Consider the following 57,671-nt stretch of genomic DNA (forward strand, 5'->3'; position numbering starts at 1 on the left):
AAATGAAACTGCTCCCGTCAACTCGACCCCGTCAGTTCACACCATGCCCCGCTGTTGTTGATGGTCGCGCTCGTGCTCCACGGTCGCACTTTGAGATTGCTGGACCTGTGCTTCACCAATTTCCCGTAGACGAGCTGCATGCTGCTCAACCAGTGTATTCAGCACCTCATGCATGCTTCCATGCGCTCGAAGATGCGCGGGGTTGTTCAAGTCACCTTGGACCACAAAAAATCGCTCACCTCTTGCTGCCGAGCCGGTCGCCTCGTTCAGCAAAATATGATCCACGCGCTGCAAGTTGTGATTTGCGGCCGCTACTGCAGCGCCATAGGTCAATCGCTCACTGCTGTCGTCGTACTTCCTGCCAAGTCCTTCTTCCAAGCGGCGAACCGCTCCCTCAGCGCTCTTCTGGATGGATTCGTACCAATCGGAGGCTTTCTCACGCAGGTTCTGCGGCTTAAGGGAATCTAACGAGCCTGGCTCTTTCTCCGCCGCAGGCAGTGGATTGCCTGGCGCTGTCGGCTGCTGAGCTTCCAGCTGGCGAATGGTTTTGACCAACTCTCTTGGCGTCTCGATCGACAAGAACTCAGTAGCGTCCAGCTTATTCCCCGTAACGCTGGTGACAGTATCGCTAGCCCAGCCTGCGCAGGTTGTCGTTGGACCCCACGTCACGTTCTGCTGGAGCGCTATCTCAAGCTCTTTGGCCTGTTCGGGAGTAAGTGCGTAATAGCGACTCGCTGTCACATCGGAGCCGGCTTCCCGCCCCTCTCGTATATCAGTGGCTTTGGGATCACTCTGCCCTCGCCGAACAATGTCCGGGTGACTATCCGGCCATAATCCGTAATAACTTACTTCTCCGTTTCGCGAGACAGTCAGCCACGCATGGCCGTCGGTGAACTTATCGAACGCACCTCCATTCGCCTGCGTGTTTGGATCAACCCAGCTGTGCACTCCTAGCACGATCCGGTCAGCCATTTCCCACTCCTTTAGATGTCAAACGACTGGATACCGTCACCGTGCACAATGCGCACGCGATTTCCCGTGAATGGAATGACCACCCTTCCCACAGAAGGTGAAAGCCCCGGCATCAAGTCGACCATCGCCTTGCATTGCTCGTGGATGGAGCACCGAAGAATCCTCACCGACAAAGAGCCATTCCCCACCTCATAGTCAGCACCCGCAACGTAATACTGACTCTCCAGTGGCACCTTGAAATCTATCTGCACATTCTCAGTGTCCTGCCTATGAACCGTTAGAGGAGACAATGACGACTGAGAGTATTGAACCGGCAAGTTGTTCTCCGCACATGCAGTGGTTGACACAGCCAGCACGGCCATCATCAATAAATTTGAATTTGTCATATCTTGCGTTCCATGTCGTAGATCCAATGCAAGTGTGCATTGTTGGTGAAACGACGTTAACGATTCATCAGCAGCACTGGCTGCAACTAACGCTATTCCTTGGTAGCTCAGAACGTGTTGACAGCGGCCATATAATTGATTCAACGAAGAAGTTTCGACTTCCTAACTACGTTCTGCGGAATGAGAATACCAGCAACCCGGCCCATTCTACGCAGCCACCTAGCCCAAGAAGTCAGGCCAACTTTAGTGAACCCAAGCCCGAGGCTTCCGGCACGCTATGGGAGGGCGCTACAAAGCTTGTCTTAAAGATCGTGCTGACTACGTCCTTCATTGCTATCGCTACATTAACTCAATCCGGAGCGTGCTCGCCTGATCGACGACGCGGCGGCATATCGCTGATCCCGTTGCCCAGCTAATCTGGATCAGCGTGGGCACTCTGCGCTAAGACCACATCCCTTCTGGCTTGCGCTTGGCAATGACCCGACTGAGCGATCCAACGCCTACCGCGCCTGCTCGATGAAGTTCTGCCCGACAAACAGCTCGCCAGCATCCAACTTCATCTACAGCAGCAGCGAGCTCTGGGCCACGATGCCTTCCGCGCGATGGTCGAAACCAAGACCCGCCGCTTTACGGGCGTCAGGCCCGCGCATCGGCCGCACAAGCCGAGAGCGATCGACTGATAAGTGAACCTGACCCCGTCACTCCGCCCGCTTCACGATAAAATTATGTATTCAACAGCCTTTTTAACAGGGCTTTTCCGCAGGCAGAGAATGGTTGGCTATTATGAACTTCACGCCACGCCCTTTCTATAAGCACTTGCTTGACCGGCTCGCTCTTTCCATCGGCAGAGTCTAATAGCCTACGAATAAGAGCAGCTAACAAAACCAAGGAAGCATGCGTAAGCAGATGATGGAGCATGCGAGCGAGAGCAACGCTAAGTGGATATCGATGCTGCGCTCGAAGCGGATGCGCAGCTTGCCCATCCCGGCGAACCAAGCGTGCGTGCGCTCGACAACCCAGCGATGCTGGCCCAGGCGGTCGTTGCGTTCGATGCCCTTGCGTGCAATCCGCGCAATGATGCCGCGCTGCTTGAGGGCATTGCGGCAACGGTCGATGTCGTAGGCCTTGTCGGCATGCAGTTTGCTTGGCCAGCGTCGCGCGCGCCCTGGTTTTCCACCGATCGCAGGCAATGCATCAAGCAACTCCTCGAAGACAACCGAGTCGTGTCGATTGGCACCGGTGACGCACACAGCCAGCGGCACGCCGTTGCGATCGACGATCAGATGCCGTTTGCTGCCGAGCTTGCCGCGGTCGGTTGGGTTTGGCCCTGTATACGAGCCCCCCGGGGGGAGGCCACGCTGGCGGCGTCCAGACTTGCTCGGCTCATATCCAGCTTGTCGGCGCGACGTAGCTCGGCCAGCAACACCTGATGGAGACGATGCCACACCCCGCTGGCTTGCCAATCACGCAACCGCCGCCAGCAGGTCATGCCGCTGCCATAGCCAAGTTCCGAAGGCAGGTCTTCCCACGGAATGCCCGTACGTAGCACATAGACGATGCCGTTGAGGGCCTGCTGATCACTGAGACGAGGCCGTCCACCTTTGGGGGAAGGCTTGACCTGCGGAATCAGTGGTTCGATGCGCTTCCACAGCGCAATTGGGATCTCGTTGCGACGTGCCATGCAGGCAATGTTGCCACCGACTCAACAAAATTCAAGGGTTTTGTTAGCCGCTCTAAGCTCCATCCGCTCTTTGCGCCGTTCAACCAGGCCAGGCCGATTTAGCTCTAGGACTTCCTCTGTAATTTTAGCAGCGTCGCTACTGGAAGCAGCCCACATCAATGGTCCGTGAAAATTAAAAAGTTCTTCGGGATCACACGCGTACGGATCTAAAACACCGAGTTTATCTGATTTTTTTGGTTGCAAATATCGCAAGCAATAGTGAGATTAGCCCATGAAAAACGAAGCGATGGATCAGCTGCTTTTGGCACTATGTGCTCGACATCGCCAAATGTCACGTGCATAAATGCACTTTCGCAATACGCACACTTCCCATTTGTTTCCGAGATAAGCGCCGCTTTAACTTCGGGATGCGAATATCTGGTCAAAAGATATTCAGTGATTTTTTCTCCTTCAGCTATCTTGCGCAGTAGCTCTTCTGTCCACAGGCGCCCTTTTCTGACCAAAATAGCGGGCTCTTTCGTCTTAATCAAGGCTATCAAGAGTTCCTCCCAACACTCAAGCCATCAACAGCATCAGGTAGAAAATCTGAAAGACCCCGTTCGGCTAGATCCTTATCTAGATCCCGTACAACCTGCTCTGTCAGGGGCATGCCCCTAAATTTATCTATACTAACTTGGAGTTCATGAGATGCCCAAACCGGAATCGTGGTGTCTAGGCCCAGAACATCTCGCAAAACCTCATTAGCAGAACCGGCCTTGTTTACGTGATCTAAGACTCGTGAATAAACACTAAGTTCGGGCGCAAGACCTGCAAGCGATGCTTCCAGTTTATTACTACGATAAGCCAGAACATTAACCACTGAGTCCCTAACCGCGGTAACAATAAATGGACTATGAGTAGCCACTACAAACTGCACATTGGGAAACGCTTTCAGCAGATTGGGAAGCAACTCTCGCTGCATTGAAGGGTGCAGGTGATTCTCGGGCTCATCAATAACAACAACAAATTCACTAGCCTGATCGGAGTATGTAAATATTTGCCAAGCTAGGAAAGGTCTGATCAACTCACCACAGATGCGCGACACTACCGCCTCATGTAGAGGATTCATCCATGCAGCTGACGTTCGGTGACGCTGAGGGCCTGGGCAAGCGCAAGCAGACCCGGCGCGAGATCTTCCTGGCCGAGATGGAGCAGGTTGTTCCGTGGCAGCAACTGCTCGGACTGATCGTGTCGCACTACCCGGTGTCGGGGCGGCCCGGTCGGCAGCCGTACGCATTGGCGACAATGTTGCGGATTCATCTGTTGCAGCAGTGGTATGCGTTGAGCGATCCGGCGATGGAAGAAGCGCTGCACGAGATCCCGACCTTGCGGCGTTTTGCCCAGCTCGGTGGGTTGGACGATATTCCCGACGAGACCACGATTCTCAACTTTCGGCGCCTACTGGAGACCCATGGCCTTGCCGCACGGATGCTGGAAGCGGTCAATGCGCATCTGGCGCGCAAGGGTCAGAGCCTGCGGTCGGGCACGATCGTCGATGCGACGCTGATCGCTGCGCCCAGTTCGACCAAGAACGCTGAGCATGCGCGCGACCCTGAAATGCATCAGACCAAGAAAGGGAATCAGTGGTATTTCGGGATGAAGGCGCACATCGGCGTGGATGAGTTTTCCGGGCTGGTACACCATGTCCATTGCACAGCGGCTAATGTCGCCGATGTCACTGTGACGCACGCATTACTGCATGGCAAAGAAGACAGCGTGTTCGGCGACAGCGGCTATACCGGCGCGGACAAACGCCAAGAACTGCGGGACTGCGAAGCAGCATTCTTCATCGCCGCCAAGCCCTCGACGATGCAAGGCATCGGCAACAAACGCGAGCGTGCTCGGGAACAGCGTTGGGAACACTTCAAGGCCAGCGTGCGCGCGAAGGTGGAGCATCCATTCCGGGTGATCAAGCGCCAGTTTGGCTACACCAAGGTCCGCTATCGCGGTCTGGCCAAGAACACGGCACAGGTGCTGACCTTGTTTGCGCTGTCAAACCTGTGGATGACGCGCAAGCAGTTACTACCTGTGATGGGGAGCGCGTGCCTGTAACCCGGGCGATTCCCAAGGAAAACGCCATAAATGGCGAGAACCCGAGGCTCCAAACGCGACTCTCCGGAGCGATGCCACATTCCGCCCTGTCAGGTATCGTTGTTCAGACCTTCCCTAGATCTACTACTGCCCCAACCCCGCCAGAAACAGAATCAAGAAGAAACTCACCGCTCCTAGTAATTAATACAACGTCAGGGGTTCTGATCTCCAGGGAAATAAACCCAAGTGTACTGTGAAGTACAGCCCTGAGCACTTCTATAAATCCAAGGTAAGACTTAAGTAAGTCAGGCCTACCCCGCACATAATCATTCCCTGCGCCGAAGGTGGCCATAGATATTAAGGCTTCCTTCATACGAAACATAGGTGAAACGCCGGAGTGGGCATGCCCGTGAACGTAGCGATTCATCTGCTCATTATAGTAATTATGAAATGCTTGAACAGCACCAATACCTGTGGTCGGAATTGAACCTATCTGCTGGTATCTAGAAGCTACACGGTGCGAAGGAATACTAATTCCTTGAATATGGGACTGCGGATTAATTGTTATCCCGTACTCCACCCCACCGGTTGGGCTGACTGAGAGAACAGCCTTTTGTCCGTTTGAATATGTGACGTACCCAAATTCAGAAGAAGCTTCGCTCTCCCCTCTTAGCCAACTAAACATACCCCTGATAACACCCGAGAGATAGCTTATTGAGCCGTCCCTGCCTTGACGAGGACTGGCAAGGTATGGACGAGCCCACCCAAGATGCTGCGTTAGCAATGAGAGGAGAGTGGTTTTTCCGGCTCCATTAGCGCCGGTTATTACCGTCAAGCGAGGGTGAATCTCAATATCGACATCATCGAACTGTCTCCACCCTTTTACAGCAAGCCTAGTGAACTTCATAAAATTCCCCTTTTCTCGCCAGCCTGCTTTCGCTGCCTGTAAAAGTGACTACAAAGAAGAAGGGGAGCTATGCTCCCCTTTCTGGCTCAAACCCCAACCGGATTCGCCTTCTCAGGATCGATCTTGTACTGCTTGATCGCCCGGGCCACATCCTTGCCGGTCATCTTGCCATCCTTCGCCAACGCGGCAATCGCCGCATGCGCGATGTAGTAGCGATCGACCTCGAAGAACCGACGCAGGTTCGCACGCGTATCCGAGCGACCGAACCCATCCGTGCCGAGCACGGTGTAGGTCATCGGCACGAACGAGCGGATCTGATCGGCGAACAGGCGCACGTAGTCGGTGGCGGCGATCGCCGGGCCCTGGCGGCCTTCCAGCAGCTGGGTGACGTAGGGCTTGCGCTGTTCGGCTTCGGGGTGCAGGCGGTTCCAGCGTTCGGCGTCGAAGCCGTCGCGGCGGACTTCGTTGAAGCTGGGGCAGGACCAGATGTCGGCGGTGACGCCGAAGTCCTTGTCCAACAGCTCGGCCGCGGCGATGGCCTCGCGCAGGATGGTGCCGCTGCCCAGCAGCTGCACGCGCAGTTCGCCCTTCTTGGGCTTGCCGGCGTCCTTGAGCAGGTACATGCCCTTGATGATGCCCTCGGCCGCGCCGTCCGGCATGCCGGGGTGGGCGTAATTCTCGTTCATCAGGGTGATGTAGTAGTACTCGTCCACCTGGTCTTCCATCATCGCCTTCATGCCGTGCTGCATGATGACGGTGACTTCATAGCCGAAGGTGGGGTCGTAGCTGCGCACGTTGGGGATGGAGCCGGCGATGACCTGGCTGAAGCCGTCTTCGTGCTGCAGGCCTTCGCCATTGAGCGTAGTGCGGCCGGCGGTGCCGCCGAGCAGGAAGCCGCGCGTGCGCATGTCCGCTGCCTGCCAGGCGATGTCGCCCACGCGCTGGAAGCCGAACATGGAGTAGTAAATGTAGAACGGCAGCATCGGCACGTCGGACACCGAGTAGCTGGTGCCGGCGGCCATCCACGAGGCGATGGCGCCCGGCTCGCTGATGCCCTGCTGCAGCACCTGGCCGGTCTGGTCTTCGCGGTAGTACATCAGCTGGTCGGCGTCGACCGGCTTGTACTTCTGGCCGAACGGGGCATAGATGCCGATCTGGCGGAACATGCCTTCCATACCGAAGGTGCGCGCTTCATCGGCCACGATCGGCACGATGCGCGGGCCCAGTTCCTTGTCGCGCAGGGCGATGTTGAGGCTCTGCACGAACGACATGGTGGTGGAATAGCTGCGCTCGCCGCTGTCCTTGAGCAGGCGCTCGAACTTGTCGAGCGTGGGCGCGACGAAGGACTTGCTGGCCTTGGGACGGCGCTGCGGCAGGTAGCCGCCCAGGGCACCGCGGCGCTCCTTGAGGTACTGCACTTCCGGGGAATCGTCGCCGGGGTGGTAGAACGGCACCTGGCCGTCTTCCAGCTGGGCGTCGGTCACCGGGATGTTGAAGCGGTCGCGGAAGTGCTTGACCGCCGCGTCGTCCAGCTTCTTGGTCTGGTGGGTGGGGTTGAGCGCCTCACCGGCCGAACCCATGCCGTAGCCCTTGACCGTCTTGGCCAGGATCACGGTGGGCATGCCCTTGGTGTTCACGGCCTGGTGGTAGGCGGCGTACACCTTGTGCGGGTCGTGGCCGCCACGGTTCAGGCGCCAGATGTCGTCGTCGGACAGGCCGGCGACCATGGCCGCGGTCTCCGGGTACTTGCCGAAGAAATTCTCGCGGGTGTAGGCGCCGCCGAAGGCCTTGCAGTTCTGGTATTCGCCGTCGACGGTTTCCATCATCAGCTTGGCCAGCACACCGTTGGTGTCCTTGGCCAGCAGGGCGTCCCAGTAACCGCCCCAGAGCAGCTTGATGACGTTCCAGCCGCCGCCACGGAACACGCCTTCCAGTTCCTGGATGATCTTGCCGTTGCCGCGCACCGGGCCGTCCAGGCGCTGCAGGTTGCAGTTGACCACGAAGATCAGGTTGTCCAGGCCTTCGCGGCCGGCCAGCGCGATGGCGCCGAGGGTTTCCGGCTCGTCGCTCTCGCCGTCGCCGATGAAGCACCACACCTTGCGGTCGGACTTCTCGATCAGGCCGCGGTTCTCCAGGTAGCGCATGAACTGCGCCTGGTAGATCGCGCCCAGCGGGCCCAGGCCCATCGACACGGTGGGGGTCTGCCAGAACTCGGGCATCAGCCAGGGGTGCGGGTAGGAGGAGATGCCCTGCCCGTCCACTTCCATGCGGAAGTTGTCCAGCTGCGATTCGCTGATGCGGCCTTCGAGGAAGGCGCGGGCGTAGATGCCCGGGGCGCTATGGCCCTGGATGTACAGGAGGTCGCCCGGGTGCTGGTCGCTGGGGGCGCGCCAGAAGTGGTTGAAGCCCACGTCGTACAGGGTGGCGCTGGAGGCGAACGAGGCGATGTGGCCGCCCAGGTCGCCCGGCTTGCGGTTGGCCCGCACGACGGTGGCCATGGCGTTCCAGCGGATGATGGAGCGGATCTTCCACTCCAGCGCGGCATCGCCGGGGCTCTTGGCCTCGTTGGCCGGGGAAATGGTGTTGACGTACTCGGTGGTGGGCGAGAACGGCAGGTAAGCGCCCGCCCGGCGGGTCTGCTCGACCATGCCTTCCAGCAGCTGATGGGCGCGCTCAGGGCCTTCGACATCGATGACGGCCTTGATCGATTCGAGCCACTCCTGCGTCTCGAGCGGGTTCGGATCGTTGTGCAGCACTTCGTTCAACCAGTTCATTAGCGCTCCCGGAGGGGACACACCCCGCGGGTGTGTCGACATCGTGAATTCGTGAACCCCCAAGTGTACCGCACGCACCTCTTGCCAATCCTCGCTACGGTGGCGTACGGAACGGGACGGTGTCGTGCGTAGGTGGGGTGTCGATGCGGGCTGAGGCGAGGACCAGGCGCAGCGGGCGCGGCCGGCGTACGACCAAAGGATGAGGGCCACCACACGGCGGCGGCGCCGCATGCGCCCTTCTCCGATCGGGGCATTTTCCTCTTCATGGGGGAGACGGTGCGTCGCAGGGGCGGATGAGGGGCGCCTCCGGTATCTGCCAATGCCTGGAACGACAAACGCGTCGCCACGCGCCTTCAGAAGCGAAGCGACGACTTCTTTGCTCGTATCCCAACCCCCGCTCCGCGCCCCGGCCCGCGCTTGCGGCGCGGGCGCTCCGAGGCACGCGCGCCAGTGGCGCGCAAGCCATGTCTACTCGCCCCGCAGGAAAAGGGGCGCTTGATCCTTGCTTCGAGAGCTTCCCTCCTCCCGCCGGGACATTGTCCTCCTTCGTGGAGGATGAGGTGCCCCGCAGGGGCGGATGAAGGTGCGGGCGAAGCTCGCGCAGTTGAGACATCGTGAGTGGCTTCGCCCCGTACCCTCGCCCCAACCCCCGCTCCGCGCCCCGACCCGCGCTTGCGGCGCGGGCGCTCCAAGGCACGCGCGCCGGTGGCGCACAAGCCGCGCCTTCTCGCCCCGCAGGAGAGGGGCTTTGGTGCACCCGATCAGAAGGCTTGCAGCGCTTCGGTGAGCTGGCCGTTGGTATTGACTGCGCCCTTGGTGTAGTGCTCCCAGCCGGGATAGGCGTTGGGTTCCCAATAGAACACGCCGAGCACGCGCGAGCCGATATTCGTGCTGCGGTTGAGCAGGTTGGTCAGCATGGCGCGGGTGGTGGCGGCCTGCTGCCAGTCCATGCCGACCTCGGCCACGATCACGTCACTGTTGTAGCGGGCGATCATGTCGCGCATGTTGGTTTCCAGCTGTGCGTTGGTCTGCTGCCAGCTGCCCGGTTCCGGGTAGTGCGACATGCCGATGACATCCCACTTGCCGCCGGCCGAGCGCAGGTTGTCGAAGAACCAGCGGAAGTTGCCGTTGTCGTAGCCATTGGCCAGATGCACGATGACCTTGGCGCTGGGGTACACCGCCTTGGCGGCGTCGTAGCCACTGTTGATCACCTGCGCCATGGTGGCGAAGTTCACCGGCGGTGGGCAACTGCCGCAGAACATGCCTGCATTGATCTCGTTGCCTACCTGCACCCAGGTGACGGTAATGCCGTTGTCCTTGAGGTACTTGAGGATGCCCTGGGTATGGCTGTAGACGTCGGTGTTGAGCTGGGCCTGCGAGTGGTTTGCCCAGGCCGCAGGCCGGAACTGCTTACCCGGGTCGGCCCAGCTATCGCTGTAGTGGAAATCGATCATGATGCGCATGCCCTGCGCGGCGGCGAGCTTGGCCTTGTACAGGGTGTCGCGTCCGTCGTTCCAGCCACCGGACGGATTCACCCACACCCGCAGACGGATCGCGTTGCCGCCGACATCCTTGAACAGTTTGAAGAAGCTGGTGTCGTGCCCTGCCGCATCGCGGAATGTCTGGGGTGGGTTATGCGCGGCCTGCTGGGTGATCCAGCTGACATCGGCGCCCTTGGCAATACCCTGCGCGTAGGCGCCGGCACTGAAGACAGACAACAGCAACACCAACAGCACGCGGCCGTAGCCGAATTGAAAAACACTCATGAATTGCTCCCTTGATCGATGGATGTCGCGCCAGGCGGCGCCCTGTCGGGTCCCCCAGATCCCGTTACGCGTTTGCGGCAACGCAGGCGTTGGATCGCGTCTGCCCTGCCTCACCGCAAACCGGCGGCGATTCAAACATGGCGCTGCAACACGCTCGAGGTCGCTATAGCTGAGCCGCCATTGCGGCATATATCAGTGCAGGAAAATGCTGAGCGGGCGGTGGCCGCGTTACCCCGACGTTGTGCGGGTGCAGCAGGAAACCCGTGCACGACTGCGCGAGCGAATGAAAAAACGCCGGGCTGGCCGGCGTTGTTCTTGCAGGTCTGAGTGGCGCAACGGCATGGCCAGCACATCGCCAGGACGACGCGAAGGAGGACTGGCAAAGGCCTGAGCCTCCATCGCAGCGGCTACCTCAGCCCATTGCGCGTGCGCCCTGCTGCTGTTGCTGGGTCTGCTGTTGCTCAAGGGCCACCGACTGACGCGCGGCATTGTCGGCCACGCGCTGGCTGCTCTGCTCGAGCGAGGTGTTGATGGCGGTCATGGTGTCCACGCTGACGCGCAGCTGCCCGGGATCGTCCACGCGCCCCTGCACGGCAAACGTGCGCGCAGCGTCCGGGCTCATCATCACCGCATCGATGCGCTGGCCGCCGGCGGCATGCATTTCCGAGGCCAGTACGCCGGCCAACTGGGTACTGTGCTGATCGGGACTGCGGCCGGTACGCGCATCCTGCGCATGGACGCCGCGCTGCGCGTCCTGGAACAGCGCATTGCCTGGGTGCCCCGGCTGGTCGATGCGCAATGATGTGTGGTCGTTGCCATGCTCGCGCGCATCGCGCCTGGCCGGCTCGCCAGGAGCGAGCGGGCCGCGGATGGCATCGATGGCGTCCTGCCCGAAGCCCCGCGCGCTACGCGTGAGGATGGTGGTGCCGGTGCGCAGCCCATCTATGTCGCTGCGGTATTCGTCGATCATGCGCGCGTTCTTTTCAGCGAGCGGACGCGCGTTGGGATCGGTGAGCGCAGAGTGCTCGCCGAGAAAGTTGCCCAGCTTGTGTGCACCCAACGACGCCGTCGCGGCCGACAGCGGCTCATCCGGAATCAGGAAATTGGCTTTGCTATTGCTGTAGCCAGATGCGCTCAAGGCGATCATTTCAGTAGGCTTGGCATAAATGCGCACTTGGCCGAAATGCGGTGATGCCGCGCTCACCGGATCGGAGGCCATGACGTGATTGATCACGCTGTTGCCGCCTTCGGGAATCCGGTAGCTCAGGCTGGCGGCGCCGTAGGCGTTGAAGGTCTCGCCCTTGAGGTCGTAGTGATGCGCAGAGATCTGCGCGAGCGCGCCGCCGAGGGAATGGCCAGTGACGGTGACTTGGGGTGTACGCCCCTCTTCCTTGCCAATTTCCTTTGCATAATCCAGGGCATGCTTGGTCAATGCCAACGCATCGGCGGCCTGCGGGTTGGTCCGCGAGGTAACCATGGTTGCATCGGTGAGGATGTCATTGAGTGCGCCCTGGGTACCGCGATGCGCAACCACAATCTCGCCGGTGCCCTCGCGTTGGTAGATCGTGCCCTGGTAGCCATTGGCCTTGTTATTGACATGCTCGACAACAGCGTAGCGCTGTCCTTCGATCGTCACGATCTCTTCTTGCCCAGGAGCGCGACGGCCTACCGCGCGATCCTTGTAGACGTCATCGGATAGACCGGCATATTGCGGGGACGGGATGGTCATGGCGCAACTTCCTTGGCGGCCAGCGTGATGGTGAAGAGCTTGTCGCGGATCTCTGGCTTGAATTCCTCGGCATGCTGCTTGCCCATATCCGGGAAGTTGCTCATTTCGGAGCGCGGATAACGCTCGCTCCAGTAGTACTCCATTGACGCCTGCTGCGCAGTCACCGTCTTGGCATCGATGAACGACAGGAAGCGGGTTTCTTCCTCGGCGCCGGTGGCCTTGAGCATGACGCTGGTGCCGCTGAATTCCCAATGGCAAACGCCGCGGCCGTAGTAGTCCTCATCCTGCATGAGATCCAGATAGACGGTGCCGCGATACTCGGTATCGGAGACTTTCTTCAAAGCGACGTCTTCCTGGCTGGTGATGCGTTCGCCGGTACCGGTGGCAGGATTGATCTTGCCGCACGCCTGCTCGTTGCTGACATCGTATTGCGCCGCCGCCTGCACCAGGCCGAACGCGCCCGGGGCGTTGTCCAGCGTAAGCGTGATCTCGAAGGCCTTGCGCGGGCTTGGGTTCACCTTCGCCAGGCCGCGGCCGCCGGCCTCCACATCGGCTTCTGCGGCGGCTTCGGTGGCGGGGGATTGGGTCTGGGTCATGCTGGTCTCCGGGGCGTTACAGGCCGTGAGCAATAGGGCCAGCAGGCTGGGGGTCAGAATCTGGCGCAAGGCCGGCCTCCGTGGCAGTTGGGCCGCCAATCTAGTTCGGCTGCGTCTGCAGGGTCAATGAAGAGCAGGTGAGGACGAGGCCGCTTGGAGACCTTGTCGCGCCGGGCAAAAGTGCCATGATCGGCGGCATCGACCGACAGGGAGCGCGTGTCATCGTCACCTCCGTCCCCCGCCCCGAGGCCAGCGCCCAGCCACCCCCGGTGACCCCGCGCGTGCACTGGCGCAACAGCCTGCGCGTGCGGGTGCTGCTGGCCGCCACCGCGCTGCTGGTGGTGCTGCTGGCGGTGCTGGGCACGGTGTTCTACCTGGGTGCGCGCGCAGAGCTGGTGGAGGCGGCGCGTACCGAGGTGGACGGGCTGACCGAGCAGACCGCACGCAGCCTGGCGGCAATGCTGGATTCGGTGCAGGTCAGCGGCCGTACGCTGGCAGCCAGTAGCAGCGCGGTCGGGCTGCAGCCGTTCAACCTGCGCGCACTGCTGATGGCCACGCTCAGCGGCGATCTGGATATCGGTGCGGCGCGCCTGATCATCGAGCCACGCACGCAGAAGGCCGACGACACCGGCTTTGTCTGGAACGTGCACCGCGATGGCACGCGCATCGTGGAGCGCTCTGCGCTGGAGGTAGGCTACGACTACCGCGCGATGCCGTGGTACCAGCGCACCCAACGCGATGGCCGGGCGTGGTGGTCCGAGCCGTATCTCAACAGCAATGGCGGCAATGCGCTGTACACCAGCTACAACCTGCCACTGCGGCGGCCCGGCGATGCGCCGGACGCAGCGCCGGTGGGCATGGTGAGCGTGGACCTGCCGCTGCAGCATCTGCGCGAGATCATCGACCAGCTACCGCGCGATATCGGCATCCAGCCGATGCTGCTGTCGCCGGAAGGCAGGCTGGTCTTCAGCCCGGACCCGGCGCTCAACCTGCATCACACGCTGGACAGCTATGTCACGCGCTCGCGGCCGGACCTGCGGCCGTTGCAACGCGCGGTGGCGGCCGGCCAGCCGATTTCGTTTTCGCACACCGCGCCCGATGGCGAACGCTTCCTCACCCATAGCGCAGCGGTGGGGCGCAGCGGCTGGACCTTCGTGCTCTCTGCCTCCGAAGCCTATGTGCTGTCGGGCCTGAACTGGCTGGCGGCGTGGGTGGCGGTGGCGGCCTTGCTGGGGGCGGTGGTGTGGTGGTGGCTGATGCGGCGAATCACCCGCTCGCTGACGCGGCCGATCGAAGAATTGACCGACACCGCCGAGCACTTCCGGCGCGGCGAATTCGAGTACCCGCTGCGGCATATCGAACGCGAAGACGAAGTGGGCGTGATGGCGCGCGCCTTCGACAGCGCACGCGATGCGATCCGCCAGCATATCGGGCAGATCGGCGAGATGACCGCCGCGCGCGAGCGCATGCACAGCGAGCTGCAGATCGCGCGCGAGATCCAGCAGGCCATGCTGCCGTCCGGGCGCACCTTCGACCGTGCCAGCTCGCACCTGGAAACCTGCGCATGGCTGGAGCCGGCCAAGGCGGTGGGCGGCGATTTCTACCATTTCTTCGAGACCGAGCCGGGCCTGCTGTGGTTCGTGGTCGGCGATGTCTCCGACAAGGGCGTGCCGGCGGCGCTGTTCATGGCGCGCGCGGTGAGCGTGCTGGAAATCGCCGCACGCCGGCACACGCGCCCGGACGGCATCCTGATTGCCGCCTCCACCCGCCTGGCCGAGAACAACGACACCTGCATGTTCGCCACCGTGCTGTGCGGGCTGATCAATGTGGTGAGCGGCGACTACTGGCTGGCCAGCGCCGGGCACGAGCCGCCGCTATTGATCGATATCGATGGCAAGGCCTGCCCGTTGCCGCTGGAAACCGGGGCCCCGCTGGGCATCGAGCCGCAGCTGGCCTACCCGGTGCTGCAGGGGCGCATGAGCGCCGGGCAGACCCTGCTGGGCTATACCGACGGTGTGACCGAGGCGATGGACGAGCAGGGCGCCAGCTATGGGCTGGAGCGCCTGCTCGGTGCATTGCGGCCACGCCGCAGCGCGGCGGCGCAATGCAAGGCGGTGATCGCCAATATCGCCCACTTCACCGGCAAGGCCGACCCCTACGACGACATCACGCTGCTGGCGATCCGGCTACGGCAGGAGCATGCTGGGCGGGTGGCAGAGGCTGGCCGGGAACATCCCGGAAAGGCAACGACCCCATGAAGCTCGATCTGGCCATCGCCCCGTCGCTGGCCCAACTGGCCGGCGCCAACGACGCGCTGGAAGATTCGCTGACGCGCGAAGGCCTGCATGCCGAGCGGATCGGCCAGGTGCGGCTGATCGTGGAAGAGCTCGGCTGCAATGCGCTCACCCACGGCCAATGCGCGGAGCAACCGCTGCGCCTGCAGCTGCAGCTCGACCCGCAGGCGCTGGTGCTGGAGATGCACGACCCCGGCACCGCCTTCGACCCCTGCGGCGCCGCCATGCCCAATGTGACCGGCGAGCTCGACGATCGGCAGATTGGCGGCCTGGGGTTGTTTCTGGTGCATCAGTTCGCCGATCACATCGACTACCGCCGCGATGGTGCATACAACATCGTGCGCATCACCCTGCTGCACCCGTACGCCCCTGTCCCCGAGGCTTTGTCATGACCACGCTCGCCATTCAGATCGACCCGCCGCAAGACACCCGTCAACGCGTCATCCTGACCGGGCGGCTGGACACCCACACCTACCAGGACCTGGATGCGGCGCTGTCGCCGCTGCTGGGCACCCGCATCACCACCCTGGTGCTGGACCTGGCCGCACTGGAATACATCTCCAGCGCCGGCATCCGCAGCATCTTCAAGGCGCGCAAGGCGCTGGCCACGCGCCACGGCAAGGTGCTGGTCTCGCACCCGCAGCCGCAGATCCGCAAGGTGTTCGACATGGTCAAGGCCGTGCCGCTGAGCGATGTGTTCGCCTCCACCGAAGAGTTGGACGCCTACCTGGCGGCAATGCAGCGCAAGGTGATCGAACAGAGCGCGCAGAGCGACGCGCCGATCGTGCCGCATTTCGCCGAGGCCTAGGCTTGCATCGCCTGCGCATACACGTGGGGACGTGTGCGCGCAGGAGTTGCAGCGCGGGTTGGTTAGGCTATGGCGCCCCGCCCTGCGCGTTGCCATGCCTGCGCTGATCATCTTCGATTTCGACGGCACCCTGGCCGATTCGTTCGGTTTTTTCCTGGACGCGCAGCGCGAGCTGGCCGCGCGGCATGGGTTCCGCGCGGCCGAACTGGACGAAGTGGACGCCGCGCGCCAGCTGAGCACGCGTGCGCTGATCAAGCGGTCCGGATTGCCTGCCTGGAAGGTTCCGCTGGTGGCGGCCGACTTCATCCGGCTGATGCGCGCCGCGCCACCGTCGGCGTTGTTTCCCGGCATTGCGCAGGCAGTGAACGCGCTGCATGCCGCTGGAACGCGGCTGGCGGTGGTGTCGTCCAACTCGGTGGAGAACGTGCAGCGCGTGTTGGGAGAGGAGCTGAGTACGAGGTTCGCCCTCATCGAAGGCGGCGCGCATCTGCTGGGCAAACAACGCGCCCTGCGCCATGTGCTGCGCGCCACCTCGCACACTCCGGCACAGGCGATCTACGTGGGCGATCAGGTTGCCGATTGGGAAGCGGCCCAGGTGCTGGGCCTGCCGTTCGCTGCGGTGGCCTGGGGCTATGCGCATCCGGAGGTGTTTGCCGGATTAGCCGGCACGCAGCTGATCGAGCGGGTGGAAGAGCTGCTTGCGCTGGGCGTGCGCTAGCTGTGATCTCTCAGTAGGTTGTTCATCCGGGGCCGATCTGGAAGATGGGGGTTACCACACCAACCCAGCCCCCAGGAGCCCCGGATGAACCTGCATAAACATGCCCGTTTGACGCCGCGAGGTCGAGCTTTGCTCGTGCAGCGCATCGTGGTGCACGGCTTGCGAGTGGAAGAGGCCGCGCACGCCAGTGGCGTGAGCGTGCGGACCGCCTACAAATGGCTGGCGCGCTACCGCCTGCTCGGAGATGACGGCCTGCAGGACCGTTCTTCGCGCCCTCAACACTGTCCGCATGCCACGCCGCCGGAACTGGTCGAGCAGATCCTGCAGCAACGCCGACAACGCGCCACCTATTGGCAGATCGCCACCCACCTGAACGTGGGCCACAGCACCATCGCGCGCATCGTGCGCCGTGCCGGCCTGCATCGCCTGGCCGAACTGGAACCCAAGCCCCCTGTCGTGCGCTACCAATACCCCCAGCCTGGCGGCATGTTGCATCTGGACATCAAAAAGCTCGGGCGCTTCCAGCAAGCCGGCCATCGCGTCACGGGGGACCGTACCCAGACCAGCCGAGGCGCCGGATGGGAGTATGTCCATGTCGCCATCGACGATCACTCCCGCGTTGCCTTTACCAGCCTGCATCCAGATGAGTGCGGTGTTAGTGCCTGCCGGGCGTTGATCGCCGCATTGCGCTACTACCGTAGCCTGGGCGTGACCTTCCAGCGGGTGTTGACCGACAACGGCGCCTGCTATCGCTCCAAGGCCTTCGCCCGCACCATCCGGCGCCTCAACCTCAGGCACTACCGCACCCGCCCCTATACCCCACGCACCAACGGCAAGGCAGAACGCTTCATCCAGACGGCATTGCGCGAGTGGGCTTATGCCCACCGCTACGACAACTCCGAGCAACGTGCCGCGCACCTATTGCCCTGGCTCCATCACTACAACTGGCATCGGCCCCATGCCAGTCTCGGAAAACGCCCCCCTATCTCCCGCATCCACATTCCACTGAACAACGTGGTGGGTTTACACAGCTAGCACTAGGCGTAGCCCTCATCCGCCCTTCGGGCACCTTCTCCCACAAGTGGGAGAAGGAATCTGCGACAGCTGGTAGCCGACCGCTGAGGTGGGGCTGTGCTCGATGCGCTATTGCCGCATCGACGTCGACGCGTCTTTGCCGGGAAGGCCGCGCTTCGCCGCGTGTTGCGTACCACCTCATGTAGTACGGCACAGGCAATCTCTGTGGGCGATCGAGCTGCCGTGGAAAGCGAGCCAGGTCCTGGAGTCGCCGTTCGTTTCCTGTGTTGCTGTTGCTGATTTGCTATTGCTGTTGTTGCTGCTGCTCTTTTTGCTTCTGCTTTTGTTGGTGTTGTTACTTTTTTTAGTGTTGGTGTTGATGGTGCTGTTGATGCTTTTGCCGTTGTTGCTGGTGTTTCTATTGCTATTGCTATTGATGTTGCTGTCGCTGTTGCCTGAGCATTTAGCCTCATCCAAGTCGCCTTAGAGCGGCTAACAAAACCCTTGAATTTTGTTGAGTCGGTGGCAACATTGCCTGCATGGCACGTCGCAACGAGATCCCAATTGCGCTGTGGAAGCGCATCGAACCACTGATTCCGCAGGTCAAGCCTTCCCCCAAAGGTGGACGGCCTCGTCTCAGTGATCAGCAGGCCCTCAACGGCATCGTCTATGTGCTACGTACGGGCATTCCGTGGGAAGACCTGCCTTCGGAACTTGGCTATGGCAGCGGCATGACCTGCTGGCGGCGGTTGCGTGATTGGCAAGCCAGCGGGGTGTGGCATCGTCTCCATCAGGTGTTGCTGGCCGAGCTACGTCGCGCCGACAAGCTGGATATGAGCCGAGCAAGTCTGGACGCCGCCAGCGTGGCCTCCCCCCGGGGGGCTCGTATACAGGGCCAAACCCAACCGACCGCGGCAAGCTCGGCAGCAAACGGCATCTGATCGTCGATCGCAACGGCGTGCCGCTGGCTGTGTGCGTCACCGGTGCCAATCGACACGACTCGGTTGTCTTCGAGGAGTTGCTTGATGCATTGCCTGCGATCGGTGGAAAACCAGGGCGCGCGCGACGCTGGCCAAGCAAACTGCATGCCGACAAGGCCTACGACATCGACCGTTGCCGCAATGCCCTCAAGCAGCGCGGCATCATTGCGCGGATTGCACGCAAGGGCATCGAACGCAACGACCGCCTGGGCCAGCATCGCTGGGTTGTCGAGCGCACGCACGCTTGGTTCGCCGGGATGGGCAAGCTGCGCATCCGCTTCGAGCGCAGCATCGATATCCACTTAGCGTTGCTCTCGCTCGCATGCTCCATCATCTGCTTACGCATGCTTCCTTGGTTTTGTTAGCTGCTCTTAAAGCAAGCCGAGCACCGCAGTCACGCGTGGCCGAAGAGGCGCCCTTGTCTGAGCGCAGCGAGTTTGGGCGCCGTGCCGCGCGTGGCGAGGAGCGCAGGGGACCGGCGCGGCTGTATCGCGCCGGATTGCGTCGGCGACAGCGGTTTTGGTGACTTTTGCCAAGACAAAAGTCACCCGCGCCGCAAGGCGCGGAAGCCTTTGCTCTTGCTCCAGAGCTCTTTACTCTACAGCCCTTTGCGCCAACATCCTTTGCCCGAAGAGCTCCTTGCGTCAAAGTACCCGCACCTGCACCAAAAACCCTGCCTCACCCCTCTACGTCAAGCGCACGCTTCCAGGCCCTCGACAAGATCCCCACCACTACACCCCACCCGAGCGTGGCAACGGCGCCGGCACGTTCAACATCCCACCGGCCGCCACATAGGCTGCCAGCGCCTGGCCCTGGCTCAGCAGATGCCCGTGCATGGTGCGCTCCGCGCCTTCCGCATCGCCGCGCCGCACGCACTCCATCAGCTGCCGATGCTCGGCCAGCGATTGCGCCATACGCCCTGGAGTCAGCAGCTGACGTCCGCGATGCATCTTGAGGATGCGGTGCAGGTCGTGGGTGACGCGGATCAGCCATGGATTGCCGGCGTAGTGCTGCACCGTTTCGTGGATCAGATAATTGTTGCGGTAGTACTCGGCCAGATCGCCGGAAGCGGCCGAGACCTCCATCGCCGCATGCAACTCCTCCAGCCGCTGCACACCGGCTGGGTCGATGCGCTTGACCGCATCGTGCGCGCAGCGGCCTTCCAGCATCGCCATCACCGGAAACAGCTGGTTGAGGTCTTCCAGCGTCAGCCGCGTGACCCGGCTGCCGCGACCGGCGTCGAGCTGCACCAGGCCTTCGGCCGCGAGCAGCTTGAGACTCTCGCGCAAGGGGGTGCGGCTGATGCCGAGCTCTTCGGCCAGCGCAGGCTCGTCGATCCATTCGCCCGGCGGCAATGCGTAGTCGTAGATCTTCTGGCGCAGGCGCTCGGCCACTTCCTCGTACAGCGGTACGCGCTTCTTGGCGCTGCGCGAATCAGGGGCGAGGGTCATGGTGAGCAGGTCGTCGGCAGCGGAACGGAGGCCCCCATTCTAGCGGGGCGCCCCCGGACCCTGCCCGATGCCGCCTGCGTCACAGCCAACCCGGCACCACGAACACCAGCCACGCTACCAGCGGCCCCAACACCACCACCAGCCCGCTATAGACCAGGAAGCGGCGGAACAGGCCATCGCGCTCTTCCTTGGCGGCCGAGGCCACCACCAGCGCGCCATTGGTGGAGAACGGGCTGACATCGACGATGGTGGACGACACGGCCAGCGCGCAGATCACCCCGGCCGCGCCGAGCTGGCCCTGCATCAGGAACGGCACTGCCAGCGGAATGGTGGCGCCCAGCACCGCCGCCGACGAGGCGAATGCGGACACGATGCCGCCCACATAGCAAACCAGCAGCGCGCCGAGCAGCGGCATGCCGATCTGCGAGACGCCGGTGCCGATGTAGTCCACCGCCCCGGCTTTTTCCAGCACGGCCACATAGGTCACCACGCCACTGATCAACAGCACCGTGGACCAGCTGATGCCGTCCACCGCGCCCTTCTGCGCATTGGGCGAGATCAGCGCCAACGCCACGGCAACGGTGATCGACACCAGGCCGACATTGAGGTTGTAGACCAGCGCGGCGATGCCCAGGCCGAGCAGGCCGATCAGGGTGATCACCCGGTCGCGGGTGATGGCCACCGCCTCCAGGGCCAGTGGGTCGGTGGACAAGGTGCCGCCACCGGCAGCGACCAGCGCACCATGGCCTTCGATGGCGAAGCGGCGTTGCGAGGCCTGATCGCCGGTGACCGGCACGTACTGCGCATCGGCCAGCGACATCTCCTGCCGGCGCATCAGCTTGAGTCCGCCGAAGGCGCAGAAGCAGATGATCGCCATCATCAGGTTGAAGCCCAGGCTGGTGAGAAACACCGCCATTTCGGTGACATCCAGCCCGGCCTTTTCCACCACCTTGTTGGTGATGCCGCCATACACGCTGATCGGCGAGAAGCCGCCACCCTGCGCGCCATGGATCACCAGCAGGCCCATCATCAGCGGATTGATGCGGTACTGCTTGGCAAAGCGCAACGCGACCGGGCCGATGATGGCCACCGCCGCTGGCCCCAATGCACCGAAGGCGGTGAGCAGGCCGGTGATGACGAACATCACCCATGGAATGGCCACGATGCGCCCGCGCACCGCACGCACCGCCCAGTGCACCAGCAGGTCGATGGTGCCGTTCTTCTGCGCGATGGCGAACAGATAGGTGATGCCGACCAGGGTCAGGAACAGGTCGCCGGGAAAACCGGCCAGCACCTCCTTGCCGTCCAGCCCCACCCACACCCCGCCGACGATGAACGCCAGCGCGAAGGCCACCGCACCCATGTTGATGGGCAGTGCGGTCGCCACGACGAACATGACAACCAGACCAAGAATCGTTGCAATTTGCGGGGTCATGCGCCCTCCCAGACACCTGATTCGCGTACAGCACGGATGGCCACCCGCCATCCAAGGGTCACGCCGCGGATGCCACCTGCCAGTTCTTCATGCCGCGCGCTCGCAGGCGGCGGCGACCCACTGCACGACGCCATGGGTGCTGTGGAACTCATCGACCGAGCGCGCTTCGCACTCGGGCACGACCTCGCGCACCATGCGCGCCAATGCGCTGCCCGGGCCGAGTTCGAGGAACACGCGCGCACCGCGTTCGGCCGCCTGCACCAGCACGTCGCGCCAGCGCACGGTCTGCGCGATCTGTGCCGACAGGCTGTCGATGACCAGTGCCGGCGTGGTCACCGCGCGCGCATCGATACCGGCCAGCACGCGCAGCGCTGGCGCGCGCAGTGCCACCTTGTTCAATTCGATTGCGAACGCATCGGCTGCCTCGCGCAGCCACGGCGTATGCGCGGGCACGCTGACCGGCAACACGGTGGTGCGCGCACCGCGTGTCTGCGCCTCTTCGCCCAGCGCCTGCAAGACGGCGCGTGGGCCGCCGAGCACGGCATGGTCGTCGCCATTGATGATGGCAAGTGCGGCGCCATGGCTGTTGCAGAGCGATTCGAGCGTGGTGAGCGGCAGGCCGACCACCGCCATCAGCCCGGCGTGCGCGGGGCTGGCGGCATCCATCAGGCGGGCGCGGGTGGCGGCCAGCTGCAGGCAGGTGGCGATCTCCATGCTGCCGGCCACGGCATGCGCGGCGAGTTCGCCAACGCTGTAGCCCAGCGCCATCGATGGCGTCGGCAGCTGCTGGCGCAGTGCCTGCCACTGCGCCAGCGTCCCTGCGCACACCAGCGGCTGGGCGATGGCATTGGCATAGCGGCCGGGGTCGGCCGCCAGGTGCTGGGACGAAGTGCCAAGTAGCTTGTCCGCGAGCACGACGACGTCGGCTGCAGCCGGCGTCTCCGCTGCCCGCGCGAACATGTCCGGCTGCTGGCCGCCTTGGCCGGGGCAGAGGACGGCCAGGCTCATGGGGTTGCTCGGTGGCATGTGGTCGGATGATGGCTGCGAGAGCTGCCCTCATCCGCCCTACGGGCACCTTCTCCCGTGGCCGGGAGAAGGATAGTCATCTGCGTGGGAGCAGACGCTGCGGCGCGGCTGCATGCGCTTGTTTGCTGGGCGAACGTTACGACCGCCGCAGCGCTGCCCTCATCCGCCCTTCGGGCACCTTCTCCCGCGGCTGGGAGAAGGATGGTCATCTGCACGGCGGCGGACGCTGCGGCGTGGCTGCATGCGCTCGTGTATTGAGCGGACGTTACGACCGCCGCAGCGCTGGCCTCATCCGCCCTTCGGGCACCTTCTCCCGTGGTCGGGAGAAGGATGGTCGTCTGCGCGGCGGCGGATGCTGCGGCGTGGCTGCGTGCACTCGTGCGTTGAGCGGACGTTACGACCGCCGCAGAGCTGCCCTCATCCGCCCTTCGGGCACCTTCTCCCGTGGTCGGGAGAAGGGTGGTCGTCTGCGCGGCGGCGGATGCTGCGGCGTGTCTGCGTGCGCTCGTTTGCTGGGGGAACGTTACGACCGCCGCAGAGCTGCCCTCATCCGCCCTTCGGGCACCTTCTCCCGTGGCCGGGAGAAGGATGGTCATCTGCGCGGCGGCGGGTGGGGGGCTGTGGCGATTCATGCGTGCTCCTGGCAGTGCACAAACCACGCGCAGGCCAGCAGATCGGCACTGCCGCCGGGGCTGAGCCGGCGCTGGACAAAGCCATCGCCGATGACAGCCAGCTGCTCGCGCCAGTTCGGCTGCGCGGTGCCGCCATCGGCAAGAAAGCGATGTGCCTGCGCCTTGGCATAGGCCAGTCCCTCTGCACCACCGCGATGCAACAGATTGAGATCGTCCACCTGTGCGACCAACTGCATCAGAGTATGCGCGAGCGCGGCCTCTCGCGTGGCGCCGGTGGCCAGCCGGGTACGCAAGGCCGGCAGCGCCACCTCGTGCAGCAGCGGATAGCCCATCGCCGCCTGCTCGCGCACGCCGCTGACCTTGTGCTGCGCACGCATGCGCTGGCCGTTGCTGCGCGGATCCAGCGGTGCGGCCAGCAAGGCCTCGCGCCAGAGCTGCACACCGTGGCAGACAGCGTCGGCTGCCGGCGCGCGCGCGTGGGCAGCGCGCAGGCGCGCGGCCTGCGCGATGAGCAGGCCAAGGCTGAAGATGGCGCCACGGTGCGTATTGATGCCGCCGGTGGCGCGCAGCATTGCTGCCTCGGCGGCAATGCCAAGATCGCGCAGCCGGGCGAAGGGCGCGTTGTCGATGCCGGCCTGAGCGATGGCGACAAAATAGCCACGCAGTGCAAACAGGCTGCGCAGGAAGGTGGATGCGTCCATGTCAGTGTGGCTGCCGCTATCGAACGGCGTCACCAGGCCAGGCTTGGGTGCACACGCCAGCTCGGCATGCAACGCGCCAACCGCAAGCCGGCCAAGGCGATGTGCCAGCGGGCTGGCGTGGACCTGGCCACAGGACGATGGCGGGTGGCGGAATGCTGCGTGCGCTGCGTGATCGCGCGCCAGCGTGCGCAACACGCGCGCTTGCAATGGCGCGCCGTTACTCGACTGCAGCCACGCCGCGGCAGTTGGCGCTGCGACGGGCTGATGCCGGTCATCCGCATGTCCAGGCTCAACGTCGTTACGTTCGGCAGTGGGCGTGGAGGCCTTGGATCGTTCCGTCATCGCATGCCCTGCAAGGCGCAGCGAAGGCAGCCGACCGATCGGCTGCGCATCATCGCGCTGTGCGGCTGCACGTTGGGCATCACGCCTGCCTTGCAGCCGCGTCTTCATGCCGCGCTCCAGACCGGAAACAAGGCGGCCCGCGGCAGCAGGCGGCAGCCGCTGCTGGACTTCACCAGCACCTGCTGCGCACTGCTGGCGTATTCGCGCCAGTTCACGGCCAGGTCGTCGGGCAGCAACAGCTCACCGTCGGCGCGTTGCCCATGGCGCTGCTCCCAACGCTGCAGCAGCGCGACCACGGCATGCGCCTGTTCGGGTGTTTCGAGCGTCCATAGCAGGTCCAGATCCGATTGCCCATGCACATAGCCCAGGCCGGTCACTGCCTGCCAGGCGAAGCTGCCGAACACGCGCGGTTGCAGGCCATTGGCCTGACATTGCGTCAGCAGGGCCTGCAAGGCCGGTTGCGCCGTCTCCGGAGCGTGCGCGAGCACCGCCTCCAGTGCCAGCGGCGCAGTGCAGCGCGCAATGTCCTCGACACGCGCGCTCAGCGCCAGGCGCTGCTTGTCTTCTGCAGGCGACAACGGCACGCCCAGGCGCAGCGTGTCCGGCGCCTGCCTGGCGTCGCGGCGCGCCACCACCGCCGGCAGGCCGGCGGCAAACCACTGCTGCAGCCGCGGCTGCGCGCCGGGCGTGAGCGCCTGCCACTGCGCGGCAGGGCGCAACCACACCAGGGCGTGGCGGCCGATCATGTCAGGCCTGCCCCGCCGCCACGGCGGCAGCGACATCGCGTGCGAGGGTGCGGCCACCGCGTTGCGCGCCGCGTGCGCGGCGCTGGTCGCCATCGACAGGTGCGGCCAGTGCCTCGGCCAGCGCCTGTGCCAGGTCGCCTTCCCACAGCGAATCCACCGCGCCCATGCGCACGTAGTTCTCCACGCCCGGCGCGAACACCGGCGAGCGCTCGCTCAGTGCCTGCAAGGTCTCCACCGGCTGCTTGGTGACCCGCGCCATCGCACGCAGGTCCATCACCCGCACCTGTGCCTCGCGCAGCGCGTGAATCCGGTCGGCCATCAGGCCGAAGGAGAGGAAGCCGCCGCTCACCGATTCGCCATAGACCAGGGTGACCAGCCGCGCGCCGCGCCTGCGCGCCAGATCCAGCGTGCGCGCCAGATGGGCGAAATAGCCATTGATGCCCAGCAATTCGTCGCGCCGCGCAAGCCGCTGCCCGGCGGTGTCGACCAGCATCACGATCGGCCGCTGCGGATGTGCGCGGGTGCTGGCCAGCACCGTGGCGGCCAGCGCCAGGGCATGGTCCACGCCCACCTCCAGCTTGTTGGCAGTGCCGATCACCGTCACCTCGCCTGCAGCGGTGGTGGCGCTGCCGGTGAGCACATCGTCGTTGCGGACGATGGCGTGGCCGAGCGGAAACAGCTGGTCGAGCAATCGGCTCAGTTCCATGGCGTGCTCCGGTCCGCAGTGGCGGCAAGAAAGGCGTCGGTGTCCAGCAGCGGCAGGCGCTGCGCATCGGCGATGCCCTGGCGGGCCCAGATCTCCAGGCCGTCGCGGCAATCGCCATATGCATCGATGCGCGCGGACAGGTGTTGATGCGCGCGCTCCAGCGCCTGCAATGCGGCATCGCCGTCGGGTTCGGACAGCGTGTCCAGCATGCTGGCTGCAGCGTCGGCAAAGGCGGCGATACGGTCGGCCACCAGGGTCTGCGCTTCGCCGAGCAGGTAACGGTGTTTCCCGCCGGTGACGCGCCACACCAGTGCGCGGTCGCGCGCGTCGAACTCCTCCACGCCGCGCACGGTTTCGATCACGTCCGGGCCGGACAGCGACAGGCGGCCCTCTTCGGACATCATCACCGCGCTGCAGCAGCGCGCCACGATGCCCATGCCACCGAAGGCGCCGTTGCCGCTGCCGATCAGTGCCAGCACCGGCACGCCTGCGGCACGGGTGGCCAGGGTGGCGCGCATGATCTCGGAGATGGCGATCAGGCCGGCATTGGCTTCGTGCAGGCGGACGCCGCCGGTGTCGAGCAACAGCAGTACGGCATCCGGGCGCGTGGCGGTTGCGCGTTCGAGCAGGCCGGTGAGCTTGGCGCCGTGCACTTCGCCGACGCCGCCGCCCATGAAGGCGCCCTGCTGTGCGGCGATCAGCACATTGCGGCCTTGCAGCGTGCCTTGGCCCACGATGACGCCGTCGTCGAAGGCGCCCGGTACGTCGAGTTGGGCCAGGTGCGGGCTGACCAGGCGGCGGCGCGGGCCGACGAATTCGCCAAAGCTGCCGGCATCCAGCAGCCCGTCGATGCGCTCGCGCGCATCGGCTTCGTAATAGCTGCGCTCGGCCATGGGAACGGTGGTGCTCATGTGCGGCTCCGGATGGCTTGCGTAGGAGCGCAGCCGGGCGCAACCGAGGCGTTACCGGCCAAGCCCGTCGCGCCCGGGTGCGCTCCTACGCGATGCGTGGGGTGTGCTGGAGGGTGCTGGCTCATGCGGCAGCTCCCTGCAGCACGTCGATGGCCTGGTCCAGGCGCAGGCTCACCACTGCCGGGGTGGCACCGACGTCGTTGATGCTGATGCGCACATCGCGCAGCGGGTGGCGTGCGGCGAAGTCGTCCAGCACCGCCTGCCAGATCGTGCCGAAGCCACGCGCGGCGGTGAGGATCTCGATCTCCATCGCGCCATCCAGCGGCACGCGCTCCACCAGCACTTCCAGGTTGCCGGAGGCGACCACGCCCACCAGCGCATGCTCAAGACCGGTGCCCGCACTGCGCTGGCCGTCAAAACGATAGCGAAGGGTTTCCATGCTCTGTCCCTACCAGTTGCGAAAACGTTTCGGCGGGTCGTACAGCCCACCGGACCAGCGCACCAGATCCTTGACCGTGCGCGCGGCAAGCAGGTCGCGGGTGGCATCGCGCGGGCGTATGCCCAGGTCGTCCGGGCGCTTGATCACGCCGCGGTCGCGCAGGTTTTCCACCATGCGTTTGTCGCGCGCCAGGCCCACCGCGGTGTAGCCGGACACGCCGCGGATCGCCTGCTCGCGTTCTTCCGGCGTGCGGCACAGCAACAGGTTGGCGATGCCTTCTTCGGTCAGCACATGGCTGACGTCGTCGCCGTAGATCATCACCGGCGGCAGCGGCAGGTTGGCGCGCTCGGCCAGTTCCCAGGCATCGAGGGTGTCGACGAAGGCCGGCGCCATGTGCTCGCGGAAGGTTTCCACCATCTGCACCACCAGCTTGCGCCCGCGCGGCATCTCGCCCGGACGCGCGGCCTCGCGCCCGGCCTTGAGCCAGGCAGCGCTGGCATGCCGGCGACCGCGTGCGTCCGAGCCCATGTTGGGCGCACCACCGAAGCCGGCAATGCGGTCGCGCGTGGCAGTGGAACTATTGCCCTGCAGATCGATCTGCAAGGTGGAACCGATGAACATGTCGCAGGCATACAAGCCGGCGGTCTGCGACAGCGCGCGGTTGGAACGCATGCTGCCGTCGGCGCCGGCGAAGAACACATCCGGGCGTGCGGCGATATACGCCTCCATACCCAGCTCCGAGCCGAACGAGTGCACCGATTCCACGAAGCCCGATTCGATCGCCGGAATCAGTGCCGGGTGCGGATTGAGCGCCCAGTGCCGACAGATCTTGCCTTTCAGCCCCAGCGATTCGGCATAGGTGGGCAGCAGCAGTTCGATCGCGGCGGTATCGAAGCCGATGCCGTGATTGAGGCGCTCCACGCCGTACTCGGCGTAGATGCCCTTGATGGCCATCATCGCCATCAGCACCTGGATCTCGGAGATCTGCGCCGGGTCGCGGGTGAACAGCGGTTCGATGTAATTGGGCTTGGGCGCCTGGGTGACGAAGTCCACCCAGTCGGCAGGGATGTCCACGCGCGGCAAGGTGTCGAGAATCTCGTTGACCTGCGCAATCACGATGCCGCCCTTGAACGCCGTGGCTTCCACGATCACCGGCGTGTCTTCGGTGTTGGGGCCGGTGTAGAGATTGCCGTGGCGGTCGGCTGCCTGCGCGGTGACCAGCGCGATGCGCGGGGTGAGGTCGATGAAGTAGCGGCCGAACAATTCCAGGTAGGTATGGATGGCGCCGATCTCGATACGCCCTTCGCTCACCAGCCCGGCCAGGCGCGCGGCCTGCGGGCCGGAAAAGGAGAAATCCAGCCGCTTGGCGATGCCGCGCTCGAACACATCCAGATGCGCGGCCAGCGACAGCACCGACTGCACCATGTGCAGGTCGTGCACACGCGATGGGTCGACCTCGGTCAGGCAGCGCGCCAGGAAATCGGCCTGCTTCTGGTTGTTGCCCTCCAGGCACACCCGGTCGCCGGGTTCGATCACCGCCTCCAGCAGCGCCACCACATCGTCGGCGGCCACCACCCGCCCGTGGGGCGCGAGCGCGGCGGCACGCTGCAGGCGCTGGCGGCGGCTTTCGGCCTGGGTGTCCCACTGTCGACTCATCGCATCGCCCCACCGGGCCAGGCCCGTAATGTCGAAGTAATTACATCGTAATTATGAAGATTCGAGGTGTCTAGTCGCATCGCAGCATAGGCGTGGGCGGTGACGTCTGCCGGTCAGCGGGGCGACAGCCGGGCGCTTGCGATACCCACGAGTTCGATATATCGTTTTCGCAGGATTCGATATATCGAACACAGATGCACTCCCGTCGTCATGGCCCACCCGAGCTGGACCCGTTTGCCGGCCGCGCACCTGAGCGCGGCAGCGGCCGGGTGCGCCCGCTGGAGCATGGCGATCTGCGTCTGCTGCTGCTGGCACTGATCGAACAACAGCCACGCCACGGCTACGAGTTGATGCGACAGATCGGCGCGTTGTTCAAAGGCCTGTACGCGCCCAGCGCCGGTGCGATCTATCCGGCACTGGCGCAGCTGGAAACCGATGGCCTGGTGCAGGCGGATCTGCAGCAGGGCCGCAAACGCCACCACCTCAGCGCGGCAGGGCGCCGCTACGCCAGCGAGCACCGCGATGCGCTGGACGCGGCGCTGGCGCGCAGCCAGCAACGTGCGCGTGCGTTGATCAAGGCACAGACACCTGCCCCGATCCGCGAGGCGATCCACCGCATCAAGCACGGCCTGTTCGCGCGGCACGGGCAGTGGAGCGACGCCGAAACCGCACGCATCGCCGCCCTGCTCAACGCCGCCGCCGACGCCATGGGGCAGGATGATGAGTGAGTGCGTGTGTTTGCCGCTTATAGCTTTCCAGCCTGCGCTGGTCCGGGATGCGGTCGGCTGCTGCTGTGGCCCCCCTGGCATGGGAGGCGCGCACGACGCGCTCCGGTGTGAAGTGATTGCCGCAAGCGGTAGCGCAGCCAGCAACAGATCACTGGAGTGGAAGTATCACGCGAGGCCTCTGCATCGCTCCAACCGCATGAGGCGTCGCGCGTACCCTCATTCGCCGCTGCGCGGCACCTGCTCCCCCATGAAGGAGGGCAATGTCCGGAGAGGAGAAGGGATGGGCACTGCCTCGGCTGCTGCACCTGTTACGCCTCGGATTTCGATCCGTCATCGCGCTTCACCCACAACTCCCCAACGCCGTATCGCGACACGGTACCCACAGGAATCGCACTTCATGGCAACACATACCAACACCCAACTGCGTCGCGACTCGCGCCTGCGTACCGTGCAAGTGGTGCGCTGCGAGGCCATCACCCCGCAGATGTGCCGCATCGTGTTCGGCGGCAGCGAACTGGCCGGTTTCCAGAGCGAGGCCCCGGACGATCACGTCAAGCTGTTCTTCCCCAATGCCGACGGCGCCTTCGTGCTGCCGACGATGACTGCCGACGGCCCGCGCTACGACGCAGGCGCCCTTCCCTCGCCCGGCCGCGACTACACGCCGCGCCTGTTCGATCCGCAAACCGGGGAACTCAGCATCGACTTCGTGCTGCATGGCGACGGCGTGGCCTCCAGCTGGGCCGCACAAGCGCAGCCGGGCGATACGCTGTGCATCGGCGGGCCACGCGGCTCGTTTCTGGTGGCCGACGATTTCGATCACTACGTCCTGATCGGCGATGAAACCGCGCTACCGGCGATCGGCCGTTGGCTGGAAGCGATGCCGGCGGACATGCATGCCGAAGTCTTTATCGAAGTGGCCGATGCCAGCGAGCGTCAGGAGCTGCTGAGCGCCGCCGATGTGGAGGTGTACTGGCTGGAGCGCAATGGCTTCGACGCAGCCAGCAGCACGCTGCTGGAAGACAGCCTGCGCGACTACGAGCCGCACGACGGCGACACGTTCTATTGGATCGGTACCGAATCGATGCGCGCCCGCGCCATGCGCATGTTCATCGAAGAGCATCTGGGCGTGGACAAGGAATGGGTGCGTGCGAAGGGGTACTGGAAGGCGAACCCGGCAGCGCAGTAATGGCTTGCGTGCTCACCGCAATTCGTCGCGTGCTACCTCGCGTAGGAGCGCACCCGGGCACGAAAGGCTTTCCCGAGATAATCGCACTCGTCGGCACGTCTGTCGGTAACGCGTTCGCGGCCAGGGCCGCTCCTACGCACGGCGGATTGCTACGACGACCGTTGAACGCGGTGGCTGGCAATGGCTGCATGCGTGCATGCGAAAAAGCGCGGCCGGCACACGCAGCACCGGCGTGTTCGGTCTGGCGCATACGCAAAAGCCCGCCGATCGGCGGGCTTTTGCATTGACGCGCCAGCGCAATCACTCGCGCCGGCGCCCCACCTATCGGGCGATCACTTCGCCGCAGCGGCCTCACCCGCCTTGGCCTGCAGGGCTTCGGTGGTGATGCGGATCTTGACCTCGTCGCTGACGTTCGGAGCGTACTGGCCCACGCCGAAGTCGCTGCGCTTGATCGTGGTGGTGGCGTCGAAGCCGGCAGCCGGCACTTTCTTCATCGGGTGCTCGCCGGCACCGTTGAGGGTCACGTCCAGCACCACCGGCTTGGTCTGATCCTTGATGGTCAGATCGCCGGTGACGGTCAGCTTGTTGTTGCCGGCCGCTTCGACCTTGGTGCTCTTGAAGGTGGCGCTCGGGAACTTGGCCGCGTCGAAGAAGTCGCCGCTCTTCAGGTGCTCGTCGAACTTGGCGGTGAAGCTGTTCAAGCCCGACAGCGGCAGGGTGACCTGCACGGTGGACTTGGTCACGTCGGCGGCGTCGTACACCAGGGTGCCGTCGACATTGCCGAAGTGTGCGCTGGGATTGGAGAAGCCGAAGTGGCTCCACTGCGCGATCACGTCGGTATGGGTCGGGTCCAGGGTGTAGGTGCCGGAGGCAACCTGCACGGCCGGGGCGGTCGAGGCCGTCGACTCGGCAGCGGCCGGCGCCGGCGCTGCGGCGGTCTCGGCCGGCGCGGTGGCGGCCGGGGTTTCTGCAGCCGGGGTGGCGGCGTTGTCGGCCGGCTTGGAGCAGGCGGCAATGGCCAGGGTCAGGGCGAGCGGCAGCAACAGCGTGTGGGTGGTCTTCATTGGAACTCCATGTGATGAGAGACGCGTTGGATCAACGCGGATGGGACAAAACGCAGACGGACGAGGACTGCAGGAAACTGGAAACGGCACACCTATCTTGCACGGCAGTGAGCAGACGGCGAAGGACGGCAGGCCCAGAACACGCAGTGGAGGTGACATCCCCCGCTTCCGGGCATCGACCGCGCTCATCTGTGGGTGAGCGCAGTCGCGTCATCGACGACATACGGCCATGCAGCAACACACATCGCCAACGACACCGGGCGGCTCCCATGGCGACGCTCATTCACTTCCGGGCAGACGCGCCGCAGCGTTGATGTCAGCCCGGATGCATCACGCGCGGCGCGGCGCACTGCCGACAGTCACTCAAAGCGCGCCGCCTCATCGAAGCTCAGGCGCGGCGAGCGCGGGAACAGCCCGGCCGGGTCGCCGTAGCCAAGGTTGATCAGGAAGTTGGACTTGATCGGCGTGCCGGCGAAGAACGCCGCGTCCACCTTGGCATTGTCGAAGCCGGACATCGGGCCGGCATCCAGGCCCAGCGCGCGTGCAGCCAGGATCAGGTAGGCGCCCTGCAACGAGCCGTTGCGGAACGCCGATTCGGCGCGCCCTTCGCGCGGGCCGTCGAACCAGCTCTTGGCGTCGACATGCGGGAACAGGTACGGCAGCTTCTCGTGGAAGTCTTCGTCGTGCGCCACGATCACCGTCACCGGCGCGGCCAGGGTCTTGGCGGCGTTGCCTTCGGACAGCGCCGGTTTCAGCTTGGCCTTGCCTTCGGCGCTGGTCACGAACACGAAGCGCGCCGGCCCGCTATTGGCCGCGGTGGGGCCCCACTTGACCAGCTCATAGAGCTCGCGCAGCAGGTCCTGGCTGACCGGCGTATCGGCAAACGCGTTCTGCGTGCGGGCGGTGCGGAACAGCTGATCCAGTGCGGCGGCGTTGAGCGAGTCGGACATGAGCACTCCAGAAGAAGGGATGGCGCAACGGTAGGCTGCGGCGTCGGCGCCAGTGTGAAGACCCGCAGTGTAGAGTGGCGCGATTGCCGCCACACGCGTTCAATCTGAAACAAATCTATGTCGGATCTGAAACGATGGGGGCTGACCTGGGCGCTGAGCGACGGCCGCGCCGGCAATGCGCGCCAGGCCGAGGCGCTGGCGCGTGCGTTGCACCCCGATGCCTTCCAGCCCATCCACCTGCAGGCCAACGCGCCCTGGCGCTGGGCGGCGCCGCGTCTGCTGCCCGGCGCGCAGCAGGCATTTGGCGCGGCGTTTGCCCTGCAGCTGCAGCAGCCGCCCGCGCTGGCCATCGGCTGCGGGCGGCAGGCAGCGCTGGCCACCCGGCTGCTGCGCGCCGGTGGCAGCCGCAGCGTGCAGATCCTGGATCCGCGCCTGGATCCGCGCCACTGGGACCTGCTGGTGGTGCCCGAGCACGATGCGCTGCGCGGCGAGAACGTGCTCACCCTGCTCGGCAGCCTGCACCCGGTGGACGATGCCTGGCTGGCGGCCGGGCGCGCCATGTTCCCCGCGCTGCGCGGCTTGCCCGGCCCGCGGCTGGCGCTGCTGATCGGCGGGCCCACTGCGCAGGTGAGCTGGACGCCAGAGGCGCTGGCGGCGCTGTGCGCCCGCTTGAGCGCGCAGCTGCGCGCACTGGGCGGCAGCCTGCTGGTTACCCTCTCGCGCCGCACGCCGGCCGACACCGTCGCCCCGCTGCGCGCGGCCTGCGCCGGCCTGCCGCATCTGCTGTGGTGCGACGAGCGCGATGGCCCCAACCCGTATGCCGGCCTGCTGGGCTGGGCCGATGCGATCGTGGCCACCGCCGACTCGGTCAACCTGCTCTCCGAGGCCTGCGCCACGCGCGTGCCGGTGGCCGCCGCATTCGGCAACCTGGCAAACGGGCGCGTGGGCTCCTACCTACACACGCTGCGGGACCGCCAGCGGCTACACGACGCCGATGAAGTTCTCGGCGCCGGAGCCGATATCCCCCCGGTACGCGAGACCGCGCGCATCGCCGAACAGGTGCGTGCGCGCCTGTCGCCCTGACCCATGCGCCTGACGATGGCGCCCGATACAAGGATGCTGGTCGATGAAGAAGCCAAGGAGCAGACCGACGATGAGGTGGGCGATCGGGTTGGTATTGCTGGCCGCAGCGCCATGGGCCGCCAGTGCAGCAACGCCGCAGTGCGTGCCGCGCTACCCCTCGCCGCATGCCACTGCGGCAATGTTCGACATGGCCGCCTCCACCGCGCAAGCGCTGGATGCTCTGCCCGGCGCCAAGGTGGTACTGCTGGCGCGCGGCGGACAGGATCTGAGCCGATACGGGCTCAAACATAGCCACATGGCGTTTGCGTTGCGCGATGACGATGGCCTGTGGCGCGTGCGGCATCTGCTCAACCGCTGCAAGAGCGATGCATCGCAGCTCTATGTCGAAGGCCTGAGCAACTTCGTTGGCGAAAGCGCGTTGACCAGCGATCTGCGCGTGGGCGTCCCGACCCGTGCCGTGCAACAACGCCTGCATGCCTTGCTGGCCGGCAACGGCGAGCTGGCCCATCGCCTGCATGAACCCCGCTACAGCATCGTGGCGTACCCGTTCTCCACCGAGTACCAGAACTCCAATCAATGGGTGCTGGAAGTGCTGGCCGTGGCATTGGCCGCAGATACCCAACCGCCGCAGACCATTGCCGACCGCCGCGCAGCGCAGGCCTGGTTGCGTGGCGCACGCTATCACCCCAGCATCCTGCATCTGGATCTGCGTCAGCGTCTGGGTGCGCGTTTTGTCGCCGCCAATGCCGCAACCACCGACCACCCTGGTGGTGAGCGGGTCTCCGGCGATTATTCGGTGGTCACGGTCGAATCGGTGTTCGACTTCCTGCATCAACGCGACGCAGTGGACAAGGAACTGTCGATTGCACGCACCGTCACCTCTGCTGGAGAAATGCCGTGAACCGTGCCGCGTTGGCCGCAGGCCTGTTGCTCGTCGCTGTGACACTACCTTGCGCGCACGCTGGTGAGATGACCACGCCCGGCGAGAAGTCGGAATTCTATTCGGCCCTGGCGGTGTCCACGCCAGTGCTGGTCGTCGGTGGGGCGCTGGCCTCTGTGCTCTACCCTGCCTCCATGGCAGTGCAGGCAGCGCGCGAAGCCAGCAGCCCACCACACGCCGGCACACTGGCGCCCATGCGGGTGCAAGCCGTGCAGACCTTGCCAGAGGGCACACGCGAGGTGCAGCTGCAGGACCCGCAGCAGACCGACGCCACCCTGTCGCTGCGCTGGCCCGCGCGCCAGGACGACCCGGCCAGCGGATTCCGGGTGGGCGACATGGTGTCGTTCCAGCCCAGCCCGGCCGGCAGTGGCTGGACTGTGCAGGATCCGCAAGGCCAGGCCCTGGCGTTCCTGCCGACCGGCGAGGCGGCGGCTCACACCAGCAGCCGCATCTGGTGACCCCGTCGCGCTGCCGTCGCAGCGCGCAGATGCTTGGCCGCGACGCTGCAGACGTGGCTCCGCGCCACGGGATGTCGCGGGTCACAGCGCCTGCAGCGACACACCCGCCGCCTGCGGCGAACCGATATCCAGGCCCGCCGACCGACGCTTTGCCGCCGCACGGGACACAGGTGAGCGCGCGTCCATGCCGCCAACCGATCGCCAGCGACTCCGCGACGCGACACGCCCTGCCAAGACCGCACGCGTGCAAGCCGTCATGACCGATGACACTGCCGCCGCGTTGGCCGGCATGCGAACACTGTACGCACCCTGGTGACGGAACCGATCATGCAGCCTGCGCCGATGCCGTTGTCACGCCTGTTACCGGCCTCGCTCGCCGCCGGGGCGGCGCTGTGGTTCGGGGTCGGTCTCGCGCCTGCATGGTGGTGGGCGTGGCTGGCACCGGTACCGTTGCTATGGCTGGCTCTGTCGATCGAACGCAGCGGCCAGGCACGGGTGGCGGTGGCGATCGCCACGCTGCTGGCCGCCACGCACTACGCAGCCTACTTCGCCGTGGTGATGCCGCTGCCGGCTGCAATAATCGCCACGCTGGGCATGGCAGCGCTGTGGCATGTGGTGGTGATGGGCACGCGCGGTTTGGTGCGGCGTTTACGCAGCGGCTGGAGCGTGCTCGCCTATCCGCTGCTGTGGGTGATGCTGGACTTGCTGATGGCGCGGCTGCTGCCCGATGGCAACTGGGGCAGCCCTGCCTATACCCAGGCAGCGGTATTGCCGTTATTGCAGCTCACCGCGCTGGCGGGCGTGTCCGGGCTGCTGTTCGTGCTGTGCCTGCTGCCTTCGCTGCTGGCGTTGCTGCTGTGGCGTGGCAACCGGGTGCGTCGTCCAGCATTGCTGGTTGGAACCGTAGTGCTGCTGGTGGCGTCGGCCAGCGGCTACGGCCTGTGGCGGCTGCAGACGCCAGCGACCGGCACGCCGATGAAGATCGGCCTGGCCTCCATCGACGAGTCCATCAACGCATCGGCCACGCCGGCGTACTGGCAACCGATCCGCGACCGCTACGACGTACTGGTCGGCAAGCTGGCCGCGCAAGGCGCACATGTCGTGGTGCTGCCGGAAAAGATCGCGGTACTGCCACCGGCGGAGCTGGCGCGCTGGCAGGCGCATTTTGCGGCGCTGGCGCGCACGCACCGGCTGTGGCTGGTGGTCGGCATAGGCGAGCACGGCGTGCATCCGCGCAACCTGGCCTGGTTGTTCGACCCGGACGGCCAGCGGGTGTTGAACTACGACAAGCACATCCTGGCGCCGCCGGAGCGCGCGCAGCAGTACGCCACCGGCACGCAGTACGCGCTGCACACCATCGGCGATGCGCGGTTTGGCCTTGCCATCTGCAAGGACATGCTGTTCGCGCGGCTGGCACGCGCCAATGGCCAGCGCAACGCGGCGATGATGCTGGTGCCGGCATGGGACTTCGACTACCGCGATGCCTGGATGTCCGCGCACATGACGGTGCTACGTGGTGTCGAAAACGGCTACGCGGTAGTGCGCACCGCGCGCGAAGGCTGGCTGATCGTCAGCGATGCGCAAGGCCGCGTGCTGCTGCAGACCGACAGCGCACCGATGCCCGGCGCCAGCGCGCTGGTCAGCCTGCCGGTGGGGGCGCAGCTGCGTACGCCGTATACCCGCGTGGGCGATCTGTTCGGCGGGATCTGCGTGCTGGCTGCACTGCTGCTGGTTGCGGCGGCGTATCGCCGCAGAGCGTCTTCACCATTGGCATCTGTGCGCTGAGTAACGCAGGCATCGCATTTCACCGCAGCCGCTGCGCTGGCCCGACGGCAGCGGCACGCGGATAATCGGTGCACCACCTGCATGAAACCGCCATGTCCACTGCCCCCACGCCGCAGTTCGCACCGCTCACCGCCCGCGCAGTGACCTGGGCGGTGTTGGCGATGGGCGCGGTGGTGCTGCTGTCCAACATCCTGGTGCAGTACCCGATCAACGACTGGCTGACCTGGGGCGCGTTCTCGTATCCACTGGCATTTCTGGTCAGCAATCTGATCAACCGTCGCTTCGGGCCGCAGGCCGCGCGTACGGTGGCCTGGTGCGGGTTCGCGCTGGCGGTGCTGCTGTCGGTATGGCTGGCGACGCCGCGCATCGCGGCAGCCTCGTGCACCGCGTTCATCGCGGCGCAATTGCTCGACATCACCGTGTTCGACCGGCTGCGGCACGGCACTTGGTGGCGCGCGCCGATCGTGGCCACCACCTGCAGCACCACGCTGGACACCGCAATTTTCTGGAGCATCGCCTTCGCCGGTGCGTCATTGCCCTGGCTGAGCTGGGCCGCGGGCGATCTGGCGGTGAAGCTGGGCATGGGCGTGTTCCTGCTCGGGCCGTTCCGCGCATTGCTCTGGCGCAGTGCGCCGCGCCCGCAGGCCTGACACGCGATGCAGCGGCGTTTGCATGGCGGCCCGCGTTCGGGCTCCGGCGGCTCTGCGCAGGCATCTGCGACACCCGCGGTAACGGTTGCCTATCGCTGCTGCCGCCGGCGGAAAAGCCGGCTGAAGAACAGACGGGAAAGCCCCCGACCACAACACGCAGCTACAACGCAGCCACATCCTTGCCGATGGGAAATTCCAGCCCCTGCGCACGCGCTGCGTTGAAGATGCTGCTGCGCGCGTGCTGGATGGCCGGCGTGGGCGCGATCAGCCGCGGGCGCCGGTCCAGCGTGCAGGCCAGCCCGGCCTCCACCAGCGTGGCGTGCGCATCGTGCAGCGCTTGCGCGGCGGTGCCGGGCAGCCACTGCGCCTGCACCAGTGCATCGATCAAGGCGGGCGTGTCGCACACCTGCAGCAATGCCGGATGCTGCGCGGCCTGGCCCAGCACACCTGCCTGCAGCACGAATTCGAGATCCACCAGGCCGCCGGCGCCCTGCTTGAGGTCCAGCCGGCCGGCATCGCTGCGATCCAGCTCCGCACGCATGCGCGCACGCATCTTGCGCACGTCCTCGTGCAGCAGCGCGATATCGCGCACGCGGGTGAGCGTGTCGCGGCGCACCTGTGCGAACGCATCGCACAGCGCGGCATCGCCGGCGACCGCGCGGGCACGCACCAGCGCCTGGTGCTCCCAGGTCCAGGCGCGCTCGCGCTGGTACTCGCGGTAGCTGGCCAGCGACGACACCAGCGCACCCTTGCCGCCGTCCGGGCGCAGCCGCACATCGATGTCGTACAAGCGACCGGCGCCGGTTTCGGCAGCGAGCAATGCCATCACCTTCTGCGCAAGTCGCGCGAACCAGCGCCCCGCATCCAGCGGCCGCTTACCGTCGGAGTGTTCGCTCTGCCGCGGGTGGTCGTAGAGAAACACCAGATCCAGGTCCGAACCGAAGCCCAGCTCCAGCCCGCCCAGGCTGCCATAGCCCACGATGGCGAACGTGCCGCCTGGCACCTGCCCGTGCGCGGCCACCAGTTCCCTGCGCGCCAGCTGCAGCACCGTCTGCACCACCGCCTCGGCCAGCCAGGCCAGCTGGCGGGTGCTTTCCACCGCCTGCTGGCGGCCGTCGAGCGTGGCCAGCGCAATGCGGAAGCTCAGCGCCAGCCGGCGTTCGTTGAGCTCGCGCAGGGCCGCTTCGGTGTCCTCGATATGCACTGTGTCGGCGCAGGCGGCCTGCAGCGCGGTGCGATCGGGCAGCGCGCCGCCGATGCGGGTGTCGAGCAGTTCGTCCAGCAGCAGCGGATAGGCCGCCAGGCGCTCGGCCAGCAGCGCGCTGCGCGAAAGCACATCCACCAGCCGCGCCAGCGCGCTGGGCTGTTCGTCCAGCAGCGCCAGATAGCTGGTGCGGCGCAAGGTGGCCTGCAACAGGCCCAGCATGCGCCGCACCGCCGCGTCGGGCTGGCTGGCCCGGGCGGCGGCATGCAGCAGCGCCGGCACCACGCGGTCCAGCCGTGCACGTGCGGTATCGGACAGGGCACGCACGCCGGAGGACTGCGCGAAATCGCCCAGCACCTGGTGCGCGCTGCCGGGATCGTGCAACCCGATGCCCAGCAGCGGCGCGGCATCGCCATCGGGCAGCGCGCGCCAGTAATCGGCCAGTCCATCGGGGGCGCTGGTGCGCACGCGTGGTGCCAGCAGTTCGGCGAATTCGGCAGCCACCTGCGTGCGATGCGGTGCCAGTGCGTCCAGCACTGCCTGCCAATCCGCGTAGCCCAGGCCCAGCGCGATGCGCTCGCAGTCCAGCGGCGTCTGCGGCAGGGCATGGGTCTGCGCATCGCGCAGCATCTGCAGGCGGTTTTCCAGCCGGCGCAGGAACCGGTACGCCGCGGCCAGCGCCGCGCCGGTATCGGGTTCGATCTGGCCCGCGGCGACCAGCGCCGCGAGCGCGGGCAACAGCCGACGCTCGCGCAGCGCCGGCTCGCGCCCGGCGCGGATCAGCTGCAGCGATTGCGCCAGAAATTCGATCTCGCGAATGCCGCCCGGTCCGCGCTTGATGTCGTCCAGCCGGTCATGCCGCGCGACCTCGGCGGTGATGGCGGCCTTCATCTCGCGCAGGCCATCGAGCGCGGTGAAATCCAGATAGCGGCGGTAGACGAACGGCCGCAGGGTTTCCAGCCAAGCCTCGCCGGCGGCGATATCGCCAGCCACCGCGCGCGCCTTGAGCCAGGCATAGCGCTCCCAATCGCGACCTTCGCGCTGGAAGTACTGGTCCATGCCGGTGAACGACAGCGCTACGCGCCCGGCACTGCCGAACGGACGCAGGCGCAGATCCACGCGGTGACTGAAACCCTCGGCGGTGGTTTCGTCCAGCAGCTTGGCCAGTTGCTGGCCCTGCCGCGCGAAATATTCCTCGGCCGCCAGCGGGCGCGGTCCATCGGATTGCCCGCCCTGCGGGTAGGCGTACACCAGGTCCACGTCCGACGAAAAATTCAGCTCGCCGCCGCCCAGCTTGCCCAGGCCGAAGACCACCAGCCGCTGCACGCTGCCGTCGTCGGCAATCACCTGCCCATGGCGGCTGGCGAATTGCTGCTCCAGCGCCTGCAGGCCGAGCTGCAGGCAGGTTTCGGCCAGGTGGGTGGTGCCGGCCAGGGTGGCCTCCACGCTGTCCAGGCCGAACACATCGCGCCACACCAGGCGGGTGGACGCGGCGGCGCGGTAGCGACGCAGCTGCGCCGGCCAATCCTGCGGTTGCGCCGGATCCAGTACCGGCAGCGGCAATGGCGGCGGGTCGGCCTGCGCCAGATGCGCAAGCAGCGCCGGTTGCCGCGCCAGGGTCTCCATTGCGAAATCGCTGACGAGCGCGAGCTGCGCCAGCTGCTGGCCGACAGCCGCATCGGGCTGCGGCTGCCCGGCGGGCAGCGCCTGGCGGACTCGCGCCACGGCCCGTTCGATCAGGGCGGTGAGCGCAGGAGAGGCGGATGCGGTGGAAAGCGACATGTGCCGATTCTGGCATCCCCACCCTGCAGCAGCACGTCTACATCACTGCGTGGATGTCTGGTCGTCTGCAAGCACTGCTCGCAATGGGATGGATGCAGGAATGCAACGAGACGCCTGAGCGATACAGCATGCTCGCCTGCACCGTGCATCGCGCGACACCTGCGGCCGATGCCAGCGCAGACTGCGATGGCTGTTCCTGCAGTGATGCGGCTGCAGGCGCAGCGAACGGTATCGCAGTCCCGGCACCAGACGCCTTGGCCGCCTGCAACGCAGAATGCAGCCAGATCAAACGCAGGGTCGCAGCGTCACGCGAATTTTCGCTGCATTGAACAGATCGCTTACGCCGCCCTGACAATGCCCGTGGTGCACTGCGTTTTTCGCACGAGGCCCTGCCATGCCCACGCTATTGCCTGCCGCGTTGCTGCCGTCGCAGATCCCGCTGGACAACGACGGCAACGATCTCGATCTGCCGCCCAGCCTGCCGTTCCTGCACCTGTGGACCGGCCCGGACGGCAACAGCCGGCTCAATCCCTCGCAACTGCCGGGCTTTGGCAGCAAGAGCGTGGGTGGCGGTGCGGCGCCGCAATGGCTGCGGCCCTTTCCCGGCGAGGTGCTCGGCATCCAGTTCGCGGTGCTGCCGGTGGGCTGGGTCGGCGACTGGCATGAGAGCCCGCATCCGCAATGGGTGATTCCGCTGCGCGGCCGCTGGTTCATCGAAACCGGCGATGGCACGCGCGTGGAGATGGGCCCGGGCGATATCCACTTCGGCCAGGACCAGGGCACGGCCGATGCACGCGGCCACCGATCCGGCCAGCTGGGCGACACCCCTTGTCTGCAGATGCTGGTGCAGTTTGCGCAACCACCGGCTGCGGCGGCTGCGCATCCGTTCGGCCATCCGGCACCGCGTTGATGGAGGCGCACTGCCGTGTGCGTGCACCTGGTCCGGCGCAGCCCACGCACTGCCCACCGCCACATGCGCACGATGCGGCACTGGCCGCGCGCCTGTGCGATGCGCGGCTGTACACCCTTTACGACCAGGCCACCTGGTCCGAGGGCCCGGCGTGGTGGGAAGCGCAACGCACCCTGGTCTGGAGCGATGTGGTCGGCCGCCGCGTATTGGGTTGGCGCGAAGACGGCGCAGTGGACGTGTTGCTGGATGCCACCGCCTTCACCAACGGCAACGCCGTGGATGCGCAGCAGCGGCTGGTGCATTGCGAACACGGCCGCCGCGCGATCACCCGCAGCGACGCACACGGCCGCGCGCACCTGCTGGTGGGCCGTTTCGACGGCAAGCGGCTCAATTCGCCGAACGACCTGATCGTGGCGCGCGACGGGGCGATCTGGTTCACCGACCCACCGTTCGGCCTGCTCAAGCCCAGCCAGGGCTGTCCTGGCGAGCAGGAGCTCGATTTCCACGGCATGTACCGGCTGCCGCCCGATGGCGGGCCGTTGCAATGCCTGGTCCAGCTGGACCACCCCAACGGGCTGGCGTTTTCGCCCGATGAACGGGTGTTGTATGTCTCGCAGACGCCAGAGCACGGGCCCGGCACACCGCAGATCACCGCCTTCGATTGGCGCGATGGTGCACTGCACGATCCACGCCGCTTTGCCGTGGTGCCCGATGGCATTGCCGATGGGTTCTGCGTGGACCGTCAGGGCTGGCTGTGGAGCAGTTCCGCCACCGGCATCTGCATCTTCGATCCCGCCGGGCGCCTGCTCGGGCAGGTACCTACGCCGCAGACCGCCTCCAATTGCACGTTCGACCCACCCCAGCGGCGGCTGTTCGTCACCGGTGGCAGTTCGCTGTGGATGCTGCAATTGCAGGGAAAATAAGCGGAAATCACGCGGCGTGGCCGCCCTGCGCACGCTTGACCCGGCAACCGCCAGGCAATAAAAAAGCCCGCTTGCAGCGAACTGCCAGCGGGCTTTGCTCCCTCCCCCACGTCGGGATGCAGGATCATAGTGCGCGCCCCGGATGCGACTTGCACGCTGCACTGCAAAACAACACCAGACAGTACAGAACTGGCTCAATTGTCTTCACATGATGCTGGCGCTGCAGGTACTCACCGCAGCAGATCCGGCTGCGCCCGGTACCACTGCGGCGCACGCAACAGATGCCATTCGGGCGTGTCGTTGCGCAGGCCCACCGCCGCACTGAGCATGCCCCAGCGTGCGAGCAGGCTGCCGCTGCGCTGGCGGCCCTGCAGACGCAGGCGCGCATCGACCTGGAAGCGATCGTTGCGCGCCTGCAGCCGATCGACGATCACCGTCTCGCCCTGCCAATGCACGCGCCCAGTCACCTGCGCCTGGCCTGCATCCACCAGCCGCAACATCCAGTCCGGAATCGAGCGGTCGCGCGCATATAAAGCAATCAGGAAGGCCAGGTCGCGTACCTGGATGCGCACCCGCCCATCCACGCCGATCGGCTGCCGCCATTGCATGCGCGTGTCGTCCAGCACGATGCGCGCCCACCATCCATCGCGGCGCTGACCATCCGGGCCGGTGAAGCCAACATTGCGCAATTGCACGGTACTGGCATCGAGGCGAAAGGTTTCCTCGCGCAGATCGCCGCGCTGCAGGCGCAGATCCGCATCCACATCGCCACGCATCGCAAGCCCGGCAAATTGCAGCCGCGCCGCACGCGCACCGATGCGCAAACCACCGGTACCGATCCGTCCACCCGGTTCGATCTGCAGGTTGCCGCTGAGCACGCCGTTGCCGCCATCGAAGCGCAGTTGTTGTTGCGGCAGATAGCGGTTGTAGGCACGCAGATCAGGCACGCGTGCGTTGGCAAAGGTCAGGTGCGCGCGCGTGGCATCGCGCAGGCTGGCCAGGTTGCGCGCATCGAGACGTGTGCTTAGGTCCAGCCGCAGATCGTGGCCTTGCACGAACGGACGTGCCGGTGCATCGGTATGTGCAATCGAAAACTGCTGCATCTGCAGTGCGAGCGCGGGCAGCAACTGGCCGTTGGCATCGGCGGCCACGCGCAGATCGGCACTGGCCTGGCCCGCGATCGCATGGCCCATCACGCCGACCTGCGCACGCACATGCGGCACCTGCAGGCGGCTGCCGGCACCGAGGCGGCCACGATCGATCCGCAGATCCGCATCCACCAGGCCATCGCCTTCCAGGGTGAGCCAATCCACATCGGGAAACAGCGCCGGAATCCAGCTGAGCGAGGCCAGCTGCCAATGCAGGCGGGCATGCCCGGAGGTGCGCGGCAACAACGCGCGCAGACCGTCCAGCGGTACCTGCCTGCCCTGCACGCGCAGATCCGCATCCATAGTGAGTCCGGCATCGGCCGGCTCGGGCATGGCGATCTTCAGGCGCATGTCTTCATCCACCTGCAGCTGCGCGGTGAGTTCGCCCAGCAAGTCTGCCGGTGCGCGGGTGCTGTCGTGCAAGGGGGCGCGCCAGTGCCACTGGCTGCCTGGCTGCAGGGCACCGCGCGCCCAGCGCAGCTCGCCGTCTGCGCGTCCCTTCCCCGGCCGGGTCACGACGCGGTGGCGCCCCTGCGCATTGCGCGTGACATCCAGCGCCGCGGTGTCGCCGTGCACGGCCAGCAAGGCATCGGTGAGCTGCAGCAACGCCACCCCACGCGCCTGATCGGGCCTGTGCCGGGCGATACTGGCGTCCAGGCGAAGCTGTCCGTTGCGCAGCATTTCGCTCTGGCCCCATCGCACACGCGCACTGTCGAAGCTGGCGCGCGAGGGAAACAGCTCCATCGGCCCGCCGCGCAGCTGCTTGAACACCCCCAACTGCACCTGCCCCTGCCCTTCGATGTGTAGCTGGTGCAGCGACAACGCCTGCACCTGCTCGGCATCGATGCGGTCGAACTGCAGCGTCCACGCGCGAGCCACCGGCTGCTGGGCCGCACGCGGGCGCGTTCCCGGCCGAGCAGTTGTAGTTGACTGCAAAGCAGCGCCATCTGCCCGATCGAAGGTTGTGCTGCCCGATGCCGTTGGCATTGCAGCGACAGCGGATGCCGGAGGTGCGGCGGTGACGGTGGTGCGCGCTTGCCCGGCGGATCTCTCCGACGTTGCGCCTGCGGTAGCGACGGGCCGCTGTGTAGAGGGTGTGGCGCCAGCAGATGCGTTTGCCACAGCTGCCGGCAGCGTTGTGGCCTGCAATGCGGCGCGCACGCCATGCACCTGCAACTCCGGCACCAGCAGTTGGCGGTGCAGCAGCGGCAGCAACCGGATCTGCCCGCGCATGCGCCGGGCGCTGACCGTCCAGCGCTGACGCGTGGAGCGCCCCTGCAGCGCCACGTCCCACAACACCAGCCGACCCGGCCACCAGGTCAGCGCCGTCCCCCACTGCATGGCGAATGTCTCCGGCTTGCGATTGAGCGCAGCCGGTCCCAGCGGGGTATTGAGCAGCAGGTTGCCCAGCAACAGATAGCCCGCGTACAGCGCGATCACGGCCAGCACTGGCCAGCGCAGCGCGCGCGGCAGGGCGCGCCAGCGGGCGCGAGGCGGCATCGTCATGACGGCAGGCTCCTCAAGGGCCGCGCACGCGGCGCCGCGCAGTGTGGCAAGCGCGCCGTGAGTGCGGTGCGCAGCGGGCCGGCCCGCATGAGCTCGCCCGGCTTGCATGGTGGACGCGTGCATATCGCCGGGCGGGCTGGTGGTTGCGGCCGACGACACGGCGAGCACCCACCGATGCATCGATCGACCATTGCCGTGCCCGTCCAGCCCACCACGCCCACGCGATGCGTGGCGCCACCTTCAATACGCTGCAACGCTGCATCATCCGCACGAACATCGATTCCATGCCGGCCTGCCAGCAACCGCCCTACACGGATCGCGCTCGGGGCGAAGCGGACATGCGCGCGTCACTCGATCGAGTGCGCCTTGGAGCGGCCAACAAACCGTAGCGAGCAGTCGTCGGGTGGGTGCGGTCGGCGCGGAGGAACCGCAGTGTACGCGTGGTACATGCCGCACCGGGCACCGACCGCGCCCGCCTGGCGGCCGCGCAGTCGTTTTGCCAACTGCTCTCAGTTGCTCGTGGACACCGCAGGCAACAGGCCAGGTTGCGATTCATACCACTGACGCGCGCCAGCCAGATGCCATTGGCGCTGCTTGCCGTCGAGTTCGATGCCGGCACCGAGCACGCCCCAGCGCAGGTAGAGATCGCCGCGTCGCTGTGCGTCCTCGAGCGTCAGGCGGGCACGCAAGGACAGGCGCTGGTTTTCGGCATGCAGATCGTCGACGGTGAGTTGGCGCTTGCGCCAGCGCACTCGCCCGGTGGCATCGAGTTGCCCCGAGTCCAGCAGGCCCACCACCCAGCGCGGATAATCGCTGCGCTGTGCGAACACCGACAACAGCGGTGCGGCATCGCGCATGTGCAACGCGGCATCGGCATCCAGCTGGAACGGCGCGCTGGCCTGGATGGTGCCGGCACCCACCTGCAACTCGCCCCACCAGCCGGCGTCGGCGCTGTCTTCGCCCACTCGCATGTTGCGCAGGCGCACGCGGGTGCCGCTGAGGTCGAAGAACTTGTTCTTGAAGTCGGCACGCTGCAGCTGCGCCTGCAGTTCGGCGTCGCCGCGCATCTGCACGCCGGCCAACGCCAGATGTGCGCCCTGGCCGCGCAGATGCGCATGACCGCTGCCCACATCGCCGGAGGCGTTGAGCGCGACATCGCCGGTCAGGCTGCCGCGCCCGCCGAGCAGGCGCACGTTGTTGCCCGGCAAATAGCGGTTGTAAACGGTCAGGTCGGGCACCTGCGCATCGCTGAAACGCAGCTGCGCCTTCAGCGTGTCGCGCAGGCGCGCCAGCTCGGCGTCGCCATGCATGGCCAGCTGCAGGTCGCGGCCGTCCAGCAACACCTGCCGCGGCGCATCGCGCGGCGCGGCCTTGAAGGTGGGGATGCGCACGTCCAGATGCGCCTGCGGCGTGGCGGCGTCGTCGATGCGCCCACGCGCGTTGGCGACACCCGCCAGCCGCGTATCGAACACCTGCGCCACCGCTTCGACGCGCGGAATCTCCAAACTGCTGCCACTGGTCAGCCGCCCCTGCGCCAGCCGCAGGTCGGCCTCGACCAGCCCGCCGCCTTCCAGCTGGAACCACGGCTTGCGCACGAACAGCTCGGCGATCCAGTTCAGCGATTCGAACTTCCAGCGCCCCCGCACCTGGCCGGACAAACGCGGCAGCAGCTGCGCCGGCTGCTCGAACGGAACGCTGCGGCCGGCGATGCGCAGGTCGGCGTGCAACTCGCTCCCCGTGTCTTCATCGCGCGGCAGACGCGCCTGCACGCGGATGTCCTGTGCCACGTCCAGCTGCAGCGCGAGCATGCCGCGGTCGGTGGCCCCCACGCCGGCCATCAACGGCAGCCGCCACACCGCATGGCTGCCCGGCTGCAGCGCGCCGTTGGCCAGCGCGATGTCGGCCTCCACCCGCGCCGCGGACGGCCCGCTGCGGATGTCCACATGCGGTGCACCGGTGTCGATCTTCAGCGCCACCGTGCTGGCTTTCAGCTGCAGGCGCGCCTGGGTGATGCCGAGCTTGCGCAGGCCGGGCGCGGTGTCGCGGTAATGGCGCGGAAACTGGAATTGCGCATCCAGCTGGGCGCCATTGAAGACCTGTACGCCGTCGTAGCTGACCACCGCATCCTCGAAACCGGCGTCGGAGGGAAACAACTCCGATGGCCCGCCCTTGAGCTGCTTCAGGAAACCGACCTTGCCGCGCCCCTTGCCGGCGATCAGCAACTTGCCCAGGCGCGCGCTGCGGATGCTGTTGCTGGTGATCGCATCGAAGCGCAGCGTCCAGCCCCGGTTGCCGCGCGGCGGTGGCGGGATGGGGGTGTCGGAGGTTTCCACTTCCGCGCTGACATTGGTGGCATGCAGCCATGGCAGGCGCACCTCGCGCCGGAACAGGGCCAGCAAGGCGATGCGCGCATGCGCGCGATCGGCGTGGAAGACGTACACGGTGCGGTTGGCCTGCCCGCGCATGCGCACGTTCCAGGCCATCACCTCGCCCGGGAACAGCGTCAGTGCCGGGCCGGTCTGCATGGTGAACTTGTGCGGCTGCCGGTTGGTGCTGGCATCGAACAACGGGGTGTTGAGATAGATGTTGCCGGCCAGCAGGTAGAGCAGGTACAGCGTCGCCATCACGACCACTGCAAGGCGCCACGGCCGGGGCCAGCGCTGGAAGCGGTCGCGAAGAGAGGGCATGGGCACAGGCGCAAGACAGGTCTGCGCGCACTATCGCGGGTGCGCCGACGCCGGAGCGTGAATGCGGGCGCAGGCTGGCAGCTCTCGGGTGCGCCCGCCCGATCGCGGTGCGGGGCACGCCTGCACGGGATCCCGGGCCTGCAGACCTGGTGCGCAGCGGCGGCGTCCACCGCATGGCGTTGCTGGGCGCGAGGTGGGCGATTCACCCTTCTGCAACTGCATGTCCTTGTGCGCCACACAGCGACATGCGCAGGTCATGTACGCAGCGGATAAGGTTGCCACCTGTTCGTCTGCGGCGCAGACGGCGCCCTCCCTCCTGGCCGCCGCAGCGACAGGTCACCGTGGGTGGTGTGTTCGATCCGCCGGGCCGGCTCCTGGAGTCGGCCCGGCGTTTTTTTAGTCGGCGCGGACCGTCCATCCGCTCGGCGCCTGCACGACCTTATCGGCGCATCCGGCACCCGCGACGCACCCTGCACCCTTGCCTCATGCGGCCTCGTCGATGCGGCGCGCCCGACGCGTGCGCACCGCCGTCGCCAGCCGGTCCAGTACCTGCACCGAGGTGTCCCAGTCGATGCAGCCGTCGGTGATGCTCTGGCCATAGGTCAGCTCGCAACCCAGCACCAGTTCCTGGCGGCCGCCGACCAGGTGGCTTTCGACCATGACGCCGACGATGCGCGTTTCGCCGCCTTCCAGCTGCGCTGCGATGTCCTCGACCACCTTGGGCTGGTTCTGGGGATTCTTGCTGCTGTTGGCGTGGCTGGCATCGATCATCAGGCGCGCCGGCAGGCCTGATTTATTCAGCACCTGGCTGGCCGCTTCCACGCTGGCCGCATCGAAATTGGGCACCTTGCCGCCGCGCAGGATCACATGGCAATCCGGGTTGCCGGCAGTGGCCGCCACCGCGGTATGGCCGTCCTTGGTCACGGCCAGGAAATGGTGTGGATGCGAGGCCGCGCCCACCGCGTCCACCGCAATCTTGACGTCGCCGCCGGTACCGTTCTTGAAGCCCACCGGGCACGACAACCCCGAGGCCATTTCGCGATGCACCTGGCTTTCGGTGGTGCGCGCGCCGATCGCACCCCAGGCCACCAGGTCGGCGATGTACTGCGGCGAGATGATGTCCAGGAATTCCACGCCGGCCGGCAGGCCCAGGTTGTTGATGTCGCGCAGCAGGCCGCGTGCCACGCGCAGGCCCTTGTTGATCTGGAAGCTGCCATCCAGGTCCGGATCGTTGATCAGGCCCTTCCAGCCGATGGTGGTGCGCGGCTTTTCGAAGTACACCCGCATCACGATCTCCAGCGCATCGCCGAACTGGTCGCGCAACGGGCGCAGGCGTTGCGCGTACTCCATTGCGGCCACCGGGTCGTGGATCGAGCAAGGCCCGATCACCACTGCCAGGCGGTCGTCGCGCCCCTGCAGGATGGCGTGCAGGGCGGCGCGCGATTGGGTCACGGTCTCGGAGGCACGCTCGTCGCAGGGCAGCAGCGACAGCAATTGGGAAGGGGGGGCAAGCGCTTCGATCTTGCGGATACGCAGGTCATCGGTCACAGGCGGCATAACGTTGTCTCGGGTCGGCGGTGCATCGGGGAAGCCAGGCAAAGCGGCAACAAAAAAGCCGCCAGTGTGCGCTGGCGGCTTTTCGGGAATGCTGCTGAAGTCTCCTTCAGGGTAAGCGCACTCCTTCCTCCGCCAGCGGCATCGGAAAGCCGTAGTACCAAAAATAAAACTGGCTGCGGGGTGCGTTCATGGGATGCATTGATACCACGCGTTTTTGCGCGATGCCACTGTTTCATCGGCAACGAGCCCTGTGCGTCGGAGCAATCAGATGCGTGCCGCGGCAGGTAGCGGGAGATATGGCATCGACGGCTGACCAAGCCAACCTGACGCACGCCGACCGCTGCTGGCATGCCGATGGCCTTACGTGCGGTGGCAGGATCACGGGATGTTGCTGGGCGGTCCAGGCCAGATCCTGGCGGCAAGCGGAACTCGTCTGGAGTTGCGACATGAACAGCGCCGCGCTGCGCGCTGTTTTCCCAAGGCCTCGCTGCCGCCTTGGAGCCCTGCCCGGGGCTGCGCTCCCACCTCTGTCTCCGGTTCGGGAGCATCGAAGTATCGTTTCACCCCTGATGTCTCATTCAATCCCATGGCCTGCTATTACCCATGCAATTCAGTAACTTGCTGGGCAATTAGTCCTGAAGTATCGTTTCATAAATCGTTTCACAGGTGATCTGCATGCCCCTGCCCGAAGCAGTAGAACGCCTGGTCGCCACGCTGCGCGTCAACGGCCCGTTGCGCGGCGCCGATCTTGCCGCACGATTGGGCGTGAGCAAGGCAACCCTTTCTCGTCTTGTTGCCGCCGCAGGAACGGCGGTGCGGCGCTACGGCAGCGCGCGCGCTACCAGCTATGCCGCCGCGGGCGAGGTGCGAGGCGCGCGCGCCTGGCCGCTCTACCGCATCGACAGCCATGCCCGCGTTGTGGCGCTGGGCCAGCTGCATGCACTCCATCACGACCATTTCTTCGTGGAGCTGCTGCAGGAAAACCCGGTGCTCCTGCATCCGCCGATGCAACTGGGTGTGTTCGAGTCGCTGCCCTGGTTTCTGGATGACCAACGCCCGCAGGGATTTCTCGGGCGCAATCTGGCACGTCGCGTCTCCGGGCCGTTGCGGCTGCCTGAAAATCTCATGCTGTGGTCGCCCAGTGACACACTCGTCGCGCTGCTGTCCGATGGTCACGACCAGCTCGGCGACCTGCTCGTTGGCGAGCATGCGCTGACTCGCGCACTGTCGTCGATCGATCAGCCCGAGTGCATCGACATCCAAGCGCGTCCGCAGGCGTATCTCAAGCACGCCGATGCCGCACTGCGCGGCGAGGACGTCGGTTCGTCCGCTGCAGGCGAGCAACCGAAGTTCACTGCCGTGCTGCGCGAACATGACGTGTATCGCCCGGTCATTGTGAAGTTCTCCGACCGGATCGATCAGCCGGCCGGGCGGCGCTGGGCGGACCTGCTGCAGATGGAGCATCTGGCCAACCAGGTGCTGCTTGCCGGTGGCATCGCGGCCGCAACGACACAGCGGCTGCAGGCCGGTGAGCGCGTCTTTCTCGAATCCACACGCTTCGATCGCACCCCCACGCTGGGCCGCCACGGCTTTGTTTCGTTGATGGCGATATTCGCCGCGTTCTATGGGCAATCGGACATCGGAACCTGGCGCGCGCTTGCGCCGCTGCTCCGGCGCGACGGTTGGCTGAGTGCGGAAGATGCTGAGCGTCTTGAGGTGATCAGCTGGTTCGGCACGCTCATCGGTAACACCGACATGCATCTCGGTAATGCAGCACTGATTCTTGCCGACACGTTGCCGCTGCGGCTCGCGCCGGTGTATGACATGTTGCCGATGGCGCTGCGGCCGGCGTCCAGTGGCGAAATCGTGCCGAGGGATATCGAGAGTCCACCCCCCACGGTCGGTCAATTCGCACAATGGCGACGCGCGGCGGAGATGGCCGAACAGTTCTGGCAGCGCTCCATCGACGACGCGGCCTTGAGCGATCAGATGCGTGGCATCGCCACGCGCGCGTTGGCAAGCCTGCGCCGAACCGCATCGCGTCTTGCCTGATCGCGGCGCCACGCAGGCCACGGCGACGATGCCGTGGCCTGCACCTGGCAACTGCACGCACTCAGAACGTAAACACATACTCCGCCGCCACTTCGCGGCCGATCGGGTTGAACAAGGTAGTGTTGTAGAAGCCGTAGCCGTAGAAGCGTTCCTTGTTCTCGTAGCCCACTTCGTTGAACACGTTGTTGATGTAGAAATTGACCTTGGCGTGGTCGGTGATCCTGTAGCCGGTGCTGAGGTTCCAGTAGATCGCCGGACCCACGCGGCCGAAGTAGCGCTTGCTGGTCTGGCCCAGATTCACGTTGCCGGTATCGGTGACCAGGCACTGGTCCGAAGCGCTGGGCTGGTAGCCGTCGTCGAAACGGGCGCAGGTGCCCCAGTTGACCGCGCGCATCGAACCGAGCCGGCGGAAGTACACGGTCCAGTCCCAGGCGCCGCCGTTGTCCCAATGCACGCTGCCACGCACGCGGCTGCGCACGCGTTCGTCGCGGCGGTTCTCGTCGCTGTCGGTGCGGTAGATCTGCTCGCGGTAGGCGATCAGATTGTTGTAGTCCAGCGACAGCTGGAAGTTGCCCCAGCCGGCCGTGCTCAGCCGGTATTTCAACGACGCGTCGATGCCGGAGGTTTCCATCTGCGCGAGGTTGATCGGTCCGCGTTCGATGCTGGCGATGGTGCCGTCGGCATTGCGCGCCACGCGCGAGGTGATGGTGTCGCAGTAGCCGGCGCCGCCGGGATTGTTCCAGGCGCCGCCGCTGATGGTGGTACCGGTACGGCAGCCGGCCTCGGCCGACAGGATCTCGTCGCGATCCAGGTCCTTGATCATGTCCTCCAGCCGGATGCGGTAATAGTCCACGCTCAGCGACAGGCCTTGCACGATGTCCCACACCACCCCGCCGGTGAACGAGCGGCCGGTTTCCGAGCGCAGGTCCGGAGTGCCGCGCCGGTTCACGTCCACGGTGTAGAAGATGTTGCTGTTCTCGTCGTTGCAGCCTCCGGTCTGGTACGCGCCGGAGGTGATGCAGCGGTACTGGTCGATCACCGTCTGATTGGTGGAGCTGGGTTCGCCCAGCACGTAGTGCATGTCCGGCGCGCGAAAGCTGGTGGCCAGGGTGCTGCGCACCAGCAGGCTGTCCACCGGCCGCCACTCCAGGCCGGCGCTCCAGGTGGTGTCGCTCTGTTCGCCCACCTCGGTCTGGATGGCCGCAGACGAACGATAGTTGCTGTAGCGGTCGTAGCGGCCGGCGATATTGGCGCTGAGCGTGGACAGCAACGGGATCTGGAACTCCAGCCCGGCCGAGCTGCGCAGGCGCTCGCCGCCACCGCTGTCGACCACGTCCACCGGGTAGCACTCGTTGGCGCACGGGTCGGGCGAGAGCTGATAGCCCTGCTTGGCGACTTCGGCCACGGTGGCGAAGCGGATCGGCCCGGCCCAGCCCTGCACCACGTCGCCGCTGAGGCTGAGAGCGGCCTGGTTCACCCACGAATAGGCCGAGTTATGCGACTTGGCAACCAGCTCGTCGTACGCGTTGCCGGACAACGGCGTGTACCAGCGCGCTTCGTTGACCGCGTAGATCGGATTTCCGCTCGCACCGGTGCCGAGCGGGCTGCCGAGAAAATACTCGGTAGCGCGCGCGGTATCCACGGTGCGGATGTACTCGTCCACGGTGTAGCGCGAACGGCCCACGCTCAGTTCCCAATCGAAGCGGTCGGCCCACACTCCGCGCAGGCCGGCGCCCAGATCCCAGGACTGCTCCTTGTTGTAGTTGGCCAGGCGATCCCAGCCACCGGCTTCGCGGCGGGTGAGCTGGCGGATGGCAGTCAACTGGCGCCCGGTGCGCGCATCCTGGAACGGCCCGATCAGCACATACGGCGGGTCGTAAGTCCAGCGCCCGATGCTGCGGTTGGCCGACAGCGTGGCCCAGGCCTCGGTGGCCTGACCGAACTTCCAGGTGCCGTACAGATAGGCCGAGTAATCCTCGCTGCCGGTGACCAGGCCCCAGTCGCCGTAATCGCGCGCCATGCCGCAGTAACTGCCGGCGTCGGTGAGCGCACCGGTGTTCTGGTTGTAGCTCAGCCGTTGGCCGTCGATGAACTCGCCGCCGAAGCGCGCGCAGGTGCCGGCCGGCGGCGCCAGGCGCTCGTTGGTGGTGGCGTCGACCAGGCTCAGACCGGTGAACGGATTGAAGCCATAACGGCGGTTCTGGCCGGTCCAGTTGGAGTAGGACATATCGTCCGAATCGTCCATCTGCGGGCGATCGCGCCCGCTCAGCGGGTCGCGCCGGGTGGCCTGCAGCGCGTAGGTCACGCTCCAGTTCTCGCCGGTGCGTCCGCCGGCCCAGGACGCGTCGAAGGTATCGCGCCCGCCCTCGGTGGCGGTACCGCCGCGCAGGCGGAATTGGTCGCCCTGGTAGTCGCGCTTGAGGATCACGTTGATCACGCCGGCCACCGCGTCCGAACCATAGATCGCCGAAGCGCCGCCGGTAAGGATGTCGATACGCTCCACTGCGGCGGCGGGGATGTTGCTGTAGTTGGAGAAATTGCTTTCGCCGCCATAGGGCAGCGGGTAATCGGCCACGCGGCGGCTGTTGACCAGCAGCAGCGTGCGGCCCGGCCCCAGGTCGCGCAGGTTGATCGGCGAGGCGTTGGGCGTGTGCGATCCCCACTGCGTGTCGGCTTCCACCGAGCCCTGCTGGTTCATGCTGTTGAGCACGTCGTAGACGGTGGCGAAGCCTTCCTGCTGGATCTGCTGCGCGGAGATGGTGACCACCGGTTGCGCGCCTTCGACCTGCGCGCGTTTGATGCGCGAACCGGTCACGCTGACCGCATCCAGCGTGGATGTGGCACGCGGCGCATCCGTTTCGGTTTGCTGGGCCATGAGCGGCGGCGCGAGCGCGGCGGTCGTGGCAAGGGACACGGAAATCGACAAGGCAAGGCGATGACTGCGGCAGTTCATAAGATCCCCGGGAGAAGCCGGACACGGCCGGCGTGGCGGTGCACTGCAACGACGCCTGCCAGCGATGCATGCACCGCTGCCCCTTGTCCGACGGCCCCCCGACCGCTCGGCGCAAACGCCTGCGCAGCGAGGCTAGAGCCGATATGACATCGGTGTCAACGCCCCGTTATGTGAGGTTGCCTTTGGGAGGGCCTTGGCTCGCAGTGTTCCCTTTTACAGGCAAGCGCGAGCGGCTCATCCTTTAACACGCGTGTTCGGTTTTGAAGTTGCTGGGGACCATAGTACAGGGAGCTGGCGCATTTGATTCTTGAGATCGCCCCTCATGCCACCTTCGCGGCAATCAGCGGGGGCCGCGAAGTCTTCGGCAAAATTGCCGACGTCGAAATTGCTGGCCTGTTTCCATCAACGCGAAACATCAACTGGTTTAAATTCAAGCAAAAAGAGTCCTCTCAGCGTACCTGCTTTGAAAAGCGCCGCATCCGCGAAATCGAAGCTCATGCCATGTCCTCCAGAATCTTCCGGTAACGCATGCGCAGCGCCTGCTCGCCGCCCTCCATGATGGTGCAGATGGCGTTACGGGTACCGCGCTCGGAGACGGCGCCCACACCGGCGGCATCCATCCCGATCTGGCCCTTGTGGAATTGCATCGGGATGACCCATTCGGCATCGCCGTTGACTACGACATTTGGGTTGTGGGTGACGACGATCAATTGCCGGTGCGTCTTGTTGGCACGGATCTGGCTCACAACCAGGTTCATCACCATGGCATTGTCCAGATCGTCTTCGGGCTGATCCACGATCAACGGCTCGCCGCCGAACGCCAGCAGCAGCGAAAGCACGGCCGCACTTTTCTGCCCTGCGGACGCCCCATCCACCGAGAGCAACTTGCCACTCTGCATGAACCTCAGGTCGAGACCGTCCTCCGGAAACCATGTCAGCAGTTCGTCGACGTCGGATTCGACGAGCCGGGTTTCGAGATGTGTGCGCAAGCGCTTGTTGACCTTCTCACCCAACAGATCCTCGTGCTTGGCGGGCGTCTGACGCATGCTTAGGATCTCAGCTTTCAATGCACCGAGTTCGCTCTCAAAGTCCGCCGGCGCGCTGAACAACCGATGCAGAACACCGCGCTTGGCACCGCCATCGAGCACCTCATAGATGTCCTCGGTGAATGCCGTAGGCTGCTTGATCAATTCGCGAAAGCGGGCCTCGGCGCCAGCGGGCTTTCCGAAGCGGGACAGGCTCAGGCTAATCCTGTCCCCGGCGCGTTGGTTGATCGTTTCAATGAAGGCCTGCCGGGTGTCGCTGAGTTGACGGCGCAACTGCGCCAATTCTGCCATCACATCATCCGCTTGCCGTTGGTAGCTCGCCTGTTCCTGCTGACGCGCGTCCAGGCGCGCGAGCTCCTTCTGCAGCTCTTCCCGCCGTGCGACCAACGCCGCATATTGATCAGGCGATTCCACCCCCTGGGATTTCAACCGCTCCAGCAGGGCCTGATAGTCGGCCTGTGCCTGCGCGATCCCCTTCTGCAAGCCAAGGGCGCCGAAACGCATGGGTGCCGCCGCCAGCGTCGCCTCAATCTGCGCCACCGCTTGCTGAATCTGCTGATACTGGCGGCGCAGCTCTGACCCGACCTGCTCAACCAGCCTCAGAAACTCGGCTTCCTCGGCAATGCCGCGGTCAAACCCCTCCAATTGGATGCGCCGGAACAGATCGGCGTCTTCCATCACGGGGCGCATGCCGTCGAGGTCGCGTTGCCACTGCGCGAGCAGGTTCTGCTGTGCGCTAAGCTGGCGCCGTGCACGCTGGTAGGCTTGCAGGCTACTTGCATGGTGGGAGAGTTCCAGTGCTTTGAGCTTGCGCTCCGTATCGCGCAATTCGGCTTCCAGCGCCGGGCGCTGACTCAGATCCGGTGCCAACTGCCGCGCCTGTGCACGCAGGCCAAGGAAGCGCTGGTGCGCCGTGTCGAAGCACCGCTGCCATTGCGCTTTATCGACCTGCGGCTGGCGGTCGAGCAACTCGAGCAGGTAGCCGCGCTGTTCGGCCAGCGCGTAGATCTGCTTCTGGCTCAGCACCGTCACCGGGAAGCGACTGCGCACATAGTCATCGCCGATCGCTTCGGGCACCGGCGACCAGACGCCGTCGGCACGCTCTTCGACAGTCGTAAGTCCGGAGCGCTTGTCCCAGTTCACTGCCAAAGCCTGGCAGTCCTTTTCCAGTTCGACACGGATCTGGGTGTCCGAGCGCAGCGCACCACGGCCATCCTTGTCATTGGCAAGTACGAAATTCTGGAATACCTCGTGGATTTGCGTGAGCGGCCCTTCGCGATCGCCGGCTAGGTCCACATCCCGACGGAGCGCGATGCGCAACAGTTCCACCAGCGAGGACTTGCCGCTGCCGCGGCCACCGATGACGGCGTTAAACCAAGGGTTGAACGCAACATTCAGCGGCCCGTGTTGCGGATTCTGACGCAGCTGCAGCGGGCCGGCGGTCGCGCCGCGCACCCACAACGACGGCGTGCGGTTCGGATTTTGTAGCATTGGGTCGAAGCGCTTGACGTTACCCTTGTGGTCCACCAGCGCCATCCGCAATGCCGGCAGGCTGGGATGGCTCATCTTGACCCAGGTGCTGGCCGACCCCGCATCCGCAGGCTTGTGCGCATCGGAACCGGCCACGATCGCAACCCGCTCGCGCAGCGCGGGCAGATGAGCGGCGATGGCGAGACTGTCTTCGTCGACCACCTGGGCCGCATCGATTCCGGCCAGGATTCCGATCAGTGTTCTTGGTTTCATGCGTGTCTTGTAGACCGTCGCCCCACTAGCCGAGCTCGCCGCCTGCACCTCATACAAGCCGTTGTTTCTATCGATATGCGCAGCAATGACCAAGCCGCCTTCCTTGCGAATCGCCTCGATGGTATCCAGCGCATTCTTTCCGCACTGCTTGTCGTGGTTCTTGACGCCCTTCGGGCACTCGATGCGGATCAGCACCCGACCGATGGTGTCGGCAGGCTCATCCACGTCGAAGATCGCCAGCAGGTGCAAGCCCTCCGAGGTTGTAATTTCCACGCCCGGTAACAACACTAGTGGTCGGTAATCGCTGTGCGCGGGTTGCTCGGCGGCCAAGGCCAGCAGTGCGTCGCGCAAGGCATCAATGCGGTCGCCGCAGTTGTGGTCAGTGATCGCAACGCAGTCGATACCGGCACGCATATAGTCCAGAAGCCAATCACGATCCGAGTAGGCGAAGTTGCCACGGTAGTCACTGGATGCCGGCGTGTGATTATGGAAATCACAACGCCACCAGCGCGCTCCTGGGAAGTCTGTCATATGGGCTCTCCTTGGCTAATGTGTCGGTTTGTGTTGTATTTCAAC

General features: G+C 65.5%; 45 protein-coding genes and 1 other RNA gene. 19 read left to right on the forward strand and 27 right to left on the reverse strand.

The genetic code is table 11. The features are described from left to right. Nucleotides 1-36: 36 nt before the first annotated feature. The 4 genes from ACCQ05_RS18635 to ACCQ05_RS18650 all read right to left on the reverse strand — a co-directional run bounded on the left by ACCQ05_RS18635 (nucleotide 37) and on the right by ACCQ05_RS18650 (nucleotide 4,147). Entirely contained in the window at nucleotides 37-972 is a 936-nt protein-coding gene (locus ACCQ05_RS18635) for an XVIPCD domain-containing protein (RefSeq protein ID WP_372392054.1), read from the reverse strand. A gap of 1,261 nt (nucleotides 973-2,233) precedes the next feature. Continuing rightward, nucleotides 2,234-3,039, reverse strand: a protein-coding gene (locus ACCQ05_RS18640) for an IS5 family transposase (protein WP_372390521.1) whose coding sequence is annotated in 2 segments (ribosomal slippage) — nucleotides 2,234-2,709 and nucleotides 2,709-3,039 — 807 coding nt in all. Because the reading frame shifts where the segments join, the coding sequence is not laid out codon by codon here. A 206-nt stretch (nucleotides 3,040-3,245) separates the two neighbouring features. After that, nucleotides 3,246-3,578: an HNH endonuclease gene (locus tag ACCQ05_RS18645; protein WP_372392055.1), complete on the reverse strand. Its 333-nt coding sequence runs from the start codon at nucleotides 3,576-3,578 to the stop codon at nucleotides 3,246-3,248. Beyond that, nucleotides 3,575-4,147, reverse strand: a complete 573-nt coding sequence (locus ACCQ05_RS18650) for an AAA family ATPase (protein ID WP_372392056.1) — start codon at nucleotides 4,145-4,147, stop codon at nucleotides 3,575-3,577. The genes ACCQ05_RS18645 and ACCQ05_RS18650 overlap by 4 nt, the downstream gene beginning before the upstream one ends. A gap of 2 nt (nucleotides 4,148-4,149) precedes the next feature. Here ACCQ05_RS18650 and ACCQ05_RS18655 point away from each other — a divergent pair, with 2 nt between their 5' ends. Further along, nucleotides 4,150-5,130, forward strand: coding sequence for an IS5 family transposase (locus ACCQ05_RS18655; protein WP_057684394.1), 981 nt, complete (start codon nucleotides 4,150-4,152; stop codon nucleotides 5,128-5,130). Nucleotides 5,131-5,233: 103 nt separating this feature from the next. Here the strand turns inward: ACCQ05_RS18655 and ACCQ05_RS18660 are convergent, their stop codons facing one another. The 5 genes from ACCQ05_RS18660 to ACCQ05_RS18680 form a co-directional block, all read right to left on the reverse strand. Then, entirely contained in the window at nucleotides 5,234-6,016 is a 783-nt protein-coding gene (locus ACCQ05_RS18660) for an AAA family ATPase (RefSeq protein ID WP_372392057.1), read from the reverse strand. Between the two features lie 86 nt (nucleotides 6,017-6,102). Further along, on the reverse strand, nucleotides 6,103-8,790 hold the full coding sequence (aceE, locus tag ACCQ05_RS18665) for a pyruvate dehydrogenase (acetyl-transferring), homodimeric type (RefSeq protein WP_104544200.1): 2,688 nt from the start codon (nucleotides 8,788-8,790) through the stop codon (nucleotides 6,103-6,105). Between the two features lie 761 nt (nucleotides 8,791-9,551). Next, the gene (locus ACCQ05_RS18670) at nucleotides 9,552-10,556 is read right to left on the reverse strand and encodes a glycosyl hydrolase 53 family protein (protein WP_372392058.1); all 1,005 of its coding nucleotides are present in this window, start codon (nucleotides 10,554-10,556) and stop codon (nucleotides 9,552-9,554) included. 412 nt (nucleotides 10,557-10,968) lie between these two features. Further along, nucleotides 10,969-12,285: an XVIPCD domain-containing protein gene (locus ACCQ05_RS18675; RefSeq protein ID WP_372392059.1), complete on the reverse strand. Its 1,317-nt coding sequence runs from the start codon at nucleotides 12,283-12,285 to the stop codon at nucleotides 10,969-10,971. Beyond that, on the reverse strand, nucleotides 12,282-12,881 hold the full coding sequence (locus ACCQ05_RS18680; RefSeq protein ID WP_372394175.1) for a hypothetical protein: 600 nt from the start codon (nucleotides 12,879-12,881) through the stop codon (nucleotides 12,282-12,284). Before ACCQ05_RS18680 ends, ACCQ05_RS18675 begins: the two co-directional genes overlap by 4 nt. A 185-nt stretch (nucleotides 12,882-13,066) precedes the next feature. Between ACCQ05_RS18680 and ACCQ05_RS18685 the strand changes: the two genes are divergently transcribed. The 7 genes from ACCQ05_RS18685 to ACCQ05_RS18715 all read left to right on the forward strand — a co-directional run bounded on the left by ACCQ05_RS18685 (nucleotide 13,067) and on the right by ACCQ05_RS18715 (nucleotide 19,060). Further along, complete coding sequence (locus tag ACCQ05_RS18685) at nucleotides 13,067-15,139, forward strand: SpoIIE family protein phosphatase (protein ID WP_372392060.1); 2,073 nt, start codon at nucleotides 13,067-13,069, stop codon at nucleotides 15,137-15,139. Continuing rightward, on the forward strand, nucleotides 15,136-15,567 hold the full coding sequence (locus ACCQ05_RS18690; protein WP_064507488.1) for an ATP-binding protein: 432 nt from the start codon (nucleotides 15,136-15,138) through the stop codon (nucleotides 15,565-15,567). Before ACCQ05_RS18685 ends, ACCQ05_RS18690 begins: the two co-directional genes overlap by 4 nt. Beyond that, on the forward strand, nucleotides 15,564-15,983 hold the full coding sequence (locus ACCQ05_RS18695; RefSeq protein ID WP_104544208.1) for an STAS domain-containing protein: 420 nt from the start codon (nucleotides 15,564-15,566) through the stop codon (nucleotides 15,981-15,983). The genes ACCQ05_RS18690 and ACCQ05_RS18695 overlap by 4 nt, the downstream gene beginning before the upstream one ends. A gap of 94 nt (nucleotides 15,984-16,077) precedes the next feature. Beyond that, nucleotides 16,078-16,701 carry an HAD hydrolase-like protein gene (locus ACCQ05_RS18700; RefSeq protein WP_372392061.1) on the forward strand — a complete coding sequence of 208 codons (624 nt, stop codon included), beginning with the start codon at nucleotides 16,078-16,080 and terminating at the stop codon, nucleotides 16,699-16,701. 84 nt (nucleotides 16,702-16,785) lie between these two features. Next, the gene (locus tag ACCQ05_RS18705; protein WP_372360283.1) at nucleotides 16,786-17,736 is read left to right on the forward strand and encodes an IS481 family transposase; all 951 of its coding nucleotides are present in this window, start codon (nucleotides 16,786-16,788) and stop codon (nucleotides 17,734-17,736) included. Nucleotides 17,737-17,839: 103 nt separating this feature from the next. Beyond that, nucleotides 17,840-18,202: a hypothetical protein gene (locus ACCQ05_RS18710; RefSeq protein WP_372392062.1), complete on the forward strand. Its 363-nt coding sequence runs from the start codon at nucleotides 17,840-17,842 to the stop codon at nucleotides 18,200-18,202. Between the two features lie 52 nt (nucleotides 18,203-18,254). Next, nucleotides 18,255-19,060, forward strand: a protein-coding gene (locus tag ACCQ05_RS18715) for an IS5 family transposase (protein ID WP_372390521.1) whose coding sequence is annotated in 2 segments (ribosomal slippage) — nucleotides 18,255-18,585 and nucleotides 18,585-19,060 — 807 coding nt in all. Because the reading frame shifts where the segments join, the coding sequence is not laid out codon by codon here. 366 nt (nucleotides 19,061-19,426) lie between these two features. Here the strand turns inward: ACCQ05_RS18715 and ACCQ05_RS18720 are convergent. From ACCQ05_RS18720 to mdcA, 9 genes are all read right to left on the reverse strand, one after another. After that, nucleotides 19,427-20,146 (reverse strand): GntR family transcriptional regulator, encoded by a 720-nt coding sequence (locus ACCQ05_RS18720; protein ID WP_228961669.1) that lies wholly within the window; start codon nucleotides 20,144-20,146, stop codon nucleotides 19,427-19,429. Nucleotides 20,147-20,225: 79 nt separating this feature from the next. Then, a complete protein-coding gene (locus ACCQ05_RS18725; RefSeq protein ID WP_104543481.1) occupies nucleotides 20,226-21,581 on the reverse strand; it encodes an SLC13 family permease in 1,356 nt (451 codons plus the stop codon). 87 nt (nucleotides 21,582-21,668) lie between these two features. Further along, nucleotides 21,669-22,589 carry a malonate decarboxylase subunit epsilon gene (gene mdcH / locus ACCQ05_RS18730; RefSeq protein ID WP_372392063.1) on the reverse strand — a complete coding sequence of 307 codons (921 nt, stop codon included), beginning with the start codon at nucleotides 22,587-22,589 and terminating at the stop codon, nucleotides 21,669-21,671. A 646-nt stretch (nucleotides 22,590-23,235) separates the two neighbouring features. Beyond that, entirely contained in the window at nucleotides 23,236-24,048 is an 813-nt protein-coding gene (gene mdcB / locus ACCQ05_RS18735) for a triphosphoribosyl-dephospho-CoA synthase MdcB (RefSeq protein ID WP_372394177.1), read from the reverse strand. Between the two features lie 338 nt (nucleotides 24,049-24,386). After that, the gene (mdcG, locus tag ACCQ05_RS18740) at nucleotides 24,387-25,028 is read right to left on the reverse strand and encodes a malonate decarboxylase holo-[acyl-carrier-protein] synthase (protein WP_372392064.1); all 642 of its coding nucleotides are present in this window, start codon (nucleotides 25,026-25,028) and stop codon (nucleotides 24,387-24,389) included. A gap of 1 nt (nucleotide 25,029) precedes the next feature. Further along, a complete protein-coding gene (gene mdcE / locus ACCQ05_RS18745) occupies nucleotides 25,030-25,734 on the reverse strand; it encodes a biotin-independent malonate decarboxylase subunit gamma (RefSeq protein ID WP_372392066.1) in 705 nt (234 codons plus the stop codon). Further along, nucleotides 25,725-26,627 (reverse strand): biotin-independent malonate decarboxylase subunit beta, encoded by a 903-nt coding sequence (locus tag ACCQ05_RS18750; protein WP_372394179.1) that lies wholly within the window; start codon nucleotides 26,625-26,627, stop codon nucleotides 25,725-25,727. Before ACCQ05_RS18750 ends, mdcE begins: the two co-directional genes overlap by 10 nt. 139 nt (nucleotides 26,628-26,766) lie before the next feature. Continuing rightward, the gene (gene mdcC, locus ACCQ05_RS18755; protein WP_104543471.1) at nucleotides 26,767-27,084 is read right to left on the reverse strand and encodes a malonate decarboxylase acyl carrier protein; all 318 of its coding nucleotides are present in this window, start codon (nucleotides 27,082-27,084) and stop codon (nucleotides 26,767-26,769) included. A gap of 9 nt (nucleotides 27,085-27,093) precedes the next feature. After that, nucleotides 27,094-28,740 carry a malonate decarboxylase subunit alpha gene (mdcA, locus tag ACCQ05_RS18760; protein ID WP_372392067.1) on the reverse strand — a complete coding sequence of 549 codons (1,647 nt, stop codon included), beginning with the start codon at nucleotides 28,738-28,740 and terminating at the stop codon, nucleotides 27,094-27,096. Between the two features lie 194 nt (nucleotides 28,741-28,934). Between mdcA and ACCQ05_RS18765 the strand changes: the two genes are divergently transcribed. After that, nucleotides 28,935-29,468: a PadR family transcriptional regulator gene (locus ACCQ05_RS18765; RefSeq protein ID WP_228961663.1), complete on the forward strand. Its 534-nt coding sequence runs from the start codon at nucleotides 28,935-28,937 to the stop codon at nucleotides 29,466-29,468. Between the two features lie 397 nt (nucleotides 29,469-29,865). Beyond that, nucleotides 29,866-30,654: a siderophore-interacting protein gene (locus tag ACCQ05_RS18770; protein WP_228961662.1), complete on the forward strand. Its 789-nt coding sequence runs from the start codon at nucleotides 29,866-29,868 to the stop codon at nucleotides 30,652-30,654. A 332-nt stretch (nucleotides 30,655-30,986) separates the two neighbouring features. On the opposite strand, the gene ACCQ05_RS18775 is transcribed toward ACCQ05_RS18770, so the two are convergent. Beyond that, nucleotides 30,987-31,718 (reverse strand): YceI family protein, encoded by a 732-nt coding sequence (locus ACCQ05_RS18775; protein WP_228961661.1) that lies wholly within the window; start codon nucleotides 31,716-31,718, stop codon nucleotides 30,987-30,989. Between the two features lie 359 nt (nucleotides 31,719-32,077). Next, on the reverse strand, nucleotides 32,078-32,668 hold the full coding sequence (locus ACCQ05_RS18780) for a malonic semialdehyde reductase (RefSeq protein ID WP_104543461.1): 591 nt from the start codon (nucleotides 32,666-32,668) through the stop codon (nucleotides 32,078-32,080). A 117-nt stretch (nucleotides 32,669-32,785) separates the two neighbouring features. Between ACCQ05_RS18780 and ACCQ05_RS18785 the strand changes: the two genes are divergently transcribed. From ACCQ05_RS18785 to ACCQ05_RS18805, 5 genes are all read left to right on the forward strand, one after another. Then, nucleotides 32,786-33,751, forward strand: a complete 966-nt coding sequence (locus ACCQ05_RS18785) for a mitochondrial fission ELM1 family protein (RefSeq protein WP_372392068.1) — start codon at nucleotides 32,786-32,788, stop codon at nucleotides 33,749-33,751. A 70-nt stretch (nucleotides 33,752-33,821) separates the two neighbouring features. Then, the gene (locus ACCQ05_RS18790) at nucleotides 33,822-34,652 is read left to right on the forward strand and encodes a DUF2145 domain-containing protein (protein WP_372392069.1); all 831 of its coding nucleotides are present in this window, start codon (nucleotides 33,822-33,824) and stop codon (nucleotides 34,650-34,652) included. Further along, on the forward strand, nucleotides 34,649-35,149 hold the full coding sequence (locus tag ACCQ05_RS18795; RefSeq protein WP_372360477.1) for a hypothetical protein: 501 nt from the start codon (nucleotides 34,649-34,651) through the stop codon (nucleotides 35,147-35,149). Before ACCQ05_RS18790 ends, ACCQ05_RS18795 begins: the two co-directional genes overlap by 4 nt. A 327-nt stretch (nucleotides 35,150-35,476) precedes the next feature. After that, entirely contained in the window at nucleotides 35,477-36,934 is a 1,458-nt protein-coding gene (locus ACCQ05_RS18800; RefSeq protein WP_372392070.1) for a nitrilase-related carbon-nitrogen hydrolase, read from the forward strand. Nucleotides 36,935-37,026: 92 nt separating this feature from the next. Continuing rightward, nucleotides 37,027-37,584 (forward strand): VUT family protein, encoded by a 558-nt coding sequence (locus ACCQ05_RS18805; RefSeq protein ID WP_372392071.1) that lies wholly within the window; start codon nucleotides 37,027-37,029, stop codon nucleotides 37,582-37,584. Nucleotides 37,585-37,744: 160 nt separating this feature from the next. On the opposite strand, the gene glnE is transcribed toward ACCQ05_RS18805, so the two are convergent. Beyond that, entirely contained in the window at nucleotides 37,745-40,570 is a 2,826-nt protein-coding gene (gene glnE, locus ACCQ05_RS18810; protein ID WP_372392072.1) for a bifunctional [glutamate--ammonia ligase]-adenylyl-L-tyrosine phosphorylase/[glutamate--ammonia-ligase] adenylyltransferase, read from the reverse strand. 394 nt (nucleotides 40,571-40,964) lie between these two features. Here glnE and ACCQ05_RS18815 point away from each other — a divergent pair, with 394 nt between their 5' ends. Both ACCQ05_RS18815 and ACCQ05_RS18820 read left to right on the forward strand, forming a co-directional pair. Further along, nucleotides 40,965-41,480, forward strand: a complete 516-nt coding sequence (locus ACCQ05_RS18815) for a cupin domain-containing protein (protein WP_372392073.1) — start codon at nucleotides 40,965-40,967, stop codon at nucleotides 41,478-41,480. Then, on the forward strand, nucleotides 41,480-42,403 hold the full coding sequence (locus ACCQ05_RS18820; RefSeq protein ID WP_372392074.1) for an SMP-30/gluconolactonase/LRE family protein: 924 nt from the start codon (nucleotides 41,480-41,482) through the stop codon (nucleotides 42,401-42,403). The genes ACCQ05_RS18815 and ACCQ05_RS18820 overlap by 1 nt, the downstream gene beginning before the upstream one ends. 230 nt (nucleotides 42,404-42,633) lie before the next feature. Here ACCQ05_RS18820 and ACCQ05_RS18825 read toward each other — a convergent pair whose 3' ends face one another. The 4 genes from ACCQ05_RS18825 to ACCQ05_RS18840 form a co-directional block, all read right to left on the reverse strand. Continuing rightward, complete coding sequence (locus ACCQ05_RS18825; RefSeq protein ID WP_506191556.1) at nucleotides 42,634-44,982, reverse strand: hypothetical protein; 2,349 nt, start codon at nucleotides 44,980-44,982, stop codon at nucleotides 42,634-42,636. Between the two features lie 448 nt (nucleotides 44,983-45,430). Then, a non-coding RNA gene (locus ACCQ05_RS18830) (sX9 sRNA) lies at nucleotides 45,431-45,506 on the reverse strand. A gap of 60 nt (nucleotides 45,507-45,566) precedes the next feature. Then, nucleotides 45,567-47,744 (reverse strand): translocation/assembly module TamB domain-containing protein, encoded by a 2,178-nt coding sequence (locus tag ACCQ05_RS18835; protein WP_372392075.1) that lies wholly within the window; start codon nucleotides 47,742-47,744, stop codon nucleotides 45,567-45,569. Nucleotides 47,745-48,227: 483 nt separating this feature from the next. Continuing rightward, nucleotides 48,228-49,301: a 3-deoxy-7-phosphoheptulonate synthase gene (locus tag ACCQ05_RS18840; RefSeq protein ID WP_372392076.1), complete on the reverse strand. Its 1,074-nt coding sequence runs from the start codon at nucleotides 49,299-49,301 to the stop codon at nucleotides 48,228-48,230. 666 nt (nucleotides 49,302-49,967) lie between these two features. Here ACCQ05_RS18840 and yjjJ point away from each other — a divergent pair. Next, entirely contained in the window at nucleotides 49,968-51,353 is a 1,386-nt protein-coding gene (yjjJ, locus tag ACCQ05_RS18845; RefSeq protein ID WP_372392077.1) for a type II toxin-antitoxin system HipA family toxin YjjJ, read from the forward strand. A 61-nt stretch (nucleotides 51,354-51,414) separates the two neighbouring features. Here yjjJ and ACCQ05_RS18850 read toward each other — a convergent pair whose 3' ends face one another. Beyond that, nucleotides 51,415-54,228, reverse strand: a complete 2,814-nt coding sequence (locus ACCQ05_RS18850) for a TonB-dependent receptor plug domain-containing protein (RefSeq protein WP_372392079.1) — start codon at nucleotides 54,226-54,228, stop codon at nucleotides 51,415-51,417. A gap of 378 nt (nucleotides 54,229-54,606) precedes the next feature. On the opposite strand from ACCQ05_RS18850, the gene ACCQ05_RS18855 reads away from it, so the two are divergent. Continuing rightward, nucleotides 54,607-54,831 carry a hypothetical protein gene (locus tag ACCQ05_RS18855; protein ID WP_372392081.1) on the forward strand — a complete coding sequence of 75 codons (225 nt, stop codon included), beginning with the start codon at nucleotides 54,607-54,609 and terminating at the stop codon, nucleotides 54,829-54,831. On the opposite strand, the gene ACCQ05_RS18860 is transcribed toward ACCQ05_RS18855, so the two are convergent. Next, nucleotides 54,801-57,626, reverse strand: a complete 2,826-nt coding sequence (locus tag ACCQ05_RS18860; RefSeq protein ID WP_372392082.1) for a TrlF family AAA-like ATPase — start codon at nucleotides 57,624-57,626, stop codon at nucleotides 54,801-54,803. The genes ACCQ05_RS18855 and ACCQ05_RS18860 overlap by 31 nt on opposite strands. Nucleotides 57,627-57,671: the final 45 nt, after the last annotated feature.

It is taken from the genome of Xanthomonas sp. NCPPB 3582, from assembly GCF_041475735.2.
Taxonomy (GTDB): Bacteria; Pseudomonadota; Gammaproteobacteria; order Xanthomonadales; family Xanthomonadaceae; genus Xanthomonas; species Xanthomonas codiaei.

What these genes read in the sequence shown, in the direction of transcription:
- ACCQ05_RS18785 (WP_372392068.1), top strand. Translation starts at nt 32,786, where the DNA reads ATGTCGGATCTGAAACGATGGGGGCTGACCTGGGCGCTGAGCGACGGC.
- ACCQ05_RS18655 (WP_057684394.1), top strand. Translation starts at nt 4,150, where the DNA reads ATGCAGCTGACGTTCGGTGACGCTGAGGGCCTGGGCAAGCGCAAGCAG.
- ACCQ05_RS18850 (WP_372392079.1), bottom strand. Translation starts at nt 54,228, where the DNA reads ATGGCCCAGCAAACCGAAACGGATGCGCCGCGTGCCACATCCACGCTG.
- ACCQ05_RS18720 (WP_228961669.1), bottom strand. Translation starts at nt 20,146, where the DNA reads ATGACCCTCGCCCCTGATTCGCGCAGCGCCAAGAAGCGCGTACCGCTG.
- ACCQ05_RS18705 (WP_372360283.1), top strand. Translation starts at nt 16,786, where the DNA reads ATGAACCTGCATAAACATGCCCGTTTGACGCCGCGAGGTCGAGCTTTG.
- ACCQ05_RS18670 (WP_372392058.1), bottom strand. Translation starts at nt 10,556, where the DNA reads ATGAGTGTTTTTCAATTCGGCTACGGCCGCGTGCTGTTGGTGTTGCTG.
- ACCQ05_RS18675 (WP_372392059.1), bottom strand. Translation starts at nt 12,285, where the DNA reads ATGACCATCCCGTCCCCGCAATATGCCGGTCTATCCGATGACGTCTAC.
- mdcA (WP_372392067.1), bottom strand. Translation starts at nt 28,740, where the DNA reads ATGAGTCGACAGTGGGACACCCAGGCCGAAAGCCGCCGCCAGCGCCTG.
- ACCQ05_RS18685 (WP_372392060.1), top strand. Translation starts at nt 13,067, where the DNA reads ATGATCGGCGGCATCGACCGACAGGGAGCGCGTGTCATCGTCACCTCC.
- ACCQ05_RS18790 (WP_372392069.1), top strand. Translation starts at nt 33,822, where the DNA reads ATGAGGTGGGCGATCGGGTTGGTATTGCTGGCCGCAGCGCCATGGGCC.
- ACCQ05_RS18700 (WP_372392061.1), top strand. Translation starts at nt 16,078, where the DNA reads ATGCCTGCGCTGATCATCTTCGATTTCGACGGCACCCTGGCCGATTCG.
- mdcC (WP_104543471.1), bottom strand. Translation starts at nt 27,084, where the DNA reads ATGGAAACCCTTCGCTATCGTTTTGACGGCCAGCGCAGTGCGGGCACC.
- mdcE (WP_372392066.1), bottom strand. Translation starts at nt 25,734, where the DNA reads ATGGAACTGAGCCGATTGCTCGACCAGCTGTTTCCGCTCGGCCACGCC.
- ACCQ05_RS18650 (WP_372392056.1), bottom strand. Translation starts at nt 4,147, where the DNA reads ATGAATCCTCTACATGAGGCGGTAGTGTCGCGCATCTGTGGTGAGTTG.
- ACCQ05_RS18840 (WP_372392076.1), bottom strand. Translation starts at nt 49,301, where the DNA reads ATGCCGCCTGTGACCGATGACCTGCGTATCCGCAAGATCGAAGCGCTT.
- ACCQ05_RS18750 (WP_372394179.1), bottom strand. Translation starts at nt 26,627, where the DNA reads ATGGCCGAGCGCAGCTATTACGAAGCCGATGCGCGCGAGCGCATCGAC.
- ACCQ05_RS18820 (WP_372392074.1), top strand. Translation starts at nt 41,480, where the DNA reads ATGGAGGCGCACTGCCGTGTGCGTGCACCTGGTCCGGCGCAGCCCACG.
- ACCQ05_RS18770 (WP_228961662.1), top strand. Translation starts at nt 29,866, where the DNA reads ATGGCAACACATACCAACACCCAACTGCGTCGCGACTCGCGCCTGCGT.
- ACCQ05_RS18835 (WP_372392075.1), bottom strand. Translation starts at nt 47,744, where the DNA reads ATGCCCTCTCTTCGCGACCGCTTCCAGCGCTGGCCCCGGCCGTGGCGC.
- ACCQ05_RS18695 (WP_104544208.1), top strand. Translation starts at nt 15,564, where the DNA reads ATGACCACGCTCGCCATTCAGATCGACCCGCCGCAAGACACCCGTCAA.
- ACCQ05_RS18800 (WP_372392070.1), top strand. Translation starts at nt 35,477, where the DNA reads ATGCAGCCTGCGCCGATGCCGTTGTCACGCCTGTTACCGGCCTCGCTC.
- ACCQ05_RS18805 (WP_372392071.1), top strand. Translation starts at nt 37,027, where the DNA reads ATGTCCACTGCCCCCACGCCGCAGTTCGCACCGCTCACCGCCCGCGCA.
- ACCQ05_RS18680 (WP_372394175.1), bottom strand. Translation starts at nt 12,881, where the DNA reads ATGACCCAGACCCAATCCCCCGCCACCGAAGCCGCCGCAGAAGCCGAT.
- glnE (WP_372392072.1), bottom strand. Translation starts at nt 40,570, where the DNA reads ATGTCGCTTTCCACCGCATCCGCCTCTCCTGCGCTCACCGCCCTGATC.
- ACCQ05_RS18860 (WP_372392082.1), bottom strand. Translation starts at nt 57,626, where the DNA reads ATGACAGACTTCCCAGGAGCGCGCTGGTGGCGTTGTGATTTCCATAAT.
- ACCQ05_RS18780 (WP_104543461.1), bottom strand. Translation starts at nt 32,668, where the DNA reads ATGTCCGACTCGCTCAACGCCGCCGCACTGGATCAGCTGTTCCGCACC.
- ACCQ05_RS18690 (WP_064507488.1), top strand. Translation starts at nt 15,136, where the DNA reads ATGAAGCTCGATCTGGCCATCGCCCCGTCGCTGGCCCAACTGGCCGGC.
- ACCQ05_RS18765 (WP_228961663.1), top strand. Translation starts at nt 28,935, where the DNA reads ATGCACTCCCGTCGTCATGGCCCACCCGAGCTGGACCCGTTTGCCGGC.
- mdcG (WP_372392064.1), bottom strand. Translation starts at nt 25,028, where the DNA reads ATGATCGGCCGCCACGCCCTGGTGTGGTTGCGCCCTGCCGCGCAGTGG.
- ACCQ05_RS18815 (WP_372392073.1), top strand. Translation starts at nt 40,965, where the DNA reads ATGCCCACGCTATTGCCTGCCGCGTTGCTGCCGTCGCAGATCCCGCTG.
- ACCQ05_RS18635 (WP_372392054.1), bottom strand. Translation starts at nt 972, where the DNA reads ATGGCTGACCGGATCGTGCTAGGAGTGCACAGCTGGGTTGATCCAAAC.
- mdcH (WP_372392063.1), bottom strand. Translation starts at nt 22,589, where the DNA reads ATGAGCCTGGCCGTCCTCTGCCCCGGCCAAGGCGGCCAGCAGCCGGAC.
- ACCQ05_RS18725 (WP_104543481.1), bottom strand. Translation starts at nt 21,581, where the DNA reads ATGACCCCGCAAATTGCAACGATTCTTGGTCTGGTTGTCATGTTCGTC.
- ACCQ05_RS18775 (WP_228961661.1), bottom strand. Translation starts at nt 31,718, where the DNA reads ATGAAGACCACCCACACGCTGTTGCTGCCGCTCGCCCTGACCCTGGCC.
- aceE (WP_104544200.1), bottom strand. Translation starts at nt 8,790, where the DNA reads ATGAACTGGTTGAACGAAGTGCTGCACAACGATCCGAACCCGCTCGAG.
- ACCQ05_RS18710 (WP_372392062.1), top strand. Translation starts at nt 17,840, where the DNA reads ATGCGCTATTGCCGCATCGACGTCGACGCGTCTTTGCCGGGAAGGCCG.
- ACCQ05_RS18660 (WP_372392057.1), bottom strand. Translation starts at nt 6,016, where the DNA reads ATGAAGTTCACTAGGCTTGCTGTAAAAGGGTGGAGACAGTTCGATGAT.